At 71.4% G+C, this 57671-nt stretch carries 45 protein-coding genes (2 of these 45 cut by a window edge); 30 read left to right on the top strand and 15 right to left on the bottom strand.

The annotated features are described in order from the left end of the window. A protein-coding gene (locus F0P95_RS00735) for a hypothetical protein (RefSeq protein WP_182336639.1) crosses the window boundary here: on the top strand, nucleotides 1-20 show its 3' end. Its footprint begins 328 nt before the window's first position; only the last 20 of its 348 coding nucleotides appear in the window; its start codon lies beyond the left edge, outside the window; it ends in the stop codon at nucleotides 18-20. Between the two features lie 37 nt (nucleotides 21-57). Here F0P95_RS00735 and F0P95_RS00730 read toward each other — a convergent pair whose 3' ends face one another. From F0P95_RS00730 to F0P95_RS00715, 4 genes are read right to left on the bottom strand one after another with little or no spacing between them, the layout of a single operon-like run. Further along, nucleotides 58-702: an ABC-type transport auxiliary lipoprotein family protein gene (locus tag F0P95_RS00730; protein WP_056931129.1), complete on the bottom strand. Its 645-nt coding sequence runs from the start codon at nucleotides 700-702 to the stop codon at nucleotides 58-60. Next, nucleotides 699-1625 carry an MlaD family protein gene (locus F0P95_RS00725; RefSeq protein ID WP_182335325.1) on the bottom strand — a complete coding sequence of 309 codons (927 nt, stop codon included), beginning with the start codon at nucleotides 1623-1625 and terminating at the stop codon, nucleotides 699-701. Before F0P95_RS00725 ends, F0P95_RS00730 begins: the two co-directional genes overlap by 4 nt. 3 nt (nucleotides 1626-1628) lie before the next feature. Further along, complete coding sequence (locus F0P95_RS00720; RefSeq protein WP_182335324.1) at nucleotides 1629-2438, bottom strand: ABC transporter ATP-binding protein; 810 nt, start codon at nucleotides 2436-2438, stop codon at nucleotides 1629-1631. Nucleotides 2439-2450: 12 nt separating this feature from the next. Further along, the gene (locus F0P95_RS00715) at nucleotides 2451-3563 is read right to left on the bottom strand and encodes an MlaE family ABC transporter permease (protein ID WP_182335323.1); all 1113 of its coding nucleotides are present in this window, start codon (nucleotides 3561-3563) and stop codon (nucleotides 2451-2453) included. Nucleotides 3564-3653: 90 nt separating this feature from the next. Between F0P95_RS00715 and F0P95_RS00710 the strand changes: the two genes are divergently transcribed. After that, nucleotides 3654-4922: a threonine/serine exporter family protein gene (locus F0P95_RS00710; protein WP_182335322.1), complete on the top strand. Its 1269-nt coding sequence runs from the start codon at nucleotides 3654-3656 to the stop codon at nucleotides 4920-4922. A 132-nt stretch (nucleotides 4923-5054) separates the two neighbouring features. Here F0P95_RS00710 and F0P95_RS00705 read toward each other — a convergent pair whose 3' ends face one another. From F0P95_RS00705 to F0P95_RS00695, 3 genes are all read right to left on the bottom strand, one after another. Next, entirely contained in the window at nucleotides 5055-5426 is a 372-nt protein-coding gene (locus F0P95_RS00705) for an H-NS histone family protein (protein WP_182335321.1), read from the bottom strand. Between the two features lie 222 nt (nucleotides 5427-5648). Then, the gene (locus F0P95_RS00700) at nucleotides 5649-7343 is read right to left on the bottom strand and encodes a proline--tRNA ligase (RefSeq protein ID WP_182335320.1); all 1695 of its coding nucleotides are present in this window, start codon (nucleotides 7341-7343) and stop codon (nucleotides 5649-5651) included. Between the two features lie 72 nt (nucleotides 7344-7415). Continuing rightward, nucleotides 7416-7799 (bottom strand): DUF4124 domain-containing protein, encoded by a 384-nt coding sequence (locus F0P95_RS00695; protein ID WP_054667667.1) that lies wholly within the window; start codon nucleotides 7797-7799, stop codon nucleotides 7416-7418. An 80-nt stretch (nucleotides 7800-7879) separates the two neighbouring features. Between F0P95_RS00695 and pssA the strand changes: the two genes are divergently transcribed. Genes pssA through rimI form a run of 3 tightly spaced genes read left to right on the top strand, consistent with a single transcriptional unit; the run spans nucleotide 7880 to nucleotide 9605 of the window. Further along, a complete protein-coding gene (gene pssA / locus F0P95_RS00690; RefSeq protein ID WP_182335319.1) occupies nucleotides 7880-8659 on the top strand; it encodes a CDP-diacylglycerol--serine O-phosphatidyltransferase in 780 nt (259 codons plus the stop codon). 56 nt (nucleotides 8660-8715) lie between these two features. Next, entirely contained in the window at nucleotides 8716-9111 is a 396-nt protein-coding gene (locus F0P95_RS00685; protein ID WP_182336637.1) for an alanine acetyltransferase, read from the top strand. Beyond that, entirely contained in the window at nucleotides 9108-9605 is a 498-nt protein-coding gene (rimI, locus tag F0P95_RS00680) for a ribosomal protein S18-alanine N-acetyltransferase (protein ID WP_182335318.1), read from the top strand. Before F0P95_RS00685 ends, rimI begins: the two co-directional genes overlap by 4 nt. A gap of 9 nt (nucleotides 9606-9614) precedes the next feature. Here the strand turns inward: rimI and F0P95_RS00675 are convergent, their stop codons facing one another. The 5 genes from F0P95_RS00675 to F0P95_RS00655 form a co-directional block, all read right to left on the bottom strand. Beyond that, the gene (locus tag F0P95_RS00675; protein ID WP_182335317.1) at nucleotides 9615-10439 is read right to left on the bottom strand and encodes an EamA family transporter; all 825 of its coding nucleotides are present in this window, start codon (nucleotides 10437-10439) and stop codon (nucleotides 9615-9617) included. An 88-nt stretch (nucleotides 10440-10527) separates the two neighbouring features. Further along, nucleotides 10528-13368 (bottom strand): valine--tRNA ligase, encoded by a 2841-nt coding sequence (locus F0P95_RS00670; RefSeq protein ID WP_182335316.1) that lies wholly within the window; start codon nucleotides 13366-13368, stop codon nucleotides 10528-10530. Nucleotides 13369-13400: 32 nt separating this feature from the next. After that, nucleotides 13401-13601: a YqaE/Pmp3 family membrane protein gene (locus tag F0P95_RS00665; protein WP_056931138.1), complete on the bottom strand. Its 201-nt coding sequence runs from the start codon at nucleotides 13599-13601 to the stop codon at nucleotides 13401-13403. A gap of 9 nt (nucleotides 13602-13610) precedes the next feature. Continuing rightward, a complete protein-coding gene (locus tag F0P95_RS00660) occupies nucleotides 13611-14036 on the bottom strand; it encodes a DNA polymerase III subunit chi (protein WP_054667657.1) in 426 nt (141 codons plus the stop codon). Between the two features lie 82 nt (nucleotides 14037-14118). Beyond that, a complete protein-coding gene (locus F0P95_RS00655) occupies nucleotides 14119-15591 on the bottom strand; it encodes a leucyl aminopeptidase (protein ID WP_182335315.1) in 1473 nt (490 codons plus the stop codon). A gap of 105 nt (nucleotides 15592-15696) precedes the next feature. On the opposite strand from F0P95_RS00655, the gene lptF reads away from it, so the two are divergent. Both lptF and lptG read left to right on the top strand, forming a co-directional pair. Then, nucleotides 15697-16779 carry an LPS export ABC transporter permease LptF gene (lptF, locus tag F0P95_RS00650; protein ID WP_182335314.1) on the top strand — a complete coding sequence of 361 codons (1083 nt, stop codon included), beginning with the start codon at nucleotides 15697-15699 and terminating at the stop codon, nucleotides 16777-16779. Beyond that, nucleotides 16776-17882 (top strand): LPS export ABC transporter permease LptG, encoded by a 1107-nt coding sequence (gene lptG / locus F0P95_RS00645; protein ID WP_182335313.1) that lies wholly within the window; start codon nucleotides 16776-16778, stop codon nucleotides 17880-17882. Before lptF ends, lptG begins: the two co-directional genes overlap by 4 nt. 610 nt (nucleotides 17883-18492) lie before the next feature. Here the strand turns inward: lptG and F0P95_RS00640 are convergent. Continuing rightward, nucleotides 18493-18960, bottom strand: coding sequence for an RDD family protein (locus F0P95_RS00640; RefSeq protein WP_182335312.1), 468 nt, complete (start codon nucleotides 18958-18960; stop codon nucleotides 18493-18495). Between the two features lie 71 nt (nucleotides 18961-19031). Between F0P95_RS00640 and xerD the strand changes: the two genes are divergently transcribed. The 23 genes from xerD (at nucleotide 19032) to F0P95_RS00525 (ending at nucleotide 55477) form a co-directional block, all read left to right on the top strand. After that, nucleotides 19032-20048, top strand: coding sequence for a site-specific tyrosine recombinase XerD (gene xerD, locus F0P95_RS00635; RefSeq protein WP_182336635.1), 1017 nt, complete (start codon nucleotides 19032-19034; stop codon nucleotides 20046-20048). 766 nt (nucleotides 20049-20814) lie between these two features. Continuing rightward, complete coding sequence (locus F0P95_RS00630) at nucleotides 20815-21594, top strand: DsbC family protein (protein ID WP_182335311.1); 780 nt, start codon at nucleotides 20815-20817, stop codon at nucleotides 21592-21594. Between the two features lie 23 nt (nucleotides 21595-21617). After that, entirely contained in the window at nucleotides 21618-22121 is a 504-nt protein-coding gene (locus F0P95_RS00625; RefSeq protein ID WP_182335310.1) for a hypothetical protein, read from the top strand. A 105-nt stretch (nucleotides 22122-22226) separates the two neighbouring features. Beyond that, nucleotides 22227-26108 (top strand): phosphoribosylformylglycinamidine synthase, encoded by a 3882-nt coding sequence (purL, locus tag F0P95_RS00620; protein WP_182335309.1) that lies wholly within the window; start codon nucleotides 22227-22229, stop codon nucleotides 26106-26108. A gap of 191 nt (nucleotides 26109-26299) precedes the next feature. Continuing rightward, the gene (locus F0P95_RS00615; RefSeq protein WP_182335308.1) at nucleotides 26300-27172 is read left to right on the top strand and encodes a glycosyltransferase family 2 protein; all 873 of its coding nucleotides are present in this window, start codon (nucleotides 26300-26302) and stop codon (nucleotides 27170-27172) included. Beyond that, on the top strand, nucleotides 27169-28005 hold the full coding sequence (locus tag F0P95_RS00610) for a glycosyltransferase family 2 protein (RefSeq protein WP_054667642.1): 837 nt from the start codon (nucleotides 27169-27171) through the stop codon (nucleotides 28003-28005). Before F0P95_RS00615 ends, F0P95_RS00610 begins: the two co-directional genes overlap by 4 nt. A 283-nt stretch (nucleotides 28006-28288) precedes the next feature. Continuing rightward, nucleotides 28289-28744 (top strand): cellulose biosynthesis protein BcsD, encoded by a 456-nt coding sequence (gene bcsD, locus F0P95_RS00605; RefSeq protein ID WP_425515892.1) that lies wholly within the window; start codon nucleotides 28289-28291, stop codon nucleotides 28742-28744. Between the two features lie 22 nt (nucleotides 28745-28766). Then, nucleotides 28767-29075, top strand: a complete 309-nt coding sequence (locus F0P95_RS00600) for a hypothetical protein (protein WP_182335307.1) — start codon at nucleotides 28767-28769, stop codon at nucleotides 29073-29075. An 88-nt stretch (nucleotides 29076-29163) separates the two neighbouring features. Further along, a complete protein-coding gene (gene bcsA, locus F0P95_RS00595) occupies nucleotides 29164-31314 on the top strand; it encodes a UDP-forming cellulose synthase catalytic subunit (protein ID WP_182335306.1) in 2151 nt (716 codons plus the stop codon). Next, complete coding sequence (bcsB, locus tag F0P95_RS00590) at nucleotides 31311-33629, top strand: cellulose biosynthesis cyclic di-GMP-binding regulatory protein BcsB (RefSeq protein WP_182335305.1); 2319 nt, start codon at nucleotides 31311-31313, stop codon at nucleotides 33627-33629. Before bcsA (F0P95_RS00595) ends, bcsB (F0P95_RS00590) begins: the two co-directional genes overlap by 4 nt. A 2-nt stretch (nucleotides 33630-33631) precedes the next feature. Continuing rightward, nucleotides 33632-34798, top strand: coding sequence for a cellulose synthase complex periplasmic endoglucanase BcsZ (gene bcsZ / locus F0P95_RS00585; protein ID WP_182335304.1), 1167 nt, complete (start codon nucleotides 33632-33634; stop codon nucleotides 34796-34798). Continuing rightward, the gene (locus F0P95_RS00580) at nucleotides 34780-39204 is read left to right on the top strand and encodes a cellulose biosynthesis protein BcsC (protein ID WP_182335303.1); all 4425 of its coding nucleotides are present in this window, start codon (nucleotides 34780-34782) and stop codon (nucleotides 39202-39204) included. Before bcsZ (F0P95_RS00585) ends, F0P95_RS00580 begins: the two co-directional genes overlap by 19 nt. A 103-nt stretch (nucleotides 39205-39307) precedes the next feature. Next, nucleotides 39308-40486, top strand: coding sequence for a nicotinate phosphoribosyltransferase (gene pncB / locus F0P95_RS00575; protein WP_182335302.1), 1179 nt, complete (start codon nucleotides 39308-39310; stop codon nucleotides 40484-40486). A gap of 206 nt (nucleotides 40487-40692) precedes the next feature. Continuing rightward, nucleotides 40693-42219: a cellulose biosynthesis protein BcsE gene (gene bcsE, locus F0P95_RS00570; RefSeq protein WP_182335301.1), complete on the top strand. Its 1527-nt coding sequence runs from the start codon at nucleotides 40693-40695 to the stop codon at nucleotides 42217-42219. Further along, a complete protein-coding gene (bcsF, locus tag F0P95_RS00565; RefSeq protein WP_182335300.1) occupies nucleotides 42216-42398 on the top strand; it encodes a cellulose biosynthesis protein BcsF in 183 nt (60 codons plus the stop codon). Before bcsE ends, bcsF begins: the two co-directional genes overlap by 4 nt. Then, nucleotides 42395-44041 (top strand): cellulose biosynthesis protein BcsG, encoded by a 1647-nt coding sequence (bcsG, locus tag F0P95_RS00560; protein WP_182335299.1) that lies wholly within the window; start codon nucleotides 42395-42397, stop codon nucleotides 44039-44041. The genes bcsF and bcsG overlap by 4 nt, the downstream gene beginning before the upstream one ends. Next, nucleotides 44038-44217 carry a cellulose biosynthesis protein BcsR gene (bcsR, locus tag F0P95_RS00555; protein WP_182335298.1) on the top strand — a complete coding sequence of 60 codons (180 nt, stop codon included), beginning with the start codon at nucleotides 44038-44040 and terminating at the stop codon, nucleotides 44215-44217. The genes bcsG and bcsR overlap by 4 nt, the downstream gene beginning before the upstream one ends. Beyond that, nucleotides 44214-44969 carry a cellulose biosynthesis protein BcsQ gene (gene bcsQ / locus F0P95_RS00550; RefSeq protein WP_182335297.1) on the top strand — a complete coding sequence of 252 codons (756 nt, stop codon included), beginning with the start codon at nucleotides 44214-44216 and terminating at the stop codon, nucleotides 44967-44969. The genes bcsR and bcsQ overlap by 4 nt, the downstream gene beginning before the upstream one ends. Continuing rightward, nucleotides 44966-47599 (top strand): UDP-forming cellulose synthase catalytic subunit, encoded by a 2634-nt coding sequence (gene bcsA, locus F0P95_RS00545; RefSeq protein ID WP_182335296.1) that lies wholly within the window; start codon nucleotides 44966-44968, stop codon nucleotides 47597-47599. The genes bcsQ and bcsA (F0P95_RS00545) overlap by 4 nt, the downstream gene beginning before the upstream one ends. Further along, nucleotides 47596-49932, top strand: a complete 2337-nt coding sequence (gene bcsB, locus F0P95_RS00540) for a cellulose biosynthesis cyclic di-GMP-binding regulatory protein BcsB (RefSeq protein WP_182335295.1) — start codon at nucleotides 47596-47598, stop codon at nucleotides 49930-49932. Before bcsA (F0P95_RS00545) ends, bcsB (F0P95_RS00540) begins: the two co-directional genes overlap by 4 nt. After that, nucleotides 49932-53501, top strand: a complete 3570-nt coding sequence (gene bcsC / locus F0P95_RS00535) for a cellulose synthase complex outer membrane protein BcsC (protein ID WP_182335294.1) — start codon at nucleotides 49932-49934, stop codon at nucleotides 53499-53501. The genes bcsB (F0P95_RS00540) and bcsC overlap by 1 nt, the downstream gene beginning before the upstream one ends. Then, the gene (bcsZ, locus tag F0P95_RS00530; protein ID WP_182335293.1) at nucleotides 53485-54618 is read left to right on the top strand and encodes a cellulose synthase complex periplasmic endoglucanase BcsZ; all 1134 of its coding nucleotides are present in this window, start codon (nucleotides 53485-53487) and stop codon (nucleotides 54616-54618) included. The genes bcsC and bcsZ (F0P95_RS00530) overlap by 17 nt, the downstream gene beginning before the upstream one ends. Before the next feature lie 67 nt (nucleotides 54619-54685). After that, nucleotides 54686-55477, top strand: a complete 792-nt coding sequence (locus tag F0P95_RS00525; RefSeq protein WP_182335292.1) for a DUF3667 domain-containing protein — start codon at nucleotides 54686-54688, stop codon at nucleotides 55475-55477. A 27-nt stretch (nucleotides 55478-55504) separates the two neighbouring features. Here the strand turns inward: F0P95_RS00525 and F0P95_RS00520 are convergent, their stop codons facing one another. Continuing rightward, nucleotides 55505-56821, bottom strand: coding sequence for an NCS2 family permease (locus tag F0P95_RS00520; RefSeq protein ID WP_182335291.1), 1317 nt, complete (start codon nucleotides 56819-56821; stop codon nucleotides 55505-55507). A gap of 193 nt (nucleotides 56822-57014) precedes the next feature. Then, nucleotides 57015-57671, bottom strand: the final stretch of a protein-coding gene (ettA, locus tag F0P95_RS00515) for an energy-dependent translational throttle protein EttA (protein ID WP_054667623.1). Its footprint extends 1008 nt past the window's final position; only the last 657 of its 1665 coding nucleotides appear in the window; its start codon lies off the right edge, out of view; its stop codon occupies nucleotides 57015-57017.

Below are 57671 nucleotides of genomic sequence, written 5' to 3'. Positions count from 1 at the left end.
CGGCGCCGGCGGATGACTGAAGACCGGGGCGCGGCGGCGTGCGCCCGCGGCGCCGCCTCAGTGCTGGTCGGGATGGGCCTGCCAGTCCGCCTGGCCGGCGGCCAGGGTCCAGCCGATCAGCTCGCCGGTGGTGCGCCCCAGCGCGGTCTCGAAGGCGGTGGTCACGCTGGCCACGGTGGTGTCGGCGGCAGGCTCGGCGACGAGGAACGTGCGCGAGGCGACCACGCGCTGGTCCAGGCTGTGGATCAGCTTGGCATTGAGCTCGATGGTCGCGGCCGGGCGCGCGTTGCCGGCGTAGTCCGATTCGAACCGGCGCAGGTCGATGGCGAGCTTGTAGTCCGAGCGGATGCCGGTGGCGATGCGCGCCACCGCGCCGATCCGGCCGGAATCCTCGAAGCCGCGCAGCAGCGCGTCTTCGAGCATGTCGGTGGCCGGCTGCGACCAGGTCGCGCCGCGGTACACCTCCAGCTCGCCGGGGGTCGGCCGCACGTTGATGCGCGGGCTGTCCACCAGGCGCGCGGCGGCGGGCTTGGCCACGGCCAGCTGCCAGTCCACCCGCGGCCACGACGGGTCCACGGCCACCCGCGCCTGCGGTGCGTAGATGGTGATCGGGTGGCGGTCGCCGCTGGCCAGCACCGAGCAGCCGGCGAGGGCCAGGACGCAGAGGGGGGCGAGCAGTCGCATCGACGGGAAGCGCTTCATTTGGGTTCGAACTCCTTCGGTGCATCGCGGCCGAGCAGGTAGCGCGCCGGGTTGTTCTCGAGGCGGTCGCTGACCCGGCGCAGGTCGCGGATCAGCCCCCGCAGCTCGGTCAGGGTCGGGCCCAGCTGGGCCAGGCCGTCGTTGGCGAAACTGTTGATGGCGGCGCGGTTCTCGCCAAGGATGGCATTGGCGTTGCCGGCCGCCGAATCGAGCTTGGCGAGGCTGGCGTCGAGCTTGTCCAGCGTGGCCGGCAACTGCCGCACCACGTTCTCGTCGAGATGCTGGATGGTGCCGTTGGCGGTGGCCAGGGTGGTATTGAGGTTGCGCGCGGCGTCGCGCGCCTCCAGCAGCAGTGCACGGGTGCCCTGGTCGCGGTCGGCCAGGCCGCCGCTGACGGTCTCCAGGTGCGCCAGGGTGTTGGAGATGCGCTCCACGTTCTGGTCGCTGAGCAGCTGGTCCATGCGCTCGACCACGCGGTTGGCCACGTCGGTGATGTTCTGCAGCGCCGACGGCGAGGTCTGGATGGTGGGCACCGCCTCGCGGTCGACCGTGGTCAGCGCCGGCGCCTGCGGGCTGCCGCCGCTGAGCTGGATGATGGCCGGGCCGGTGATGCTGGTGATGGCCAGCTTGGCGCGGGTATCGGTCCTGACCGGCGTGGTCGAGTTCAGCCGCAGCCTGGCGATCACCTTGCGCGGGTCGTCCGGCGCCAGCGACAGGTCGGTGATCGAGCCGACCGAGATGCCGTTGTACTGCACCGGGCTGCCGACCGACAGGCCGGTCACCGCTTCGTCGAACACGACGCGGTATTCCTGCCAGGTGCGGTCGGAGGAGTATTTGGCCGCCCACAGCCCGAACCCGAGCAGGGCCAGCGAGACGATGAGGGTGAAGGCGCCGATCAGGACGTAGTGGGCTTTGGTTTCCATGGCTCAGGCATGCTCGGGCGGGAGGCCGCGCGCGGCGCGGGCGCGGGGGCCGTGGAAGTACTCGCGGATCCACGGGTGGTCGAGGCGTTCGATCTCGGGCAGCGGCGCGGCGGCGACCACCTTGTGGTCGGCCAGCACCGCCACCCGGTCGCAGATGGCGTAGAGCGTGTCCAGGTCGTGGGTGATCAGGAACACGGTCAGGCCCAGCGCCTCCTGCAGGGTCTTGATCAGGCGGTCGAAGGCGGCCGCGCCGATCGGGTCCAGGCCGGCGGTGGGCTCGTCCAGGAACAGCAGCGGCGGGTCCAGCGCCAGCGCGCGCGCCAGCCCGGCGCGCTTGCGCATGCCGCCGGACAGCTGCGAGGGCAGCTTGTCCAGGGCATCGGCCGGCAGCCCGGCGAGCTTGACCTTCAGCAGCGCCAGTTCGTAGTGCCAGCGCTCGGGCAGCTCCGGGTGGTGCTCCTTCAGCGGCACCTGCACGTTCTCGCCGACGGTGAGCGAGGAGAACAGCGCGCCGTCCTGGAACAGCACCCCGGTGTTGCGCTCGACGTGCAGGCGCGCGGCCGCGTCGTCCGAGCGCGCGTCCACGCCCAGCACTTCGATCTGCCCGGCGTCGGGCGTGCGCAGGCCGAGGATGGAGCGCATCAGCACCGACTTGCCGGTGCCCGAGCCGCCGACCACGCCGAGGATCTCGCCGCGGCGCACGTCCAGGTCCAGGCCGTCGTGCACGGTCTGGCTGCCGAAGCGGTTGACCAGCCCGCGCACGCGGATGGCCAGTTCATCGTCGCCGCCCATGGTCCGCGAGGGAATCGCCATCGTGCCGTCCCCTTACCAGTCCATGTGCATGAACCACAACGCGGCCAGCGCGTCGAGGACGATGACCAGCGAGATCGTCTGCACCACGCTGGAAGTGGTGCGCTCGCCCACCGACTGCGCCGTGCCCTGCACCTTGAGCCCTTCCAGGCAGCCGATCAGGGCGATGATCAGCGCGAACACCGGGGCCTTGGACAGGCCCACCAGCAGGTGCCGCAGCTGCATGGTGTCGTGCATGCGGGCGATGTACATCTGCGGCGGGATGCCCAGGTCGAACGCGCCCACGGTGACGCCGCCGGCCAGGCCGGCGACCATGGCGATGAAGGTCAGCAGCGGCAGCATCACCACCAGCGCCAGCACCCGCGGCAGCACCAGCAGGTCGATCGGGTCCAGGCCCAGGGTCTGGATCGCGTCGATCTCCTCGCGCGCCTTCATCGCGCCGATCTGCGCGGTGAACGCGCTGGCGGTGCGCCCGGCCAGCACGATGGCGGTCAGCAGCACGCCGAACTCGCGCAGGAAGGCGATGTTGACCAGCTCGACCACGTATATCTCGGCGCCGAAGTCGCGCAGGATGGTCGAGCCGAGGAAGGCGATCACCGCGCCGACCAGGTAGGCCAGCAGCGCGATCAGCGGCACCGCGTCCAGCCCCACCTCTTCCATCTGGTGCACGGTGGCGGTCAGGCGCAGGCGCCGGGGCTGCCGCAGCAGCCGCGCCAGCTTGGCCAGGTTCTCGCCGAAGAAGCCCAGCAGCACGCCGATGTTGGCGCCGATGGCATGCACCGAGCGGCCGAGCCGCTCCAGCGCCGCGGCCACGCCGTAGTCGCGCTGCGGCGGCGGGCGCTCGTCGGCGACCTCGTCGATGGTGCAGACCAGCGCGCGGTGCTCCTCGCGGAACAGCAGCGCGTCGTCGCGCAACCCGGCGCTGCGCGAATACCGCAGCAGCTGCAGCACGCCGGCCGAATCGAGCTGGTCGATGCCGCGCGCGTCCATTCCGCGCACCTGCGCATGGATGCCGCCCAGCACCCGCGCCGATTGCAGGGCGGTGGACAAGGTCCAGCTGCCCGACAGCCTGAGTTGGCCGTCGACGTCCGGGTCCATCGCGCAGTGGGGCGGTTCGGCGTTCTTCATGGGGGCGTCCGGCGCCGAGCATACCCTGTCGCCCCGTCGCGGGCCCATGAAGCGATCAAGCCGGCGCACTTCCGGGTGATACTAATGCGCATGTCCGCCGAATCCATCGCACCCGCTTCCATCGTCCCCGGACGCGCCACGTATGCGCAGCGCGTGGCCTTCGTCACGGAGATCGCGGGCCGCCTGCATACCTACGGCACCACCGCGCAGCGGCTGGAAGCGGCGGTGGTCGCGCTGGCGCAGCGGCTGGACCTGGACTGCGAGCCGTGGTCCAACCCCACTGGCCTGATCCTCAGTTTCAGCGACCCGACCCAGGCGATCGGTTCCAGCGACATCACCCGCGTGGTGCGCCTGGACCCCGGCAGCAACGACCTGCACAAGCTGACCCTGGCCGACCAGATCGCCGATGCGGTGGCGAGCGGGCAGATGAGCATCGCCCAGGGCCATACCGCGCTGCGCCGGCTCGACAAGGCGCCGACCTGGCGCGACAACGCGCAGATGCTGCTGTCCTTCTGCCTGGGTTCGGCCGGCGTGGCCGGCATGTGGCGGCTGCCGTGGCTGGACGTGGTGACCGCCGGTTTCACCGGCCTGCTGATCGGGCTGATGCTGTTCTATACCGACCGCCGCGTGGCCACCCGCGAGGCCAGTGACGCGCTGGCGGCGATGCTGGCCGGTTTCGTCGCGGTACTGGTGGCCAGCTTCATCGGCCCGCTGAACCAGAATTCGGTGATCATCGCCTCGCTGGTGGTGCTGCTGCCGGGCATGGCCTTGACCAATGCGGTCAACGAGCTGGCCAGCCAGCACTGGGTTTCGGGCACCGCGCGTTTCGCCGGTGCGCTGACCACGATCATGAAACTGACCGTGGGCGCGATGATCGCGGTGACCATTACCGACCTGATCGGCCTGGAGCCGCTGGTGCGCGGCTCGCGCCCGCAACCGGAGTGGGTGGAATGGGCCTCGGTGATGCTGGCCGCGTTCGCCTTCGCGATGCTGTTCCGCGCCTCGCGCCGCGATTATCCCTGGGTGATGGCCGCGTCGCTGGCCGGGTATGCCATTTCCCGTTATGGCGGGCAGCAGTGGGGTGGGCCGGCGGGGATATTCCTGGCGGCGATGATGCTCACCGCCGCCGGCAATCTGTTCGGCCGGGTGGTGCAGCGGCCGGGCGCGATCATCCGCCTGCCCGGCATCATCATGCTGGTGCCGGGCAGCATCAGCCTGCGCGGGGTATTGAGCCTGATCCAGCAGCAGAACGTGAATGCAGGCGAATCGGCGCTGCTGACCGTGCTGAACGTGGTGATGGCGCTGGTGGCGGGGCTGCTGTTCGGCAACCTGCTGGTGCCGGCGCGGAAGAATCTCTGAGGCGCGGGCAGCCGGCCACGGGGCTGGGGTGCGATTGCCGCGCGGGAATGGCCGCACCGTCGCGGCCCGCGTTCCACAATAAAAAACGCCGGCATCGGCCGGCGTTTCATTACGCGATGATTCCCGTCCCGATCACTTCTGGATCAGGAATTCCTCGACCTTGCGGCCGCTGGCGGTGTATTCGGCCAGCCAGCGCGGCTGCTTGCCACGGCCGGTCCAGGTATTGGCGGCGTTGGCCGGGTCGCGGTACTTCGGCGCGACCTTCACGCCCTTGCTGGCGCTCTTGGCCGGGGCCTTGGTGGCGCGCGGGGCGCGGGGCGCCTTGGGGGCGCCGGTGCCGAACAGTTCCTCGATGGTGTAACCGGCCTTCTGCGCGGTCTTGACCAGCTGCGCGCGGACCTTGGTGATGGGCTGGCGCTTGGCGACCACGCTCTTGCGCTTCTGCGCGTCGCGGATCAGGGACGCCAGTTCTCGGGCCGACAGGCCGCTCAGGTCGATACTCATCGAATCGCTACTCCGGATAATGGGTTGGGTATTGCCGGTCCGTGGCAGCGCGCAAAGCATAGCGGCTGTTCCACGGTAACGGCAACGATAATGTGGGCCATGTATTGATTACATGAGAAAAGGCCGGGTTTCGACCCCGGCCTTTTCCATGACATGCATCCCTGTACGTCGCCCTGCGGGCGGCTTCGCGGTGAAAACGGCTGTCCTGCCGTTATTTTCGTATCAGCCGGTGATTCTATGCAGCAGCCCGGCCTTGTCCAGGTTTTCGGCCTCGCTGGCCGCGCGCGCGCGGTATTCGTAGGTGCCCGCGGCCAGGCCGCGCTCGGAGACCACGATGCGGTGCGGGATGCCGATCAGTTCCATGTCGGCGAACATCGCGCCCGGGCGCAGGCCGCGGTCGTCCAGCGCCGCGTCGATGCCGGCGGCCTGCAGTTCGGCCAGCAGCGCCTCGGCGGCGGCGCTCACGGCCGGGTCCTGCTTCGGGTTGATCATGCACACCACCGCCTGCCACGGCGCCATCGCCACCGGCCAGATAATGCCGGCCTCGTCGTGGTTCTGTTCGATGGCGGCGGCGACGATGCGCGACACGCCGATGCCGTAACAGCCCATCGCCATTACCGTGGCCTTGCCGTTCTCGTCGAGCACCGTGGCCTTGAGCGCCTCGGCATATTTGCGGCCGAGCTGGAATACATGGCCGACCTCGATGCCGCGCGCGAGCTTCAGTTCGCCGCCGTCGCGGGCGCGGTCGCCGGCGACCACGTTGCGGATATCGGCCACCTCCGGTTCGGCCAGGTCGCGGCCCCAGTTGACCCCGGCGATGTGGAAACCGGTTTCGTTGGCGCCGACCACGAAGTCGGCCAGCGCCGCCACCTCGCGGTCGGCGACGATGCGGATGGCCTTGCGCGGGTCCAGCGGGCCGAGGAATCCGGGTTCGCTGCCGAGGTACTCGGCGATCTCCGCCTCGCTGGCCATGCGGTGGTCGGCCAGGCCCGCCACCTTGCCCAGCTTGATCTCGTTGACCTCGTGGTCGCCGCGCACCAGTGCCAGCACGAACGCGTCGTCGGCGCTCATCACCGCCACCGACTTGACCGTGCGCGCCAGGGCGATGCCCAGCAGCGCGGCGACGTCCTCGCAGGTTTTCTGGGTCGGGGTCTCGACCTTGCGCAGCGTTTCGGTCGCGGCCGCGCGCGGTGCCGGGTCTGCGGCGACGGCGGCCTCGACGTTGGCGGCGTAATCCGAGCCGGTGGAGAACGCCAGCGCGTCCTCGCCGGAATCGGCGATCACGTGGAATTCCTGCGAGGCGTCGCCGCCGATCGCGCCGGAATCGGCCTGCACCGCGCGGAACTCCAGCCCCAGGCGGGTGAAGATGCGGGTGTAGGCGGCCTTCATGTTCTCGTATTCGGCCACCAGGCTGGCGTCATCCAGGTGGAAGGAATACGCGTCCTTCATCAGGAATTCGCGCGCGCGCATCACCCCGAAGCGCGGGCGGATCTCGTCGCGGAACTTGGTCTGCACCTGGTAGAAGTTGACCGGCAGCTGCTTGTAGCTGGACAGCTCCTGGCGCGCGAAGTCGGTGATCGCTTCCTCGGCGGTGGGGCTGTAGCAGTATTCCTGCTCCTTGCGGTCCTTGATCTTCAGCAACTGGCCGCCGAATTTCTCCCAGCGCCCGGTTTCCTCCCACAGCTCCCTGGGCTGGATGGTCGGCAGCTGCAGTTCCACCGCGCCGGCGCGGTTCATTTCCTCGCGGACGATGCCCTCCACCTTGCGCAGCACGCGCAGGCCCAGCGGCGACCAGGTGTACAGGCCCGAGGCCAGCTTGCGGATCATGCCCGCGCGCAGCATCAGCTTGTGGCTGACCAGCTCGGCGTCGGCGGGTGTTTCCTTGGTGGTGTGCAGGTGGAAACGGGAAAGGCGCATGGGGAGGCTTCACGGGACGGCGGACCGCCTATTCTGCCAGAAGCCCATGCGCCACAAGGGCCGGGGCGGCGCCTACTTCTTGCAGTAGGCCGCGGCGGCGGCCTCGGCCAGCTGTTTCTGCGCGCTGCGCTGGGCATCGTCCAGCTGGGTGTCCGGCTTGCCGTCGCCGTTGGTGTCCTGCATCAGCGGGCCGCTGCCCTGCAGCAGCTCCAGGTTGCGCCGCGCCGCGGTGCACTCCGGCGCCTCGTCGGCCTTGGCCGGCTCGGCCGCGGCCACCGGCTCGCCGGAGGTGGTGATGCGGCGGGTTTCGTACTTCTGCCCGGTCGGCGGGCGCTCGGAGTACTGGGTCACGCCATTGGCGTCTTTCCACTTGTACAGGTTGCCGGTACCGGCAACGGCACCGCTGGCGGCGCCGGCCAGGGCCAGCAGGCAGCAGAAACGGGGCAGGGCGCGCATGGCGACTCCGGTCGCTTGACGGGACAGGACCCGATTGCAGCACCCGGTGACGCGGCTGGCAAGTCGATTAAACTGGCCGCATGGACGAAACCAGACCGCCGCCGCGCTCGCGCAGCATCTACCTGCTGCCGAACCTGTTCACCACCGCCGGGCTGTTTGCCGGCTTCTACGCCATCATCGCCGCCTCCAACGGTGACTTCGTCAACGCCGCCGTCGCGGTGTTCGTGGCCGGGGTCATGGACGGGCTGGACGGGCGGGTGGCGCGCCTGACCGGCACCAGCAGCGAGTTCGGGGTCCAGTACGACTCGCTGGCCGACCTGGTCAGTTTCGGCATGGCGCCGGCGCTGGTGATGTACCACTGGTCGCTGTCCTCGCTGAAGTTCGACGGCGACGTGCTGGGCCGCGTCGGCTGGCTGGCCGCGTTCCTGTACGCGGCCTGCGCGGCGCTGCGCCTGGCGCGCTTCAACACCCAGGTGGGCACCGTGGACAAGCGCTGGTTCGTCGGCCTGGCCAGTCCGGCGGCGGCGGGGCTGATGATGTCTTTCGTCTGGGCCTTCGCCGACGGCAGCCTGGGCTGGAGCGGCGAGGAACTGCGCTACGTGGCGCTGGTGGTATCCATCGTCGCCGCCCTGCTGATGGTCAGCCGCATCCGTTTCTGGAGCTTCAAGGGCGGCGGCGAGAAGGGCCCGCGCTCCGAGCGCGTGCCGTTCATGGTGCTGGCGCTGGTGCCGATCGTGATCGCCATCATGGTGGTCGACCTGCCGCGCACGCTGTTCGTGGTCGGCGTTCTGTACGCGCTGTCCGGGCCGGTGCTGTGGCTGTGGCAGCGGTGGCGGCAGCCGGCCAGCAGGGTGCAGTGAACGCGGCCGCGTCCACGCCGTTGTGGTCGCCGCAGCAGCAGGCGTGGCTGCAGGCGATGGGCTATGCGGTGTATCTGGAAGGCGGCGCGCTGGACGCGCCGCTGCCGCAGCCGGAGACGCGCGCCGCGGCGCCGGCTTTCGAGGCCGCTCCCGCGGCTGCGGCTGCGCCCGCGCGCGTGGCGCCGCCGGTACGCCGCGAGGCGCCACCGCGGCTGCCACCGGAGGCGCCGGCCACCGCGCCGCAGGCACGGCCGGCGTCGCGTCGCGGCGGGGTACGCCTGCCCGACCGCCTGCAGATCGCGCTGCTGCGCGCGTCCGGCTGCAACCCCAACGATCCGCAGACCCGCGCGCTGATGGACAGCTGGCCGCTGGACGAGCTGCGCGCGAACCCCGCGGCCAAGCGCGCGCTGTGGCCGCAACTGCGCGAACTGCGGCGGAAGCAGCGGCAATGAACGCGGTGGCGGCGACGCCAGCGCCGGTGCTGCGCCCGATGCACGAGGGCGATCTGGACGCGGTGATGGAGATCGAGCTGCGCGCCTATCCGTTCCCGTGGACCCGCGGCATCTTCCAGGACTGCCTGCGCGCCGGTTACCCGGGGCGGGTGCTGGCCGGGGGCGACGGCCTGTTCGGCTATGGGCTGCTGAGCATCGCCGCCGACGAGGCCCACGTGCTCAACGTCTGCGTCGATCCGCGCCGGCAGTCGCGCGGGCTGGGGCGGCGCCTGCTGCGCGACCTGGTGCAGGTGGCGCGGCAGCACCGCGCGGCGCGGGTGTTCCTGGAAGTGCGCCCGTCCAACGCCGCGGCCATCGCGCTGTACCACAGCGAGGGGTTCAACGAGATCGGCCGCCGCCCGCGCTACTACCCGGCGGTGACCGGGCGCGAGGATGCGCTGGTGATGGCGATGGAACTGGTGGACGAGGACATCCGTTCCATGCCGCCGCTGTAGGCGGCCTGCTCAACCCAGCCGCAGTACCGCCACGCCGGCCACGATCAGCGCCGCGGCGGACAGGCGCGCGCGCCCGATGCGTTCCTTCAGCACCCAGGCCGAGATCAGCAGCGCGAACAGGATCGAGGTTTCGCGCAGCGCGGCGATGACCGCCACCGGCCCCTGGGTCATCGCCCACAGCGCGATGCCGTAGGAGGCGGTGGTGCCGGCGCCGCCCACCAGGCCGCGCCCCCAGTTGCCGCGCAGGTACCGGCACAGCTGCGCGCGGCGGGTGGCCAGCGCCCACAGCGGCAGCGGCAGCCCGGACAGCAGGAACAGCCACAGCGCATAGCTGGCGGCATTGCCGGACAGGCGCGCACCGCGCGCGTCGACCAGGGTGTAGGTGGCGATCAGCACGGCGATGGACAACGGCAGCCACAGGTGGCGGCGGGCAACCCCGCCGGCCATGCCGACGACGCCGGCGCTGACCACGGCGATGCCCAGCCAGGCGCCGGCCGTCAGCTGTTCGCCGAATGCCAGGCTGCCGGCCAGCGCCACCAGCGGCGGTGCGCAGCCGCGCATCAGCGGGTAGGACAGGCTCATGTCGGCAGCCCGGTACGCGCGTGCGACCAGTACGTAGTAGCCGGCCTGCAGCAGCGTGGAGGCGGCCAGCCACGGCCAGCTCGCCGGTGCCGGCAGCGGCAGCCATGGCAGTGCCAGCGCGGACAGCAGCGCGGCCCAGCCGGTGACCAGGATCGTGGTCAGCAGGGTGTCGCCACCGCGCTTGACGATGGCGTTCCAGCCGGCGTGCAGCAGGGCCGCGAACAGCACCGCGCAGAAGATCGCCAGCGACATCGCATGCCCGGGGTGCGGTGGAGCGTGCAGGATAGCCGCAAACGCAAACGCCGCCCGCAGGCGGCGCTTGCGTCACCGCGGGGGCGGCTTACAGCTTGGCGCGCTGTGCCTGCAGGCCGGCCAGCTGGCCGTTCCAGTCGGCCAGGCGCACGCGCTCCTGTTCGACCACCGCCGCCGGCACCTTGTCGGTGAACTTCGACAGCTTGGTCTCGCTCTTCTCCTTCTCCGCCGACACCCGCGCGATCTCCTTGTCCAGGCGCGCGCGCTCGGCATCCAGGTCGACCAGGCCTTCCAGCGGCACCAGCAGCTTCAGCTCGCCGACGATGGCGGCTGCGGCCGGCGGGGTCTGCGCATCGGCGGCCAGCCACTCGATGCTCTCCAGCTTCAGCAGGAAACGCAGCTGCGAGGTGAAGCGCTCCACGCGCGCCTGGTCCACGGCCTGGCCCCCCTGCAGCAGCAGCCGGACCAGCCGGGACGGCGGCACGTTCAGCTCGCTGCGCACGCGGCGCAGGGCGTTGACCATGGTCTTGAACCACTCCACGTCGGCCTCGGCCTGGGCGTAGTCGCCGCTGAACTCCGCTGCGGTCGGATAGGGACGCAGAGACAGCGTGTCGACGGTGATGCCCAGGCGCGGCGCCACCTGCTGCCACAGCTGTTCGGTGACGAACGGGATCAGCGGGTGCAGCAGGCGCAGCACCGCTTCGAGCACGTACAGCAGGGTGTGGCGGGTGCTCTGGGCATCGGCCGCATCGCTGCCGTTGAGCGCCGGCTTGGTCAGCTCCAGGAACCAGTCGCAGAACTCGTTCCAGACGAACTCGTACAGCGCCTGCGCCAGCAGGTCGAAGCGGTAGTCGGCGAAATGCTGCTGCGCCTCGGCCGATACCGTGGCCAGGCGCGCCAGGATCCAGCGCTCGGCATCGGTGCGCGGCATCGGCACGCCGCTGAAGCCCGACCCTTCGGTGTTCATCAGGGTGAAGCGGCTGGCGTTCCACAGCTTGTTGCAGAAGTTCTTGTAGCCCTCGGCGCGGCCCATGTCGAACTTGATGTCGCGGCCATGGGTGGCCAGCGCGGCGATGGTGAAGCGCAGCGCGTCGGCACCGTGGGCGATGATGCCGTCCGGGAATTCCCTGCGGGTGGCCTTCTCGATCTTCTCGGCCATCTTCGGCTGCATCAGGCCATGGGTGCGCTTGGCGACCAGGTCGTCGATGCTGATGCCGTCGATGATGTCCAGCGGGTCGAGCACGTTGCCCTTGGACTTGGACATCTTCTGGCCCTGCGCGTCGCGGATCAGGCCGGTGATGTAGACGTCCTTGAACGGGATGTGCCCGGTGAAGCTGTCGGTGGCCATGATCATGCGCGCCACCCAGAAGAAGATGATGTCGAAGCCGGTGACCAGCACGTTCGACGGCAGGTAGCGCGCGAAACCGCGCTGCGCCATCGCCGCCTCATCCGGCCAGCCCAGCGTGGAGAACGGCCACAGCTGCGAGGAGAACCAGGTCTCCAGCACGTCGCTGTCCTGGGTGAGCGTCACGTCGTCGCCGAGCCCGGCCCGGGCGCGGGCGTCGGCCTCGTTGCGGCCCACGTAGCAGTTGCCGGCGTCGTCGAACCAGGCCGGGATGCGGTGGCCCCACCACAGCTGGCGGCTGATGCACCAGTCCTGGATGTTCTCCATCCAGTGGCGGTAGGTGTTGATCCAGTTGCCCGGCACGAACTTGATGCTGCCCGGCTTTCCATCAGTACCTTCGACCAGCTCCAGGCCGCGCCTGGCCAGCCCGTCCATCTTCACGAACCACTGGTCGGTCAGGTACGGCTCGATCACCTGGCCGGTGCGGTCGCCGCGCGGCACCTGCAGCTTGTGCGCCTTGGTCTCGACCAGGATGCCCAGGCTTTCCAGTTCGGCCAGGATCACCTTGCGCGCTTCGTAGCGGTCCAGCCCGCGGTACTGCTCCGGCGCGTTCTCGTTGAGCGCGGCGGTCGGGGTGAACAGGTTGATCATCGGCAGGCCGTGGCGCACGCCGACCTGGTAGTCGTTGAAGTCGTGCGCCGGGGTGACCTTGACCACGCCGGTGCCGAACGCCTTGTCGACGTAGTCGTCGGCGATCACCGGCACGCTGCGGCCGGTCAGCGGCAGGGTGACGCGCTTGCCGACCAGGTGCGCATAGCGGCTGTCTTCCGGGTGCACCATGACCGCGGTGTCGCCCAGCAGGGTTTCCGGGCGGGTGGTGGCCACCACCAGGTAGTGGCGGGTTTCGCGCAGGCTCTCGTTGCCGTCGGCGTCGAGCTCCACGTGCTCGTAGCTGGCGCCGTCCTCCAGCGCATAGGCGATCGACCACAGGAAGCCGTCTTCCTCGACGCTTTCCACCTCCAGGTCGGAGATGGCGGTCTTCAGCACCGGATCCCAGTTGACCAGGCGCTGGCCGCGGTAGATCAGGCCCTGCTCGTGCCAGCGCACGAACGATTCGATCACCGCCTCGCTCGGGCCCGGGTCCATGGTGAAGGTGCTGCGCGACCAGTCGGCCGAGGTGCCGAGGCGGCGCATCTGCCCCTCGATCACGTTGCCCGAGTGCGCCTTCCACTCCCACACCTTGTCGATGAAGCCGTCGCGGCCCAGCGAATCGCGGGTCTCGCCCTTGCCTTCCAGCGCCAGGTTGCGGCTGACCACCATTTCGGTGGCGATGCCGGCGTGGTCGGTGCCGACCTGCCACAGCGTGTCGTAGCCGCGCATGCGGTGGTAGCGGATCAGCGCGTCCATCAGCGTCTGCTGGAACGCGTGGCCCATGTGCAGGGTGCCGGTCACGTTCGGCGGCGGCAGCAGGATGGTGTACGGCTCGCCCTTGCCGGACGGCTTGAAATGGCCGGCTTTCTCCCACGCATCGTAGAGCGCGGTTTCGAAGGACTTCGGGTCGTAGCTGGAGGCGAGTTGGGTCATGCGGGGAAACCGGGTGGAAGGCGGGGAGGGGATCAGCGGGACGCGCCGGTTTTCAGCGCGCGCCGGATCTTCTGGTCGGTGTGGTACTGGCTGACCGCGTAGGCGGCCCAGATCGCGGCCGGAACCCAGCCGATCAGGGTGACCTGCAGGACCAGGCAGACGATGCCGGACAGCGGCCGGCCGATGGTGAAGAAGGCCAGCCACGGCAGCAGCAGGGCAATGAGCAGGCGCATGCGGGTCCCTTACATGTCGTGCTTGTTGAGCGCGTAGCCGGCGGCCTTGTACTGGCGCCAGCGTTCGCGCAGCGGTTCGCGCGCGGCCGGGTCGGCCGGCACCACTTCCAGTACCCGTTCGCAGCTGCCCAGGTAGGGGTCGTCGCGCAGGTTGATCACCAGCGGCCGTTCCGGCGCCTCGGCGCCCGGCGCGGCGATCAGCACGATGGCCTCTTCCTCGTCCACGTCATCGCCCACGATCTGGTGCGGGATGTAGGCGTCCGGGTCGAACGACCACAGCAGTTCGTCCAGTTCCTCGGCCTGCGCCGCGTCGCGCGCCAGCACCAGGGTGTACTGGCTGGTGTCGTTGGCCTTGCGCGCCAGTTCGCACACCAGCTTGAGCGGCTCGGTGAGGAAGCGGGGCTTGGCGATCAGGTAGAAGTCGGCGCGGGGCATCGGGCAACCAGGAAGGGGAAGGAAGAACCGGGGCCGGCGTCGGTCGTTCCAGGTGGAACCCGATGCCGCCCCCGGTTTTGCGTCACGCCGCGCGGTCCAGCAGCCACTGCGCCAGCAGCCCGACCGGGCGGCCGGTGGCCATGCCGCGCTTGCCTTCGTCGCTGGCCACGCCGGCGATGTCCAGGTGCGCCCAGCGCTGGCCCTCGGCGAAGCGCGACAGGAAGCAGCCGGCGGTGATGGCGCCGGCCCAGCGGCCGCCGATGTTGTAGACGTCGGCGAAGCTGGAATCCAGCATCGGCTGGTACTCGTCCCACAGCGGCAGGCGCCAGGCGCGGTCGAACACGTGCTCGCCGGCGGCCAGCAGTTCGTTGGCCAGGTCGTCGTGCTTGCTCATCAGGCCGGCGGTCTGGTGGCCCAGGGCGACCATGCAGGCGCCGGTCAGGGTGGCCACGTCGACCAGCGCGGCCGGCTCGAAGCGCTGCGCATAGGTCAGCGCGTCGCACAGGATCAGGCGGCCCTCGGCGTCGGTGTTGCCGACCTCGATGGTCTTGCCGGACATGGAGGTGATCACGTCCGACGGGCGGTAGGCGTTGCCGTCGATGGCGTTCTCCACCGCCGGCACCACCACCACCAGGTTCAGCGGCAGCCGGGCCTTGACCGCGGCGACGAAGGTGCCGATGACGTTGGCGCCGCCGCACATGTCGTACTTCATCTCCTCGATGCCGCCCTGGGTCTTCAGGTTGACGCCGCCGGTATCGAAGGTGATGCCCTTGCCGACCAGCACGTAGGGCTTGGCGTCGCCGCCGTTGTTCCACTTCAGCACCACCAGCTTCGGCCGGTTGGCCGAGCCGCGGGCCACCGCCAGCAGCGAGCCCATGCCCAGGGCTTCCATCTGCTGTTCATCGAGGATCTCGGCCTGCGCGCCCTCGTGCTCGGCGGCGAACCGGGCCGAGCTTTCGGCCAGGTAGGCCGGCGTGCACAGGTTCGGCGGCAGGTTGCCCAGCTCGCGGGCGTACTCGACGCCGGCGGCGATGGCCTGGCCCTGGGCCAGCGCGGTCTCGTCGCTGCCGCTGATCGCCAGGGTTTCCAGGCCAGGGGCGTCGGGCTTCTTCTTGCCCAGGGTGGCGGTGTAGCGGTAGCTGGCGTGGTTGGCGGCGATCACCGCCTGGCGGATGTTCCAGGCGGCATCGCGGCCCTTCACTTCGAGCTCGGACAGGGTGAACAGCGCGCTGCGGGTGATGCCGCTGCGCAGCGCGCGGGCGGCGTCGCCCACCGCCTTGATGTACTGCGGCACGCCGAACTTGGCGGCGTCGCCCAGGCCGACCACCAGCACGCGCGGCGCGGCCACGCCGGCCAGGTCGTGCAGTACGGTGGTGTTGCCGGTCTTGCCGCCGACGTCGCCGCGCTCCACCAGCGCCGCGAGGCGGCCGCCCGAGGCGGCGTCGAGCGCCTGTGCCGCCGGCGACAGCGACTTGTCAGAGAAGGCGCCAACGATGATGCAGTCGACCGCGGCCGAGGCCGGGGCGGCGTGGTTCAGGGTGAATTGCAGAGACATTGATCAGATTCCATTGCCAAATCCGTACAATCGCGGACTGTTTCCACCCCTCCAGACCGGCCGGGCGCGCCGCGAACGAAACCGGGAGTTTAAACCACCCACCCCATGGCGAAGCTTGACCGCTACCTGCTGAGCGACTTCATCCAGAGCTTCCTGGCGACCCTGACCGTGCTGCTGGTGGTGAGCGTGGGCGGGGTCCTGGTGGACATCCTGGGCCGGATTGCCGACGGCCGCATGCCGGCCGGGCTGCTGCTGTCGCAGCTGGGCCTGCAGTTCATCGTCTACCTGCCCATCATCCTGCCGCTGGCGCTGCTGCTCGGCCTGTCGCTGGCCATCGCCCGGCTCTACCGGGATTCGGAGATGGCGGTGCTGACCGCGGTGGGGGTCGGCCCGCGGCGCCTGCTGCGGCCGGTCATGATGCTGGTGGCGCCGGTGGTGGCGGTGGTCGGGGCCTGCTCGCTGTGGCTGGGGCCCTGGGCCAACCGCACCGCCGACGCGATGGTCGAGGCCGCCAGCCGCAGCGTGGTGGTGGCCGGGCTGGAGCCGGGCAAGTTCACCCAGCTCTCCGGCGGCGGCATCGTCTACCTGTCCTCGCTCAACGAGGACGGCACCCGGATGGGCAAGGTGTTCATCCAGCGGCAGGAGGACGGGCGCATCGACGTGGTCTCGGCCAACAGCGGCGCCATGTTCTTCGAGGGCGATCGCCAGCGCTTCCTGCGGCTGCAGGACGGCCACCGCGTCGAAGGCCCCGAGAACGGCGGGCTGGATTACCGCCTGATGCGCTACGCCAGCAACGAGGTGGCGTTGCCCGACCGCGATGAAGCGCGCGGCCAGGACGACCCCGAGGTGCTGCCGACCCTGCGCCTGCTCGGCGACGACCGGCGCGAGGCGCAGGCGCAGCTGCACTGGCGCATCACCCCGCCGCTGCTGGCGCTGGCCTTCGCCCTGCTGGCGCTGCCGCTGTCGCGCAGCACGCCGCGGCAGCAGCGCTATGGAAGCGTCATGCTGGCCTTCCTCGGCTACGTGGTGGGCATCAGCCTGATGATCAGCGGCCGGCAATGGCTGGCCAGCGGCAAGCTGCCGATGGAGCTGGGCATGTGGTGGCTGACCGTGCCGCTGCTGGCGCTGGCGCTGTGGCTGTACTTCCGCGATGGCCGGCTGTCGCGCCGCAAGGGGGCACGCGCATGATGCTGCGCCCGCGCATCCACGATTTCTACGTCGGCCGCACGGTGCTGGTCACGGTGCTGCTGGCGTGGGCGGTGCTGACCGGACTGGACGCGATGCTGTCGCTGTCCGGCGAGGCCAAGAACATCGGTACCGGCAGCTATACCTTCGGCCACGCGGTGGCCTGGAGCGCCTACACCCTGCCGCGCCGCGCCTACACCCTGTTCCCGATGGCCGCGGTGATCGGCGCGCTGATGGGGCTGGGGCAGCTGGCGGCGACTTCGGAGCTGACCGCGCTGCGTGCGCTCGGCCTGTCGCGCCGCCGCATCGCGCTGTCGGTGGCCATCGCGATGTCGATGCTGACCGCGATGATGGTGGTCAACGGCGAAACCCTGGCGCCGTGGGCGCAGGAAAAGGCCGATGCGCTGAAGGCCAGCGCCAAGTTCAACACCGACATGGCCATGGCCCGCTATTCCGGGCTGTGGGCGCGCGAGGGTGACACCTTCCTCAATGCCCAGAGCGGCGAGGAGCAGCTCACCGAGGACGGCGGGACGCGCCTGCTGCTGCATGACGTCCGCCTTTACCGGCTGGACGCCGATGGCCGCCTGGCCAGCCTGACCCATGCGGTCACCGCCCGCCACGACGCCCGGGGCTGGACCCTGGAGCAGGTGCGGCGCGACACCTTCGGCGAGCGCTCGGCCACCCGCCAGACGGTGGCCAGCGAGCCCTGGGACTCGGCCCTGGATGCGGCGGCCCTGGCCTCGGGCCTGGCCAAGCCACGCAGCCTGACCGCCGCCGAACTGCGCACCAGCATCGAGTACCGCAAGCGCAACGGGCTGGATGCGCGCGATTACGAGGACACCTACTGGAGCCGCTGGTTCTATCCGGTGAACGTGCTGGCGCTGTGCCTGGCCGCGGTGCCGTTCGCGTTCGGTTCGCTGCGCAGTGGCGGCATGGGCAAACGCCTGTTCCTGGGCATGCTGTTCGCGCTGGGCTTCCTGCTGCTGCAGATGTTCTTCGGGCGCATGGCCGGCGCGCTCAAGTTCGACTACCGCATCGCCTACGCACTGCCGCCGATCATCATGCTGGCCGTATCCGGCTGGCTGTTCAAACGACGCTCGAGCTGAGTCCGCTTCGCGCGCCGCAGGCAACCGCAAGCGCCGGTTGCCCTGCCGCGCCGCCGCGCGCCGGGGCAGTGAAGCGGTGATTACCGGTCGGGGACGTGCACCCGCCGGGTGTTGCTGAGGCGGTCATGCCGCGCCACAGGCAACCGCAAGCGCCGGTTGCCCTGCCGCGCCGCCGCGCGCCGGGGCAATGAAGGGTGGGCTGTTTGCGGTGGTTACCGGTCGGGGACGTGCACCAGCCGGGTATTGCTGAGGCGGTCATGCCGCGCCGCAGGCAACCGCAAGCGCCGGTTACCCTGCCGCGCCGCCGCGCGCCGGGGCAATGAAGGGTGGGCTGTTTGCGGTGGTTACCGGTCGGGGACATGCCCCCGCCGGGTGTTGCTGAGGCGGTCATGCCGCGCCACAGGCAACCGCAAGCGCCGGTTACCCTGCCGCGCCGCCGCGCGCCGGGGCAATGAAGGGTGGGCTGTTTGCGGTGGTTACCGGTCGGGGACATGCCCCCGCCGGGTGTTGCTGAGGCGGTCATGCCGCGCCACAGGCAACCGCAAGCGCCGGTTGCCCTGCCGCGCCGCTGCGCGCCGGGAGCAACGACGGGTGTGCTGTTCCGGGGCGGTTACCGGTCGGGGACGTGCACCAGCCGGGTGTTGCTGAGGCGGTCGTGCCACGTCAGCCCCTCCCGATCCAGCAGCGCCCACCAGAATCCCAGGCCGCCGCACAGCAGCGACAGCGTGCCCAGCGCATAGCGCTTCCACAGCAGGGCCATCGACGGCGCGCCATTGGTGCCCTGCACATACAGTCGCCACGGGCGCATGCCCAAGGTCTGCCCGCCGCGCTTCCAGCTGAGCGTGGCGTACACCCCGGCCACGGCCCAGCAGCACAGCCACAGCAGCCACTGCAGAGGGCTGTACGGGGCGATGTTGTGGTGGGTGTTGCCGCCGCTGGCAACCACGTCCAGCAGGGTGAACGGCACCGCGGTGAGCATCCACAGCGCCAGCACCGGCCACAGGTCGTAGAACAGTGCCGCCAGGCGGCGCAACAGCAGTGGCGAGGGGCGGGGCGGGGCGGCGGAATCGGCGTTCATCGCGCGAGCATACGGGCTGGCGTGCGCGATGTGGATGGGCAGCGGCGCCGGCAATGCCTATCCTGCGCGCGATGAGTTCGCCTTCCACCGCCGCCGAACGCCGCCAACGGGTGATGCAGCTGCCGCCGCTGCGCGAGGCCGACGGCCGCCGCATCCAGCGCTTCCTCGATGCGATCTGGGCCGAACAGGGGCTGGCGCGGGCGACCCTGGACAGCTATCGCAGGGACCTGGAGGGACTGGCCCGCTGGGCGGCCTGGCAGGCCGGCGAACCGCCCCGCCAGGCGCCGGCGCCGGCGCCGCGGAGCACGCTGGCCGGCATCGATCGTGCCGGCCTGTTCGATTACCTGGCCTGGCGGACCCGCCACGGCTGGTCGCCGCGCAGCAACGCGCGCCTGCTTTCGGCGCTGCGCGCGTTCTTCGCCGATTGCCTGCGCCGCGGCGAGCGCGACGACGATCCGTCCGCGCTGCTGGAGCCGCCCCGGTTGCCGCGGCCGCTGCCCAAGGCCCTGGCCGAGAGCCAGATCGAGGCGCTGCTGGCCGCGCCGGATATCGCCACGGCGGAGGGCCTGCGCAACCGCGCCATGCTGGAACTGATGTATGCCGCCGGCCTGCGCGTGAGCGAACTGGTGGACCTGCCGGCCAACGCGGTCAACCTGCGCCAGGGCGTGCTGCGGGTGACCGGCAAGGGCAGCAAGGAGCGGCTGGTGCCGCTGGGCGAGGAATCCCGGCACTGGCTGGAGCGCTACCTGGCCGACGCGCGCCCGGCACTGGTGGCGGGGCGGCCGGTGCAGGCCACGGCCGACGGCCAGGTGCCGCTGTTCCTGGCCCGCGGGCAGAAGCCGCTGACGCGGCAGCAGTTCTGGGCGCTGGTGAAGGCCTGCGCGGCGGCGGCCGGCATCGACCCGGCGCGGATCAGTCCGCACGGCCTGCGCCACAGCTTCGCCACCCACCTGCTCAACCATGGCGCCGACCTGCGTGCGCTGCAGATGCTGCTGGGCCACAGTTCCCTGTCCACCACCCAGATCTACACCCTGGTCGCCCGCGAACACCTGCAGAAGCTGCACCGCAACCACCACCCGAGGGGGTGAGCGACCGCGCTTGCGCGCCACTGGCGCGCGCGGTCGCGAACGCCCGGCCACGGATGGCCGGGCCGGAGTATCCACAAGCCATTGAAGTCCCGCCAGGGAAGGCAGCAGCGAACCCGCGCCACTGGCGCGCGCGGTCGCGAACGCCCGGCCGCGCCAGGTGGAAACCCGGGCGCCAGCAACGCCTGCCGCGCCGCCGCGCGTCCAGATCCAACCGCATCCACGACCGCTTCCGATATCTCCGGGTATCTGCAGCGCTGTCTCGTCCAGCGGTACTCCGGTGGTTATCCCCCAGGATGCGGTCGCGAACGCCCGGCCGCGCCCGGCCGAAACCCGGGCGCCAGCAACGCCTGCCGCGCCGCCGCGCGTCCAGATCCCACCGCATCCATGACCGCTTTCGATATCTCCGGGTATCTGCAGCGCTGTCTCGTCCAGCGGTACTCCGGTGGTTATCCCTCAGGATGCGGTCGCGAACGCCTGCCGCGCCGCCGCGCGTCCAGATCCCGCCATCTCCTGCGATGGTTCCAGCGGCTGCGAGTACCCCCGGTACCGCCCGGCGCCCGGCGGCACTGGCGGCAGCGATGGCCCGGCCCGTTCTGCAACGGGTCATCAAGCCCGGATAGGCCGCACGGCCGCTTGCCGCAGCGGCATCGCGCCCTTTCGCGGGGCGCGGTGAGTGGCGCCCGCCCGGTGATACCCGGAACGTCCCCGTCCCCGGGGTATGCGAGAATCGCCGGGCTTTCCGCCTTTCTCTTTTCCTGGAATCCCCATGCTCCGAATCGCCACCGCCGCGCTGCTGGGCGCGATCAGCCTGACCGCCTGCGCGCAGCCGAAAGCGCCTGAAGCCACCGCCGCTGCCGCTCCGGCCACCGCGGACGGCGCGGTCGAGAAGCGGGTGCGCGATGCGCTCAGGCAGCTGGACCCGAATTTCAATCCGGACTACATCGGCGCCGCGCCGTTCGCCGGCTTCCGCGAGGTGGTGGTGTCCGGCCAGGTGCTGTACGTCACCGATGACGGCCGCTACCTGATGCAGGCCCAGCCCTACGACATCGGCAAGCGCGCGCTGGCGACCAGCGAGGGCCTGCTGGCCCACCGCCGCAAGCTGCTGGCGTCGCTGCCGCATTCGGACCGGATCGTGTTCGCGCCGCCGAATGCCAAGTACACCATCAGCGTGTTCACCGACATCGAGTGCGGATACTGCCGCAAGCTGCACCAGGACATCGCCGAGCTGAACCGCCAGGGCATCGCCGTCGAGTACCTGGCGTTCCCGCGCATGGGGCTGGGCAGCAAGGACCACACCGACATGATTTCGGTGTGGTGCGCCAGCGACCGCAAGGCGGCGCTGACCGCGGCCAAGTCCGACCGCCCGGTGGAGGCGAAGAACTGCACCAACCCGGTGGCGATGCAATACAACGTCGGCCAGCAGCTGGGCATCAGCGGCACCCCGGCGATCTTCGCCGCCGATGGCACCCAGCTGGGCGGCTACCTGCCGCCGGCGCAGCTCAAGGCCGCGCTGGAGCGGCTGCCCGGCGCCGCCGGCAGTCCCTGATCCGTCGGCCCCGGGGCAGCACGATGCCGCCGGCGCTCCGCCGCCGTCCGTCCGTCGCGTGGTGGACGGCGGTTGCCCGGCGCGCGGCGCTGCTTGCGCCGCTGCTCCACGCCGGCTGCGCGTCGGCACCGCTCACGTTCGAGGCCCATCGCGTCCCGCTGAGCCGCATCGACCATCCGGCGCCGGCGAAGCTGCCGCGCGCGGACATCGGCTGGAAGATGAAACAGTACGTGCAGTTCGACGGCGAGGTCCCGGAACCGCCCAACTTCGCCGACCGCTTCACCCTGTTCCTGGTCGGCTGCGGCAGCGGTTGCCGCCAGTACGCGCTGATCGACCGCCGCAGCGGCAGGGTCCACCCCGGCCAGGCGTTGAACAACGTCCGCTTCGACTACCGGCGCGACAGCCGCCTGCTGGTCGTCACCCATACCGAGGGGTACCGCTCCCCGGACATCGTCGACTACCTGGTCTGGAACGGGACGCGGTGGCGTCGCGTCGGCCGCGAGGTCAGGCCGGCGCCCGAAGAATAGGCCGTCGCCGGCCCCGGGGACCGGCGGCACACGGCGCCGCCGGGCACGGCCGGAAGCCGGCTCCGGTACAATGGCGGGCCCGACTCCCACCATGGTCTCCCGGACATGATCGTCCTCGAGGGCGCAGCCGCCCTTTCGCCGTTCCGCCGCGAACGTCTTGAATCCCGCCTGCAGTCCATCGCCGCCGATCTGCGCATCACCGGTGCCTGGCACGTCTATTTCACCCAGGCCACCGATGCCGCGGCCGTCGACCAGGCCACGCTGGGCCGCATCCTGCAGGCCCAGCCGCAACCGGCCGAGGCCGCCGCCGGCAGCCTGTCGCGCTACGTGGTGCCGCGCCTGGGTACGTTGTCGCCGTGGTCGAGCAAGGCCACCGAACTGGTGCGCGGCGCCGGCCTGGCGATCCAGCGCGTGGAGCGCGGCACCCGCATCGACCTGGCCGGCTGGCCGTCCGACCCGGCCCTGCAGGCGGCCGTGGCCCGGCTGCTGCACGATCCGATGACGCAGTCGCTGCTGGCCGACATCGCGCAGGCGCGGGCGTTGTTCGACAGCCCGGCGCGCAAGCCGCTGCAGCGCATCGCGCTGGCCGACCTGGAAGGCGCCAACAAGCGCCTGGGCCTGGCCCTGGCCGAGGACGAGATCGAGTACCTGCGCCAGCGCTACGGCGAACTCGGCCGCGACCCGTCCGACGTCGAACTGATGATGTTCGCGCAGGCCAATTCCGAGCATTGCCGGCACAAGATCTTCAACGCCAGCTGGACCATCGACGGACAGGCGCAGGAGCGCTCGCTGTTCCGGATGATCAAGAACACCCACCAGCAGACCCCGCAGCACACGCTCAGCGCCTACAGCGACAACGCCGCGGTGATCGAGGGCGAGCCGGCCGCGCGCTACCGCCCCGATCCGGCCAGCGGCCGCTACCGCAGCGAGGCGGTGGTGCCCAGCGCGTTCCAGATCAAGGTCGAGACGCACAACCACCCCACCGCGATCGCGCCGTTCCCGGGCGCCTCGACCGGTGCCGGCGGCGAGATCCGCGACGAGGGCGCGACCGGCCGCGGCGGCAAGCCCAAGGCCGGCCTGACCGGCTTCTCGGTCTCGCACCTGCGCATCCCGACCCTGCCGCAGCCGTGGGAGGCGCCGCGCGCGCTGAACCCGCGGATGGCGCCGGCGCTGGACATCATGCTCGACGGCCCGCTCGGCGGCGCCGCGTTCAACAACGAGTTCGGGCGCCCGAACCTGCTTGGCTACTTCCGCAGTTTCGAGCTGCCGGAAGACGGCATCACCCGCGCCTATGACAAGCCGATCATGCTGGCCGGCGGCCTGGGTGCGATCGACCGCGTGCAGGTGGACAAGCTGAAGCTGCAGGATGGCGACGTCGTCATCGTGCTCGGCGGCCCGGCGATGCTGATCGGCCTGGGCGGCGGCGCCGCCTCGTCGGTGGCCTCGGGCGAGAGCGCAGAGGACCTGGATTTCGCCAGCGTGCAGCGCGACAACCCGGAGATGGAGCGCCGCTGCCAGGAAGTGATCGACCGCTGCGTGGCCATGGGCGCCGACAACCCGATCAAGTTCTTCCACGACGTCGGCGCCGGCGGCCTGTCCAACGCCATCCCGGAACTGCTGCACGACTCCGACGTCGGCGGCGTGATCGACCTGGGCAAGGTGCCGACCGACGATCCCTCGCTGTCGCCGCTGGAACTGTGGTGCAACGAATCGCAGGAGCGCTACGTGCTGGGCATCCCGGCCGGGCGCCTGGCCGAGTTCACCGCCATCTGCGCGCGCGAGCGCTGCCCGTTCGCCGCGGTCGGCGTGGCCACCGCCGAGGAACGGCTGGTGGTGGCCTACGGCGCGACCCCGGGCAACATCCCGGCCGATGCGCCGATCGACCTGCCGATGGACGTGCTGTTCGGCAAGGCGCCGAAGATGCACCGCGACACCGCGCACCCGGCCGCGCCGCGCTGGCCGCAGCTGAAGACCGCCGGCATCGACCTGCATGACGCCGGCCTGCGGGTGCTGTCGCACCCGACCGTGGCGGCCAAGAACTTCCTGGTCACCATCGGCGACCGCAGCGTTGGCGGCCTGACCGCGCGCGAGCAGATGATCGGCCCGTGGCAGCTGCCGATGGCCGATGTCGCCATCACCCTGGCCGGGTTCGACACCTACGCCGGCGAGGCGATGGCGGTGGGCGAGCGCACCCCGCTGGCGCTGCTCAACGCCGCCGCCTCGGCGCGCATGGCGGTGGGCGAGGCCATCACCAACCTGTGCGCCGCGCCGCTGATCTCGCTGGACACGGTCAAGCTGTCGGCCAACTGGATGGCCGCCTGCGGCCACGACGGCGAGGACGCGCTGCTGTACGACGCGGTCAGGGCGGTGGGCATGGAACTGTGCCCGCAGCTGGACATCAGTATCCCGGTGGGCAAGGACTCGCTGTCGATGCAGGCGCAGTGGCAGGCCGGCGGCAGGACCGAGAAGTCGGTGTCGCCGGTGTCGCTGGTGATCTCGGCGTTCGCGCCGGTGGCCGACGCGCGCCAGCAGCTGACACCGCTGCTGGAACGCGAGGGCGAAAGCGAGCTGTGGCTGATCGGGCTGGGCGCGGGCAAGCAGCGCCTGGGCGGCTCGATCCTGGCCCAGACCCAGGCCGACCACAGCGCGCTGCCGGCGTTCGCCGGCGAAGTGCCGGACCTGGACGACCCGCAGCGCCTGCGCGGCTTCTTCGAACTGATCCGCGACGCGCGCCAGGCCGGGCTGCTGCTGGCCTACCACGACCGCAGCGACGGCGGCGCGTTCGCCGCCCTGTGCGAGATGTCGTTCGCCTCGCGGCTGGGCCTGGACATCGTGCTCGATGCCTGGGGCGACGATCCGTTCCGCAGCCTGTTCAACGAGGAACTGGGTGCGGTGGTGCAGATCGCCAGGGAAGACCGCGCCGCGTTCGCCGACCTGGTCGAACGCCATGCGCTGACCGAATGCGCGCAGCGCATCGCACGCCCGACCACCGCGCCGGTGGTGCGCGTGCAGCTGGGCGGGCAGAGCCTGGCCGAGTGGCGCTGGGAAGAGCTGTTCGATGCCTGGTGGTCGGTGACCCACGCCATGCAGAAGCTGCGCGACAACCCGGAGGCGGCCGACCAGGAGCGTGCGGTCGCGCGCAATTTCAATGCCCCGGGGCTGAAGCCGAAACTGGCGTTCGACCCGGCCGAGGATGTCGCCGCGCCGTTCATCGCCACCGGGGCGCGGCCGAAGGTGGCGATCCTGCGCGAGCAGGGCGTCAACGGCCAGATCGAAATGGCCAATATCTTCGAGCGCGCCGGCTTCGATGCCTTCGACGTGCACATGAGCGACCTGATCGAAGGCCGCGTGCAGCTGGCGGACTTCCGCGGGCTGGCCGCCTGCGGCGGCTTCAGCTACGGCGACGTGCTGGGCGCGGGCCGCGGCTGGGCCACCTCGATCCTGGAGCGCCCGGCGCTGCGCGAGGCCTTCGCCGCGTTCTTCGCGCGCCCGGACACCTTCGCCCTGGGCGTGTGCAACGGGTGCCAGATGATGAGCCAGCTCAAGGCCATCATCCCCGGCGCGGAGCACTGGCCGGTCTTCCTGCGCAACCGCAGCGAGCAGTTCGAGGCCCGCACCGCATTGCTGGAAGTGGTGGAGTCGCCGTCGATCCTGCTGCGCGGCATGGCCGGTTCGCGGCTGCCGGTGGCGGTGGCGCACGGCGAGGGCCGCGCCGAGTTCGACGGCGCGGTCGACCAGGCCGCGGTCGACGTGGCGCTGCGCTACGTCGATGGCGATGGCCGCGTGGCCGAACAGTACCCGCTGAACCCGAACGGCTCGCCCGACGGCATCACCGGCCTGACCACCCGCGACGGCCGCGTCACCATCCTGATGCCGCACCCGGAGCGGACCCCGCGCACGCTCAACCTGAGCTGGGCGCCGAAGGGCTGGGGCGAGGACGCGCCGTGGCTGCGCATGTTCCGCAACGCGCGGGTGTGGTGCGGCTGATCGCGCCGTGCCATCAACGGGCCCGTGGCGACACGGGCCCGCTGCGACGCCGTGGCGGCAGCGCGGCGTCATGCGGCCTGCGGGTACGCGCTGCCGCGGGCGACTGCTAGAGTTCGCTGCGTCAGCCTCAGGGAATCGCCGGCCGTGACCAGTTCCGCACCCTCCATTCCACGCCGGGCCGGGGACGCTGCGTGCGCTTGCCGGTGATCCTGTTGCCGGTCGGCGTGGACGACGTGGCGCTCGATGCCTGCCTGGCGGCGCTGGAAACCGCCACCCCCGCCGGTACCCCGATCTGGTTGGCCGACGATGCCCAGGGCGGGCCGCGGGTGCAGGCGGTGATCGAACCGTGGCTGGCGCGCACCCGGCTGCAGGCGGAGTACACCCGGCGCCCGCGGTCCATTGGCGAATCGGCGCACCTGGAGCAGATGCTGCAGGCCTGCGGCGACGCCGACGTGGCGGTGCTCGCGCCCGACGCGCTGCCGCTGCCGGGCTGGCTGCAGCAGCTGTCCGATTGCCTCGCGCGCGATGCGTCCATCGCCACCGCCACGCCGTGGAGCAATGCCGGCGAGACCGTGGCCTGGCCGCGCGCCGGCGAACTCAATCCGCTGCCGTCCGATGGCGCACGGCTGGCGCGCGCCTGCGCGTCGATGCCGCTGCTGCACCCGGAGCTGCCCTCGGCGGTCACCCATGCCGTGCTGGTGCGCGGCAGCGCGCGGCGCCGCGCCGGCGGGCTGGACACGCAGAGCTGCGGCTCGTGGTACGCGGCGCTGGTGGACCTGAGCCTGCGCATGAGCGGGCTGGGCTGGCGCAACGTGCTGTGCGACAACGCCTTCGTCGGCCGCCATGACGAGGGCCGCCCCGCCGACGGCGACATGGAAGTGCTGGGCAACCGCTGGCCGGCCTGGACCGCGCGCCTGGCCGGGTTCCTGATGGACGATCCGTTGCATCACCACCGCCAGCACCTGCAGCAGCTGTGGGAGCTGGCGGCGCTGCCGGCGCGCCAGCCCGACCTGTTCGGCGACGACGATGACGGCGGCGATGCGGCGGCGGAGGTCGCCTCGTGAGCGGGGCGATCGCGGTCGTCGTGGTCAGCTACCAGAGCGCGGCGACGCTGGACGAATGCCTGGCGCGGCTGCGCGGCGCGCACGACGTGGTGCAGATCCGGGTAGTGGACAACGCCTCCGACGATGGCTCGCTCGGCATCGTCCAGCGCCATGCCCTGGCCGATGCGCGGGTGCGCTTCATCGCCAATCCCGACAACCCCGGTTTCGCCACCGCCTGCAACCAGGGCGCGCGCGACAGCGACGCGCCGTGGCTGGCGTTCGTCAATCCCGACCTGATGGTCGAACCCGACACGCTGGCGCGCCTGCGCGACCTGGGCCTGCCGCTGGGCGACTGCCTGCTCGGCGTGGAGCAGGTGGACGCGCAGGGGCGGCCGGATGCGGCGGTGCGGCGCCGCGATCCCGACTTCGCCGCGATGCTGCGCAATCCCGCCGCCGGTGCGCGGTTGGCGCTGGCACCCGATCCGGCGCAGCCGCTGCAGGAAGTGCCGGCGCTGTCCGGCGCGCTGCTGCTGATGCCGCGGGCGCTGTTCGACCGCATTGGCGGCTGGGACGCGGGCTACCGGCTGCATGCCGAGGACCTGGACCTGTGCCGGCGCGCACGCCAGGCCGGGGCCACGGTGGCCATCGCCAACCGGCTGGCGGTGCTGCACGTGCGCGGCGTCTCCAGCCGTGCACGGCCGTTTTTCGTCGAGTGGCACAAGCACCGCGGGCTGTGGCGCTATTTCCGCAAGTTCGAGGCGCCGCGCCGCGGCCTGCCGGTACGCGCCGCGGTGTGGTGCGCGATCTGGGCGCATGCGCTCGTGCAGGTGCCACGGCTGCTGCTGCGCCGCTGACGGCGCCGTCCATGCGCGGGCCGGCGCCCGGGTTCCCCTGATGGTGGCGCCGTGGCTGCCTGCAAAGGCAGCGTCATCCGGCCATGGTCTTCTTACGGTCGTGTGCTTTGCTGTCCGCATCCCCGGGAGTGCGTTGGATGCGGCGGTGTGCACCGCTGCATCGGCAGGTCGCTGGGTGTTGGCTTGAATTGTGATCTAATTCACAATATTCAGTGGTATCGAATGTCGCAGGAGGCGGGATGCGTTGCGTAGGTGAGGTGCGGGTGCGCAGGGGAATGGCCTGGTGAACCCGGCAGAGTTGCTCGATGGTTATCGCGACCGTTCCTGTGCCCGGCAATGGCGGGGCTTCCTGCAGGCGATGGCGGCGGAGTTCGACCAGGCGCTGCCGGAGGAGGAATCGGCACGGCTGATGGCGCGCATCGGCCAGCGCTTCGCCGACGCCCATGGCCTGCCGCCGGTGGCCACCGTCGAGGCCCTGCAGGCCTCGGTCAACGCGGTGTGGACGGACTGCGAGTGGGGATGGGCGAGGTTCGAGGAGCGCGCCGACCAGCTGCGCATCGTGCATGCGGCCTCGCCGCTGGCGGCGGCGCTGGGTGGCGGCGCCTGGCATCACGGCTTTCTCGAGGGCGCCTACCGCCATTGGCTGCGCGGCGCCGGCATGCTTGCCGTGCTCGATGTGCGCCACCTGGCGACCGGCAACCGTGACGTTTCGATCTTTACCGTGGGGCGGGTGTTTTGACGATGGATGAGATGCGTTGGGCATGAGCAGCAACCGACCGGCGGCAGCGCCGCAATGCGATGACGATGTGGCAGGCCTGTTCATGAAGCTGGGCGACGGCAAGGGACGGCCGGAGTACCGGGAGTTCCCCGAGGCCAGGTTGCCCGCTGCGGCGACCCGGCCGGCAGCGCCGGCGGCAGTGGAAGCGGTGGTCGCGGTGCAACCCGCGGCTGCGCCCGACCTGCCCGCCGCGCAGGCGGACACGCCACTGTCGCAGTTGTTCCGCAGGCTGGCAGAAGCCGGCGGGACGATTCCGGACGACAGCCCCCTGATCCGCTTGCGCAGGCAATAGGAACGGGGCACGAACGCCGCGCCGGACCGCGATGACGCGCGATCCGGCCGGCAAGGCCGCCCGCAGGGGCGGCGCACAGGGGAAATCCATGAGACTTTCAATCAGGCCCGAGGGCTCGCAGGCCCTGGCTCGCCTTGGCTTGGCCGCGCTGGTGCTGGTGGGCGTGCTGCTCATCGGCTTCGTCGTCACCGTGCCGCTGGACGTGACCCGGCAGCTGCTGTTCTCGCTGGCGGTGTTCGCCATCGGCCTGTGCCTGCGGCGCGCCCGCAACCGCATCGTGCCGCTGCTGCTGATGGGGCTGTCGCTGGTCATGTCCAGCCGCTACATGTGGTGGCGGCTGACCGAGACCATGGGCATGGGCAGCGTGGTCGACCTGACCCTGGGCTTCGGCCTGGTGATGGCCGAGGTCTACGCGTTCGTGGTGCTGGTGCTGGGCTATTTCCAGGTGGCCTGGCCACTGCACCGGCGCTCGCTGCCGCTGCCCGAGGACCAGTCGCTGTGGCCGACGGTGGACGTGTTCATCCCCACCTACAACGAACCGCTGTCGGTGGTGCGCACCACCGTGCTGGCGGCGACGGTGATGGACTGGCCGGCCGGCAAGTTGAAGATCCACCTGCTCGACGACGGCCGCCGCGAGGAATTCCGCGCGTTCTGCGAGGAAGTGGGGGTGAACTACGTCACCCGCACCAACAACAACCACGCCAAGGCCGGCAACATCAACGCGGCGCTGAAGAAATCCGACGGCGAGTACGTCGCCATCTTCGACTGCGACCACGTGCCGACGCGTTCGTTCCTGCAGATGTCGATGGGCTGGTTCCTGCACGACGCGCGGCTGGCGGTGGTGCAGACGCCGCACTACTTCTTCTCGGCCGACCCGTTCGAGCGCAACCTCGGCACCTTCGGCAAGGTGCCCAACGAAGGCGAGCTGTTCTACGGCCTGCTGCAGGACGGCAACGACGCCTGGAACGCGACCTTCTTCTGCGGGTCGTGCGCGGTGATCAAGCGCGCGCCGCTGGAAGAGGTGGGCGGGGTGGCGGTGGAGACGGTGACCGAGGATGCGCATACCGCCATCCGCCTGCACCGCGCCGGCTACCGCAGCGCCTACATTCCGGTGCCGCAGGCCGCCGGACTGGCCACCGAGAGCCTGTCGGCGCACGTGGGCCAGCGCACGCGCTGGGCGCGCGGCATGGCGCAGATCTTCCGCGTCGACAACCCGATGCTGGGCCGCGGCCTGAGCCTGGTGCAGCGCATCTGCTACACCAACGCGATGCTGCACTTCTTCTACGGGCTGCCGCGCATCATCTTCCTGACCGCGCCGCTGGCGTTCCTGTTCTTCGGCGCGCACGTGATCCACGCCTCGGCGCTGATGATCTTCGCCTACGCGCTGCCGCACCTGGCGCAGGCCAGCCTGACCAACCTGCGCATCCAGGGCGGGCACCGCCACCTGCTGTGGAACGAGGTCTACGAGACCGCGCTGGCCTGGTACATCCTGCGGCCGACGCTGATGGCGGTGTTCAACCCGCGGCTGGGCAAGTTCAACGTCACCGCCAAGGGCGGCCTGGTCCACAACAGCTATTTCGACGCGCAGATCGCCCGTCCGTACCTGTTCCTGCTGCTGCTCAACCTGGCCGGCGTGGTCGCCGGCATCGTCCGCCTGGTGATGGCCGACAGCAGCGGCGAGGTCAACACGATCTGGCTCAACCTGGGCTGGACCTTCTACAACATGATCATGCTCGGCGCGGTCATCGCCACCTGCAGCGAGCAGCGCCAGATCCGCCGTGCGCACCGCGTGCCGCTGGAAATGAAGGCGCTGCTGCACCTGCCCGACGGACGCGCGCTGGCCTGCAGCACGGTCGATTTCTCCACCGGCGGCATGGCCATCCGCCTGGACCAGCCGCAGCCGGTGCAGCCCGATACCCCGGTGGAGATCGAGCTGCGCCATCGCCAGCGCAGCCAGCGCCTGCCGGCGCAGGTGCGCCACGACCGCGACGCGCAGGGGCTGAGCCTGCAGTTCGGCGAGCTGAACATCGAGCAGGAGCGCTGGCTGATCGCCTCCACCTTCGCCCGCGCCGACATCTGGGTCTCGCTGTGGGGCCGGCACGAGCGCGACACCTTCCTGCGCTCGCTGTCCGATGTGCTCCGCGCCAGCCTGCGCGGCTTCCACCGCCTGGGCCGATTCGTCATCACCAGGGGGCGGAATGACGGCAACGCCCAGCCCGCTCCCGGAGAAACCGCATGAAGCATTGCCTGCCTGTACCGCCGACCCCCGCCGCGCGCGCGCGCAGCGCCACGCTGGCATTCGCCCTGGCCCTGCTGGCGGGCACCGCCCACGCGCAGGCGCCGGCCGCCGCACCGTTGCCGCCGGGCCTGCAGCCGGACATCGCCGCCGCCGCGCCCGTACCGGGCGCGCTGCCGCTGCAGCGCAGCCGCTCCACGCTCAAGCAGCTGGGACTGGACTATGAAGTGACGCTGCGCGGCGTGCAGGGCACGGCCGGCATCCCGTTCTCGATCCGCAGCGACCAGGTCGTCGACCACGCCGCGCTGCACCTGAAGTACACCTATTCGCCGGCGCTGCTGCCGGATCTGTCGCACCTGCGCGTCACCGTCAACGACGTGACCGTGGCGACGCTGCCGGTCTCGGCGGAGGAGGCCGGGCGGCCGGTCGAGCGCGACGTCGCCATCGATCCGCGGCTGGTAACCGGCTACAACCGGGTCAACCTGCAGCTGATCGGCCACTACACGCGCGAGTGCGAAGACCCCGACCACAGCAGCCTGTGGGCCAACATCGACAGCGCCAGCTACCTGGAACTGGGCTGGCTGCCGCTGCCGCTGAGCAACGACCTGGCGCTGCTGCCGGTGCCGTTCTTCGATGCGCGCGATACCCGCCGGCTGGAACTGCCGTTCGTGTTCGCCGGGCAGCCGGCCAACGGCCAGCTGCAGGCCGCCGGCATCGTGTCGTCGTGGTTCGGCGCGCTGGCCGGCTACCGTGGCGCGATGTTCCCGGTGTCCACCGGGGTGCTGCCGGCGCGCGGCAATGCGGTGGTCGTGGCCACGCCGCGCAACCTGCCGGCCGGCGTGGCGCCGGTCGAGGTGTCCGGGCCGACGCTGGCGGTGGCCAGCAACCCCAACGATGCCGGCGGCAAGCTGCTGCTGGTGCTGGGCCGCGACGATGCCGAACTGCGCGCGGCGGCCACCGCGCTGGCGTTGGGCGCGCCGCTGTCCGGCGCCAGCGCGACCCTGCGCGAGGTCAAGGACGCCGCGCCGCGCAAGCCCTACGACGCGCCCAACTGGGTGCCCAGCGACCGCCCGGTGCGCTTTTCCGAACTGGTGCGCAGCACCAGCGAGCTCAACGTGGTCGGGTACAACCCGGACCTGATCCGCATCGGCCTGCAGTTGCCGCCGGACCTGTTCGTGTGGCGCAAGGACGGCATTCCGGTGGACCTGCGCTACCGCTATACCCTGCCCGAAGGCGCGGACAAGTCGGCGCTGAACATCAGCATCAACGACGCGTTCGTGACCACGCTGCCGCTCAACGGCCGCCCGCTGGCGACCTCGGTGCCGCGGCAGCTGTGGCAGAAGCTGGGCGCGCGCGGCGCGATGCCGATCCAGCAGCCGCTGCTGCTGCCGACCGGGCCGCTGTCGGCCAGCAGCCAGCTGCGCTTCCACTTCTTCTTCGACCGCCCGCGCGCGGAGGAGTGCAAGAACACCTTCCCGGACGTGTCGGCGTCGATCGACGACGCCTCCACCATCGACCTGAGCGGCTTCGCGCACTACATGGCGATGCCCAACCTGGCCGCCTTCGGCAATGCCGGCTTCCCGTTCACGCGCATGGCCGACCTGTCCGACAGCGCGCTGGTGATGCCCGACAACGCCAGCGGCGACGACGTGGCCAATGCCCTGGCGCTGCTCGGCCGCATGGGGGCCTCGACCGGCTATCCGGCGCTGCGCACGCGCGTCATCCAGGCACGCCAGGTCGACGAACACGCCGACCAGGACCTGCTGGTGCTCGGTTCGCGCCGCAACCAGCCGCTGTTCGCGCGCTGGGCCGCGGCGATGCCGGTCGGCGACAGTGCCCAGGCCCGCCGCTTCGGCCTGTCCGACTGGCTGTTCAACACGCTGCCGGCGTTCCTGTCGCCCGACGCGCGCCGTACCGACCTGCCGACCGTGGCCGAGGTCGGCGTGCGCCCGCAGCCGGGCGACGTGCTGCTGCTGGGTTTCGAATCGCCGCTGCGCAAGGGCCGCAGCGTGGTGGCGCTGATGGCCGACGAGCCGGGCCACGTGAACCGCCTGTTCGAGGCGTGGTTCGATCCGGCGCGTCTGCGCCGGTTCCAGGGCAGCGTGGTGCTGCTGCAGGGCGACACGGTGCGCAGCCTGGCCGGCAACCAGACCTACTACGTCGGCGAGCTGCCGCCGCTGCTGGCGCTGCGCTGGTTCTTCGCCCATCACCCGCTGTGGCTGGCGCTGGGCGTGGGCCTGGTGTGCCTGCTGCTGGCCATGCTGGCCGGCTGGCTGCTGCGGCGCCATGCGCGTGCGCGCCTGAAGGTCGCGGGCTGAGCATGGCGCCGGAGGTTGCGCGCATGCTGTCGCGGCGCGAGGCGCTGGGGCTGATCGCCGCGGCCGCGGCGGTCGCCGCCTGCCCGGTGCGGGCGGCAACCGCCTGCGGCATGCCGTGGCGCGACTGGCATGGCTTCGTGCAGCGGCACCTGCAGGACGATGGGCGGGTCATCGATTTCTCCCATCCGGACCAGCGCAGCACCTCCGAGTCGCAGTCGTATGCGCTGTTCTTCGCGCTGGTGGACAACAACCCGGTGCTGTTCGACCGCATCCTGGCGTGGACCCGCCGCCACCTGTGCGGCGGACGCCCGGACCTGAACCTGCCGGCGTGGCTGTGGGGGCGCGCCGGCGACGGGCAGTGGCGCGTGCTCGACGGCAATACCGCGTCCGATGGCGAGCTGTGGATCGCCTACGCGCTGCTCGAGGCCGGGCGCCTGTGGAACCGGCCCGGACTGGTCCAGGCCGGCCGCCAGGTGCTGGGGCTGATGCGCGCCGCCGAAGTGGTCGAGCTGCCGGGCTTCGGGCCGATGCTGCTGCCCGGCAACCGCGGCTTCGTGCAGCGCGACCGCTGGCTGCTCAATCCCAGCTATCTGCCGCTGTTCGTGCTGCGCCGGTTCGCCATGGTCGATCCGCGCGGCCCATGGGCGCGGCTGGCCGAACGCAGCGTGGCGATGCTGCGCGCCGCGGCGCCGGGCGGCTTCGCGCCGGACTGGATCGCCTGGAACGGCGAGGCCTTCGTGACCGATCCGGGCAAGGGCGCGGTCGGCAGCTACGACGCCATCCGCTGTTACCTGTGGGCCGGCATGACCGACCCCGGCGAACCGCTGCGGCGGCGCCTGCTCGACGCGCTGCCGGGTCCGGCCCGGCTGCTGCGCGCGCGCGGCGGCTTCGCCGAGAAGATCCAGACCCGCAGCGGTTCCGCCGACGGCACCGCGCCGGCGGGCTTTTCCGCCGCGCTGCTGCCGTACCTGTCGGCGCTGGGGCAGACGGCCCTGGCGAGCGCGCAGGCCGGCCGCATTCCGGCGGCCGGCGCGGCCGCCGACGCCCTTGGCTACTACGACCGCGTCCTGGTGTTGTTCGGGCGCGGATGGATGGACCGCCGTTTCCGTTTCGCTGCCGACGGGCGCCTGCTGCCCGCGTGGAGTACGACATGTTCCGCAAAAACCTGAAACCCCTGTGCCTGCTCGGCCTGTGCGTACTGACCGCGCCGGCATGGAGCCAGAACGCCGCATCCACCCGGCAACTGGTCAACCAGGGCAACTACTGGCTCGACCAGGGGCGCGAAGACCTCGCCGCCGATACCTGGCGCAAGCTGCTGGCCGCCGACCCGGCGCAGCCCGACGCGCTGCTCGGGCTGGGCCTGATCGACCTCAACCAGGGGCGTCGCGCGGAGGCGCAGCGGCGCCTGCAGCAACTGCAGGCCCGGCATCCGTCGGCGGCGCAGACCGCGCGGTTGCGTGCGGCACTGGCCGGCGGCGGCAGCGCCGCCGGCGGTCCGCTGCAGGCGGCGCGCAGCGCGGCCGCTGCCGGCCGTTATGCCGAGGCGGTCAAGGCCTACGACGAGGCGTTCGGCGCCGGCGGGCCGCCGGACAATCTCGCGCTGGAGTACTACCAGGTGCTGGCCGGTACCCAGGACGGCTGGACGCGGGCGCGCGACGGCCTGCGCCGGCAGGTGGCCGCCGAACGCGACAACGGTGCCGCCGCACTGGCCCTGGCGCAGGTGCTGACCTACCGCGAGCCGAGCCGGCGCGAGGGCATCGCCCAGCTCAGGACGCTCAGCCAGCGCCAGGACACCGCCGCAGCGGCGCGCGTGGCCTGGCGCCAGGCGTTGCTGTGGCTCAATGCCACCCGTGCCGACGCGCCGCTGTTCCAGGCGTTCCTGGAACTGCAGCCGGACGACCGCGAAATCGCCGCGCGCCAGGTGCAGCTGCGCGACCAGGCGGTGCGCGCCGACCCTGCGCCGGACCCGAACCAGCGCCTGCTGGGCGAGGGTTTCCGCGCCTTGCAGGGCGGCACCCTGGACGTTGCCGAGGCGCGCTTCGCGCAGGTGCTGCGTGCGCAGCCGAAGAACACCGAGGCGATGGGCGGGCTGGGCTCGGTGCGGCTGCGCCAGGAACGGTTCGGCGAAGCCGCCGAGCTGTTGCGCCCGGCAGCCGCGGCCAATGGCAAATGGCGCGGCGCGGCCAACGCCGCCCGCTACTGGCAGGTCCTGCAGGAAGCGCGGCGGCAGCCGGGGACGGAAGCGGCGGCGAAGGTCCGCGAGGCCATCGCGCTGCAGCCCGCCGAACCCACCGGCCACGTGCTGCTGGGCGACCTGCTGGGCGCCGGCGATGCCGCCGCGGCCGAGACGAGCTACCGCAGGGCGCTGGAACTGGATGCCGGCAACGCCGGTGCCCTGCAGGGCCTGGGTACGCTGCTCGGCCGGCTGGGGCGCGCCGACGAGGCCGCCGCGTTGTTCGAGCGGCTCACCCCCGAGCAGCAGGAACGTGCCGGCGGTGCCGCGGTGCTGCGCGCCAACCTGGCGCGCGCACGCGCGCAGCAGGCGATCGCTTCGGGCAGCCTGGAGATGGCGCAGATCGAACTGGAGGACGCGGTGCTGCAGCAGCCGCGCGATCCCTGGCTGCGGCTGGAACTGGCGCGCCTCTACCAGCGCCAGGGGCGCCCGGACCAGGCCGACGGCATCATGGCCGGCCTGCGCGCGCAGGACGCGGACGCGCCGCAGTCGCTGTTCGCGCAGGCGTTGTTCGCCCGCGAACGCAATGACTGGAATGGCGCCTGGGCCCTGCTGGAGCGCATCCCCGCGGCATCGCGCGATGCCGAGATGAGCGCGTTGCACGACACCGCCTGGGTGCAGCAGCAGGCCGCGCAGGCGCGCACCCTGGTGCAGGGCAACCGCGTCGGCGAGGCGCAGCTGCTGCTCGCCCGTGCCGAGTCGGCGCTGGGCGAGCGCATTGCCCGGCCCGGCATCGCCGCGGCCCTGGCCGGGGCCTACGCCGACATCGGCAGCCAGCAGCGCGCACTGGCGCTGGCGCAGCGGCTGATGCAGGGCAACCCGGACGTGGACAACCGCCTGCAGTACGGCGAGGTGCTGCTGCGCGCGCGCCAGGACGCCGAGCTGGCGGCCCTGCTGCGGCAGCTGGGCGATGCCCGCCTGGACCCGGCGCAACGCAGGCGCCTGCAGGAACTGCGCAGCGGCTACGTGCTGCGCCAGGTCGATGCGCTGCGTGAACTCGGCAACCTGGAGGGTGCCTACGACGTGCTGGCGCCGGTGCTGGCGCAGCAGCCGCAGGATCCGCAGACCATCGCCGCGCTGGCGCGCCTGTACGCCGCCGCCGGCGACCCGGGCCAGGCGCTGGCGCTGTACCAGCAGTTGCTGCAGCTGGCGCCGGGCGACGTCGATGCGATGCTGGCCGCCGCCGGCAGCGCCGCGGCGATGCGCGATCTCGACACCGCCGGGCACTACCTGGAGCAGGCGCTGGCACGCGCGCCGCAGTCGCCGGAGGTGCTGGCCGCGGCCGGGCGGGTCTACCGTGCGGCCGGCAAGAACCGCCGCGCCGAAAGCTACTTCAAGGCCGCCATCGCCGCTGCCGCGCGCGGCGCAGGGCAACCGGACAATGGCTATCCGCACGCCAGCACCGCGCTGGCCGGCGCCGGCCGCGCCTTCAATCCCTTCGCCGGGATCACCCATGGGAACACCCGGCCGGTCGCGCTGCGCGCCGATCCGGCGCCGCTGCCGGCCAGTGTCGCCGCGCTCGCCGCCACGCCGCTGGCTGCTGCCGCGCTGCCGTCGCCGCAGATCGACGCCGATGGCCTGCCGGCCCCGGTGCTGGCGCTGTCCGCCGCGCCGGTCGCGGCCATCCCTGCGCCGCGTCGTGTCGCCGCTTCGGCGGCGCCGGCCGCGGTGTTGCCGGCCCATGCCCCGGCCGCAGCCCCGGCACGTGGCGTGATCGACGAACTGCGCGAACTGCGCGCCGACAGCAGCAGCGCGCTGGCGGCCGGTGCCGCCTATCGCAGTCGCGACGGCGAGGCCGGGCTGGGCCAACTGGCCGACCTGCAGGTACCGCTGCAGGCCCGTTTCGGCATTGGCGACGGCAAGCTGCAGGTCGCGGTGACGCCGACGGTGCTGGATGCCGGCCGTGCCGACGACGGCTATGCCTCGGCCAGCCGCTTCGGCGCCGGCCCGCAGCTGGCGCTGTCCGGGGCACTGGCCGCCGATCGCGCCCCGGTCGACGACCTGGTCGGCTCGTCGCTGTACCAGGCACTGCTGACCAATGGCGCCACCACCGCGACCCGCAACCTGATCTACGAACGCGCGCTGGACAGCGGCCGTTACCAGGAACTGTTCAACCAGACCGACGCCACGCTCACCGCGGCCGAGCGCCGCAAGGCCACGCTGGAACTGCTGTACGCCGATCCGCTGCCCGACTACATGCTGGGCCGCGACCTCGGCAACACCCCGATCGCCGACATCGCCCGGCAGGTGCTGGGAAGCACCGCGCTGCTGCGCGGGCTCAGCGCCGGCGAGCAGGCGCAGTTGAAGGCGCTTGCCGGCGGCAGCAGCGCCTCGCAGACGCCGCTGGCGTTCCAGGACACGCTGTACGCGATGGTGGCCAACGCCGCCGGCGCACGCCGGCTGGGATCGCTGGACGCCAGTGGCGCCGGCGTGTCGGTGGGCTTCGAGCAGGGCGGCTTCCGCGCCGACGTCGGCACCACCCCGCTGGGTTTCGGTGAGACCGGCATCGTCGGCGGGGTCGGCTATCGCGGCCGCATCGGCGATGCGCTGACCTGGTCCGGCGAAGCCTCGCGGCGCGCGGTGACCGACAGCCTGCTGTCCTTCGCCGGCGTCAGCGATGCGCGCAACGGCCTGCAATGGGGCGGGGTGACCGCCACCGGCGCGCGCATGGCCGCGACCGTCGACAACGGCCTGCTCGGCGGCTACGCCAACCTGGCGTGGCACCGCCTGCAGGGTACCCACGTGGCCGGCAACGACCGCCAGGAACTGGGCGCGGGCGTCTATGTGCACGCCCTGGAAACGGCGAACCAGTCGCTGACCGCGGGCCTGAACCTGACCGCGATGCAGTACGACCGCAACCTCAGCGGCTTCACCTACGGCCATGGCGGCTACTTCAGTCCGCAGCGCTACGTGGACGTGAGCGTGCCGCTGCACTGGAACGGGCGCAGCGCCGCGCAGCGGCTGGCCTGGCAGGTCGATGCCAGCGTCGGCGTGCAGAGCTTCAAGGAGGATCCGGCGGATTACTTCCCGCTGGACCCGGCGATGCAGCAGGCGGCCTACGATGCGGCATCGCTGGCCGCGCTGCTGGGCCTGACCCCGCGCTATGTCGAACCGGTCTATGCCGGGCAGACCAAGACCGGGGTGTCCTACAACCTGAGCGCGGCGGCGGAGTGGCAGTTGTCCACCCAGCTGTTCCTGGGCGGGCGCATGGAGTTCAACAACGCCCGCGACTACCGCCAGTTCGGCACCAACGTGTACCTGCGCTTCCTGCTCGACCGCCTGGGCGCGGGCCTGGGCCGGCAGCCGCAGCCGCTGCGCTCGCCCTACGCCGGCGACGAATGACCGCAGCACGGCGTGCCCGGCCGCGGCCGGGTGCGCCGGTCGCCTGCGGGCGCCACGGCGGCGGGCCGGTGGCCGGGCGGGGAGGGCGGCGCATAATGCGCCCATGATCATCCAGTCCCTGCTCGATACCGACCTCTACAAGTTCACGATGATGCAGGCGGTGCTGCACCAGCACCCCGGGGCCATCGTCCAGTACCGCTTCAAGTGCCGCACGCCGGGCATCGACCTGGCCCGCTGCCTGGACCAGATCAACGCCGAGATCGACCACCTGTGCAGCCTGCGCTTCGCCGCCGACGAGGTGGACTACATGCGCCAGCTGCGCTTCGTGAAGCCGGATTTCGCCGATTTCCTCGGCCTGTTCCACCTGGACCGCAAGTACATCGACCTGCGCGCCTCGGCCACCGTGCCCGGCGAGATCGAGCTGGACATCACCGGCCCGTGGCTGCACACCATCCTGTTCGAGGTGCCGCTGCTGGCGATCATCAACGAGGTCTGGTTCCGCACCACCAGCACGCCGGATTTCGCCGAGGGCGAGCGCCGGCTGCGCGCCAAGACCGCGCTGCTGCGCGATACCCCGGGCTTCGACAACTGCCGCATCGCCGATTACGGCACCCGGCGCCGCTATTCGCGCGACTGGCACGGGCACATGCTGCCGCTGCTGCGCGATGCGCTGGGCACCCAGTACGTGGGCACCAGCAACGTGTATTTCGCCCGCCGCTACGGCATGACCCCGCACGGCACGATGGCGCACGAGTACCTGCAGGCGTTCCAGGCGCTGGGCCCGCGCCTGCGCGACTCGCAGGTGGCCGCGCTGGAGTCGTGGGCGCGCGAGTACCGCGGCGACCTCGGCATCGCGCTGTCCGACGTGGTCGGGCTGGAGGCCTTCCTGCGCGACTTCGACATGTATTTCTGCAAGCTGTTCGACGGGGTGCGCCACGACTCCGGCGACCCGTTCGCATGGGGCGACCGCATGCTGGCGCACTTCAAGGCCAACCGCGCCGATCCTTCCAGCAAGATCCTGGTGTTCAGCGACGGCCTGAACATCGAGAAGGTGATGCGCCTGTACGATTACTTCCGCGACCGCTGCCAGGTCGCCTTCGGCGTGGGCACCCACCTGACCAACGACCTGGGGCCGACGCCGCTGAACATCGTGATCAAGATGGTCCGCTGCAATGGCCAGCCGGTGGCCAAGCTCAGCGACTCGCCGGGCAAGAGCATGTGCGACGACCCGGGGTACCTGGCCTATCTGCGGCAGGTATTCGGCCTGCCCGCGGCGCCCTGAGCCACGCGGCGCGGCGGGGTGGGCCCCGGCCGGCGGGCCTGTGCATGCGGGGTAGCGCCCGTTCATGGCAGGCTTGTGGTGAGCAAGTGACATTGAGATGAAGGGCGGGCCGGGTTTTACTGTGACGTCCGTCATGGATTTTGGTGAGGGGCCGAAGGATGGGAAACGGCGGTGCGCGGAGTGCGCCTGCCGACTGGAAAACGAATTTGAAGACGATTTCACTTGCCATCGATGGCCTGCCGTTCGAGCTCACCCGTCTGCGCGTGGGCGGGGTGTACTGGGTCGCCTGTGCCGATGCCGGCCACGCCGACCTGTTCGCGGCCGGCGTGCTTGCCGGATCCGATACCCTGCCGCTGGCGGTGGTGGCCGCGCTCGGGCGCCCGCCGGCGTCGATGGTCGCGCCGCTGACGGCCGAGCAGGGGCCCGCGCGCATCCGCCTGTACGAAGCCGCCGTCGCCGACCTGGCGCCTGCGGTGCGCGCGCTGCCCGCCGACCTGGCGCGCTGCGCGGGCGCGCACGGCACCCTGTGCGTGGTGCAGGTACCGGCGGCCGCACTGGAGAGCCTCGAGGGCCCGCACCTCGCCCACTGGTGCCGGCAACTGCACGACTGGGCCAGCGCTGGTGGCCACTGCGTGCTGCTGCTGTGCCACGGCGAGGCGGCGACGCTGGCACCGCGGCTGCTGCCGCTCAACCCGCTGTGCAGCGGGGTGGCCCAGCTGTACCCGCACCGCGGTGCGCTGCAGTACCTGGTGCATTACTGGAGCAACGCCGAAGGCGTGTTCGCGCATCGCGATTTCGAGGCCCGGTGGAGTGGCATCCGGCTTGGCGTGGTCGCCGATGGCGATGGCGCGGTGGCCGCGGCGCTGGCGCACGAGGGGGGCGACCGTTTCCTGTACCTGGCCCAGGCCGACGCGCTGGAAGGCGCACCGCCGTTCTCACCTGCCTGGCGCCTGTTCGAGAACTGGTCGGCGCTGGTGGGCGCCGCGCTGCAGGCGCAGGCGGCCACGGTGGTGCTGTCGATCGGCGAGAACGCCGATGTCGATGCGCTGGCGCGGATCGTGTTCCAGCTGCGCAGCGAGCGCGGCAACGGCCTGAAGCTGGTGGTGCGCGAAATGCAGCCCTGCCTGCGCTATGCCGACGAGCGGCTGCTGCTGGAATCCGGCGCCAGCCTGGTGGCCCCGGCCAACCTGCCGCTGGCGCGCTTCCTGACCCTGCTGGAAACGATCCAGGGCCAGACCTGGCAGGGGCGCCTGCCGGACGACCCGGAGCGGCTGATCCGCCTGCACCGGCCGCCGGATGTCGGCGGCATCGTCACCCCGGCGCAGTTCAGGCAGTTGGCCGTTGAGCTGCTCGACCAGGGCGGCGGGGTGGTGGAAAGCGCGGTGCTGGTGCTGCAGCCGGTGGCCGGGGTGAGCCCGGTGCAGGCGCTGCAGCAGCTGCAGATGCGCCGCCGCGGCGATTTCGCCTGCATGTATGCCGGCCAGGTGTGGCTGTTCCTGTTCGCCTGCCGCAGCGATGGCGTCGAGCGCGCGCTGGGCAACCTGTTCCGGTTGCCGTGGCGGGAGCTGTTCGATGGCTACGAGCGCCAGGCCGGGCATGACGTGGCCGCGATGAGCGCGGCCACTGGCGGCTTTGCCGCCGCGCCACCGCAGCAGATGCCGCCGCCCGAGCCCGCGGCACCCGCGCCGTCATGGACGGCACCGCGACCGATCCGCCTGGGAGGGGAAGGATGAACGACCAGCAGGTATGGAGCCTGGTGGCCGCATGTGCGTTGGTGATGATTCCCCTGGGCGTGATGCTGGGGTGGATCGTGCGCGCGCTGCGCGCGCGCCTGCGTCGTGGCCTGCCGCCGCGCTACCTCAAGCGGGTCGGCGAACGCCGCCGCCAGGCCGTTCCACGGAGGCCGGCATGAGCGACGCCCCTGCCGCCGCCACCGCGACCGCCGCGCCCCAGGCATGGCCCGACCTGCGCGGCTGGAACCTGTATTTCCTGTCCAAGGTGATCCTGGCGTGGATGGGCGCGCTCGACCTGCACATCCTGCCCAACCTGCTGCTGCTGGCGGCGCTGCTGGTGCCGCTGCCGTGGCGCGGCGCCCGCATCGCACGCACCGTGGTCGCGATCCCGGTGGCGGTGGCGCTGTACTACCAGGACACCTGGTGGCCGCCGTTCGAACGCCTGCTGGCGCAGCCCGGGGTGCTGGATTTCTCGGCCTCGTACTGGCTGGAGCTGCTCGGCCGCTTCATCAACTGGCAGATGGTCGCGCTGCTGGCCCTGCTGGTCTGCGGCTACCTGCTGCTCAAGCCCTGGCTGCGGGTCACCACGCTCAGCGTGCTGGGAATGCTGGGCATGGCGGCGATGGCGCTGCCGTTGCCGGCCGGCCTGCAGTTCGCCGGCGGCGGCGATGCGACCGCGGCGCAGGGGGCGGGCGCAACCGGCGCGGCGGCACGCGGCGGTCCTGCCAGCAACGAAACCCTCGACGCCTACCTGGCCGGCTTCTACCAGCAGCAGGCCGGCTTGAAGACCACCTTCCCGCCGGCCCACGAGGGCACCCCCTTCGACGTGATCGTCCTCAACATCTGTTCGCTGGCCTGGAGCGACCTTGAGGAAGTGGGCATGCGCCAGAACCCGCTGTTCGACGGGATGGACGTGGTGTTCGACGCGTTCAATTCGGCCACGTCCTACAGCGGCCCGGCGGCGATCCGCCTGCTGCGCGCCAGTTGCGGGCAGACCTCGCACACCGCGCTGTTCGACCCGGTGCCGGCGCAGTGCCAGCTGTTCGCCAACCTGCAGGCGCTGGGCTTCCAGAACGAACTGGCGATGAACCACGACGGCCACTTCGACGATTTCATCGGCGACCTCACCCGCTATGGCGGGCTGGCGGCCAAGCCGCTGCCGATCGAAGGCTATCCGCGTGCGCTGATCGCCTTCGACAAATCGCCGCTGCGCCGCGACAGCGACGTGCTGGCCGGCTGGCTGAAACAGCGCCAGACCGCCTCCAACGCGCAGGTGGCGCTGTTCTACAACACGATCTCGCTGCACGACGGCAACCGCATCGTCGGCGCCGACGGGCGCGCGATGGCCAGCGACTACAAGGCGCGCGCGCAGATGGTGCTGGGCGACCTGCAGGGCTTCATCGACGCCCTGGAGAAGAACGGCCGCCGCGCGGTCGTGGTGGTGGTGCCGGAACACGGCGCGGCGCTGCATGGCGACCGCATGCAGATCCCTGGCATGCGCGAGATTCCCAGCCCGTCCATCACCCATGTCCCGGTGGGCGTGAAGCTGGTCGGCATGGGCATCCCGGCCGCGGCCGGCCCGCGCCACGTGACCGCGCCGAGCAGCTACCTGGCGCTGTCCGAGCTGGTGGCGCGGATCTACGCGCTCAACGCCCAGGCGACGGCCGGCGACCGCAACTGGGACGGCCTGCTGCAGGGCCTGCCGACCACGCCGTCGGTGTCGGAGAACGAAGGCGCCAAGGTGATGGATTACGACGGCAAGCCGTGGCTGCAGCTCAAGGGCAGCCCGGCCTGGACGCCCTACCCGGAGGACAAGCCGTGACGAGCAACCGGTTGCCTGCGGGCCTGACCTCGGAACAGGACGACATCGACGTGCTGCGCGCGCACCTACACATGCCCGAACTGCCGTACCTGGACTTCTCGGCGCAGCGTGCGCGGGCGCAGGCGCTGGCGCGCTGGCCGCTGTTCGCCGAACTGGCGCCGGAGCCGCGGCGATGAGCACCACGCTGTCCCTGCAGGGCGTGCGCGGCGGCGTCGGGGTGACGACGATGAGCGCCGCGCTGGGCCACGCGCTGCATGCGCAGGGCGAACGCGTGCTGCTGGTCGAGTGCAACCCCGACCACCTGCTCGGCCTGCACCTGGGCCTGCCCGCCGCCGAAGCGCGCGGCTGGGCACGGGCATGGCTGGACGGCGGCGACTGGCGCGAGGCGGCGTTCGAAGCGATGCCCGGGCTGGCACTGCTGCCGTACGGACTTGCCGGCGACGCGGAGGTGGCCGAGGTCGAGGAGCGGCTGCGGCGCTCGCCGCGGTTCTGGGTCGAACGCCTGCCGCTGCTGGCGGCGCAGTTCGACTGGATCCTGTTCGACCTGCCGCAGCGGCTCGACGCGCACGTGGACGCGGTCAACCAGCACGCCGCCTGCGCGCTGCCGCTGCGGCTGGCGACGGTGGACCCGGGCTGCCACGTGCTGCTGCAGCGGCGCCCGCACGATGCGCGCCGGGTGCTGTGCAACCGCTACGACCCGGCGCTGGCGGTGCAGCGCGACCTGATGCAGCTGTGGATCGACGGCGGTCCGCCGCTGGTGCCGCAGCCGCTGCACGAGGACGCCAACGTCGCCGCGGCGCTGGCGCGCAAGCGGCCGTTGGGCGCCGATGCCGATGGCGCCCAGGCCGCGGCCGATGTCGCCAGCCTGGCGGTGTGGTGCCTGGCCGAACGCGGGCGCCTGCGCGCGCGCGGGGGGCGGGCGCCATGAGGCCGCGCTGCCTGCGCTACCTGCGCTGGCCGCAACTGCGCGAGGCCGTGCGCGGGTCGCCGCCGACGCTGTGGCTGTTGTGGCTGCTGCAGGCCATGGGCTGGGCGCTGCTGCGGCTGGAAGGACCGGCATGGCAGTCACTGGCGCCGCGCCTGCCCGATGCGTTCCCGCAGCTGCGGGTCTACCGCCGCTGGCGTTTCGGCGACCCGCTGCGGATGCTGATCCAGGCCGGCTGGCTGCTGCTGGTGCGCATCACCCCGCAGACGTCCCAGCGCCGCCACCGGCTGGCCGCGGCCCGGCGCCGCCATGTCGCCGGCCTGCGCGGCGCCGCCGACCGCGGCTGGCGGCGGTACCTGGACACGATGCGCGGGATGCCGCGACGGGTCTGGAACAGCGCCGCGTGGCAGCGCGCACGCGCGACCCTGGGGTCGCTGTCCAGGCGCACGCGCCGGTGGCTGACGTACGGCGTCGGCGTGGCCACGCTGGGCCTGGCGCTGCTGTGCGTCACCCAGCCGTTCAGCTACTTCGCGCAGTTCGTGTTCGTGCTGCTGCTGTGGGCCATCGCGCTGCTGGTGCGGCGCATGCCCGGGCGCTACGCCACGCTGATCCTGGTGGTGCTGTCGATCACCGTGTCGTGCCGCTACCTGTGGTGGCGCTACACCGCCACGCTCAACTGGAACAACAATTTCGACCTGGCCTGCGGCCTGGTCCTGCTCGCGGCCGAAACCTATTCGTGGCTGGTGCTGATGCTCGGCTACGTGCAGGTGGCCTGGCCGCTGCAGCGCAGGCCGTCGGCGCTGCCGGCCGATCCGCGCGACTGGCCGACGGTGGACGTGCTGATCCCGACCTACAACGAGGAGCTGTCGCTGGTGCGGCACACGGTGCATGCGGCACTGGGCCTGGACTGGCCGGCGGACAAGCTGCGCATCCACCTGCTCGATGACGGCCGGCGCCCGGAGTTCCGCGAGTTCGCCGCGCAGGCCGGGGTCAACTACATCACCCGCAGCGACAACCGCCACGCCAAGGCCGGCAACCTCAACCACGCCTTGACCCTGCTCGATGGCGAGCTGGTGGCGATCTTCGACTGCGACCACCTGCCGGTGCGCTCGTTCCTGCAGATCACCACCGGCTGGTTCCTGCGCGATGCGAAGCTGGCGCTGGTGCAGACCCCGCACCATTTCTTCTCGCCGGACCCGTTCGAGCGCAACCTGCGCGTGTTCCGCCGCGACCCCAACGAGGGCGAGCTGTTCTACGGCCTGGTGCAGGACGGCAACGACCTGTGGAACGCGGCCTTCTTCTGCGGCTCGTGCGCGGTACTGCGGCGCGCGGCGATCGACGACATCGGCGGCTTCGCCACCGAGACCGTCACCGAGGACGCGCACACCGCGCTGCGCCTGCACCGCAACGGCTGGAACTCGGCCTACCTGCGCATTCCGCAGGCCGCGGGCCTGGCCACCGACAGCCTTGGCGCCCACGTCAACCAGCGCATCCGCTGGGCACGCGGCATGGTGCAGATCTTCCGCATCGACAACCCGCTGCTGGGCAAGGGCCTGAGCCTGTTCCAGCGCTTCTGCTACGCCAACGCGATGCTGCACTTCCTGGCCGGCATCCCGCGCCTGGTGTTCCTGACCGCGCCGCTGGCGTTCCTGCTGCTGCACGTCTACATCATCTATGCGCCGGCGGTGGCGATCCTGCTGTTCGTGCTGCCGCACATGGCGCATGCCAACCTGACCAACTCGCGGATCCAGGGGCAGTGGCGCCGCCCGTTCTGGGGCGAGGTCTACGAGACCGTGCTGGCCTGGTACATCGCGCGGCCGACCACGGTGGCGCTGTTCAGCCCGGGCAAGGGCAAGTTCAACGTCACCGAGAAGGGCGGCACCCAGGCCGGCGACCGCTTCGACTGGAAGGTCGCCCAGCCCTACCTGGTCCTGGCGCTGCTCAACGTCGCCGGGCTCGGATTCGCGGTGTGGCGCTTCCTGCACGGCCCGGCCGACGAGCGCGGCACGGTGATCGTCAGCTCGCTGTGGGTGCTGTACAACCTGCTCATCGTCGGCGGCGCGCTGGCGGTGGCCGCCGAGGTCCAGCAGGTGCGCCGTACCCATCGCGTCAGCCAGCGCCTGCCGATGGCGCTGCGCCTGCCCGACGGCCGCACCCTGCGCGGGGTCATGCACGACTACTCCAACGACGGTGTCGGCCTGGAACTGGCGCAGGCGCCCGAACAGGAGCTTGCCGCCGGCACCGGCGTGACCCTGCTGCTCGGCCGCGGCCGCCGCGAGTTCGCGTTTGCCGCGGTGGTCCAGCGCAGCGTCGGCGCGCGCCTGGGCCTGCTGCTGCGCTTCGAGGACGAATCGCAGCGGGTGGAATTCGTGCAGTGCACCTTCGCCCGCGCCGATGCCTGGCTGGACTGGCACGCCGGTTACCAGCCGATGAGCCTGCCGCGCAGCCTGTGGAGCGTGATCAAGCTCGGCTGGCAGGGCTACCGCCGGATCAGCGATTTCTCGCCCATCGATCTCGACCGGCCGATGCACTGGAGCCGCCGCGCCCTGCGCTGGGTGGCCAGTTTCGCGCCGCAACGTCCGCTTCCTTCCTACCCGGCTGACCCAGCCGCTGACCCGGGGCTTCGTCCATGAGCATTTCCACTTCACTGCGCTGGTTGCTGCTGCCGCTGTTGGCGCTGCCCGTCGCCAATGGTTCCAGCGCGCCGCAGGCGGCCCCGGTGGCAGATGCCGCGCCTGCCCCCGCTGCGGCCGCGACCACGCCGCCGCCGGCCGCGGCGACCGCGGTGCCGGTCTGGTCCGGGGCCAGCTGGCCCTGGCAGCGCGCCAGCACCCTGGCCCAGCTCGGCCGGCGCCAGGACACGCTGCTGTCCGGCATCCGCAACACCACCACCTTCGAGTTCCAGGTCCGGCGCGACCGCCTGGTGCGCGCGGCCGAGCTCGACCTGGGCTTTACCCCGTCGCCGTCGCTGCTGCCGACGCTTTCGCACCTGCGCGTCTACCTCAACGACGCGCTGATGGACGTGGTGCCGATCGGCAACGACCAGCTCGGGCGTCCGGTGCAGGCCAAGGTGCCGCTGGACGCGCGCCTGATCGCCGACTTCAACCAGGTCCGGCTGGAGTTCGTCGGCCACTACACCGATGTCTGCGAAGAGCCGACCCACAGCTCGCTGTGGGTCAACCTGTCCAGCAACACCACCCTGCGCCTGGGCGGCCAGCCGCTGGCGATGCAGGACGACCTGGCCAATTTCCCGCTGCCGTTCTTCGATCCGCGCGACAGCGCGCGGCTGGAGCTGCCGGTGGTGTTCGCCGGCTCGCCGTCGGTGGCGCAGCAGCGCGCGGCCGCGCTGATGGCGTCGTACTTCGGCAGCATGGCCGGCTGGTGGCGGCAGGCGCGGTTCCCGGTCAGCTTCGACCGGCTGCCGGCGCAGGGCCACGCGGTGGTGATGGCGGTGAACGGCCGGTTCCCGTCGGTGATCGCCGACCACGCGCCGGTGAAGGGGCCGGTGATCGAGCTGCTGTCGCTGCCCGACGACCCGCAGCGCAAGCTGCTGCTGGTGCTGGGCCGCAACGACGCCGACCTGCAGACCGCGGTGTCGGCCATCGCCGCCGGCAACGTGCTGTTCCGTGGCACCCGGGTGCAGGTGGACGAGGTCAAGCCGCTGGCGCCGCGCCAGCCGTACGACGCGCCGAACTGGGTGCGTACCGACCGCGCGGTGCGCTTCGCCGAACTGCTCGACTACCCGCAGCAGCTGCGCGCCAGCGGCATCGCGCCGCAGCCGATCGTGCTCAACCTGAACCTGCCGCCGGACCTGTTCATCTGGCGCAACCAGGGCATCCCGCTCAACCTGCGCTACCGCTACACGCCGCCGTTCAGCAGCGACGAGTCGCGCTTGAGCGTGGGCATCAACGACCAGTTCATTTCCAGCTTCCCGCTGATCCGCCGCTCGGGCAAGCAGGGCCTGGAGGAAATCCGCCTGCCGGTGCTCAGCGGCGATGCCGGCGCCGGCGACGGCAAGCTGCTGATCCCGGCGCTGAAGATCGGCGACCGCAACCAGCTGCGCTTCGACTTCAACTTCGCCAGCGTCATGGGCAGTGCCCAGCGCGACCATTGCCAGACGGTACTGCCGCCCAACCTGCAGGCGGCGATCGAGGAAGACTCGACGATCGATTTCTCCGGCTTCCACCACTACATGGGCCTGCCGGACCTGGCGGCGTTCGCGCTGAGCGGCTTCCCGTTCACGCGCATGGCCGACCTGTCCGAGACCGTGGTGCTGATGCCGCCGCGCGCCAACCCGGCGCAGGTCGGCCTGCTGTTGAACCTGGTCGGCGGCCTCGGCGTGCAGAGCGGCTATCCGGCCTACGGCCTGCGCGTGAGCGACGACTGGAAACAGGCCGCGCGGCTGGACGCCGACGTGCTGATGCTGGGCGAACTGCCGCAGGAGCTGCGCGGCAGCGACCAGCTGTCGCTGATGATCGACAACCAGCGCACCACGCTGCGCAATGGCCGGGTGGGCTCGCCGCAGGAAGCGGTGATCGAGGCCCGCCTGGGCAGCAGCGGCAGCGACGCGGCGATCAACCGTGTCGGCGTCACCGCCGATGCGCCGTTCGCCGCCATCATCGGCCTGCAGTCGCCGCACCATGCCCAGCGCAGCATCGTCTCGCTGGCCGCCAGCAAGGACGCGGACTACGCCCTGCTCGACGACGCGCTCAGCGACATCGGCAAGCGCGAGGCCATCGCCGGTTCGGTATCGATCCTGCGCAGTTCCGGCATCCACAGCCAGTTCGTCGGCGAGCACTACTACGTCGGCTCGCTGCCCTGGTGGCTGCTGCTCTGGTACCACCTGGCCGACCACCCGGTGCTGCTGGCGGTGCTGGCCACGGTGGTGGTGCTGATGGTCGCGTTCCTGCTGTGGCGCGCGCTGCGCTGGGTATCGCGGCGGCGCCTGGAAACGGCGGAGCACTGATGCCCCGTCGCCTTCCGCTGCCGCTGGCGTTGCTGGTCGGCCTGGCCGCGATCGGCCAGGCGGGCGCGCAGGAACTGCCGCCCACGCCCGGCGGCAGCCTGGCCTCGCAGCGGCAGTGGCTGCTGCAGCAGGTGCGCATCGGCGAGGCCACCGGCCGCCAGCGGCTGATCGAGGATGCGCTGGCGCGACTGCGCCTGCTGGCCCCGGACGACCGCGCCACGATGCTGGCGATCCTGGAAGTGCAGCTGTCGCAACAGAAGATCGACGATGCCACCGCGACCCTGGGGCGGCTGCGCCAGGTGGGCGCGGGCAGCCGCGAGCTGGCGGCCGGCGAACGCCTGTGGTCGGCGTATCGCGGCGACATGCAGGCGCAGCTGCAGCAGGCGCGCATGCTGGCCACCGGTGGCCGCAACGCCGAGGCGCTGGCGATCTACCGCCGGCTGTTCAACGACGACCCGCCGGGCATGCAGCTGGGCCTGGAATACTGGCGCCTGCGTGGCGCCGAACCGGCCGGGCGGGCGTTGGCGATCCGCCGCCTGGACGCGCTCGATGCGGCGTACCCCGGCAACACCGCGCTGCTGCAGGCGCTGGCCCAGTTGCTGTTCGCCAGCGGCCGCGACAGCGAGGCGCTGGCCGCCCTGCAGCGCATGGGCAACAACCCCGAAGCGCTCACCTACGCTGCCGATGCGGAATGGAACTACCTGTCCGCGCGCCAGGCCGATGCCAGCAACGTGCGCCGGCTGCAGTCCTTCATCGCCCGCTATCCCGGCTGGGCGAACATCGACGAGGCGCGGACGCTCTACGACGAGCAGCGCAGGCGCGTGGGCAACCCGGCCTGGGTCGCCGGGCTGCGCGGCGCGCAGCTGCTCGATGCCGGCCGCAACGCGGAGGCCGAGGCCGCGTTCCGCCAGGCCCTGGCCGGCTTTCCCGGCGAGGCCGATTTCCACGGCGGGCTGGGGTTGGCGCTGATGCGCCAGGGCCGTCGCGAACAGGCGCTGGAGCAGTTCCAGAAGGCGCAGCAGCTGCAGGCCGATACCAGCAACAGCGACAAGTGGCGCGACCTGATCGCCAGCACCCGCTACTGGCTGCTGATCCAACAGGCCGATGCCGCGCTGGAAGCCGGCGAGCTCGATCGCGCGCAGTCGCTGTACGCGCAGGCGCGCCGCCAGCAGCCACGCGAGATCAACGCCCAGCTCGGGCTGGTGGACGTGGCGGTGGCGCGCGGCGACGATGACGCGGCCAGCCGCGAGCTGCAGGCCGCACGGCGCATCGCGCCGAACGACGCCAACGTGGTGCGCAAGCTGGTGCAGTTCTACGGCCGCACCGATCCGCAGCGGATGGAGGCCTACATCGCCGGCCTGCCCGCCGCGCAGCGCGGGCTGTATGCCGACGAACTGCGCGCGCTGCAGCTGGCGCGGCTGCGCGAGCGGCGCGAGCGCGCGCTGGCCGCGGGCGATATGGCCGAGGCCATCGCGCTGGGCCGGGAACTGCGCCGCGAACAGCCCGACGACCCGTGGCTGGCCTACTCGCAGGCCAACGCGCTGCGCGCCGGCGGCGCGAGCGACGAGGCCGACGCGGTGATCGCCGACATGGCCGGCAGGGCCGGCAACACGCCGGCGGCGCGCTACGCGCAAGCGCTGTACCTGTCCGGTGCGGACCGCATCGCCGCGGCGCTGGCCGCGCTGGACGAACTGCCGGACGCGCAGTGGGACGACGACATGCGTGCGCTGGCCACGCGCCTGCGCCGCCAGCAGGCCACCGCGCGCGCCTGGGAACTGCGCGCGGCCGGCCGCGAGGACGAGGCCATCGCCCTGCTGCGGCAGCTGCCGCAGGATGTGGACGTGGTGCTGATGCTGGCCGACTGGGCGCGGCTGCGCGGCGACACCGCCCAGGCCCTGCAGCACTACCAGCAGGTGCTGCAGGCGCAGCCCGGCAACGTCGATGCGCAGCTGGGCAGCGTGCAGGCGCTGATCGACGGCGGCGACCTGGCGGCCGCGCGCGCGCGCATGGCCTCGCCGCCGGTGCCGGAGCCCGGCAACATCGGCCAGCAGCGGCAGCTCGCCACGATCTGGTCCGGCCTCGGCGACGACGCCCGCGCGCTGGACGTCCTGCGTGGCGTGCTGGCGGCGCTGACCGGGCCCGATCCGCAGTCCTGGCGCGATGCGGCGCGGCTGCTGCGCGCCGACGACCCGCAGCAGGCGCTGGACATGTATGCCCGCGCGATGGCCGACAACGGCCTGCTCGCGCCGCAGCAGGCGCAGCCGCGCGACGACCGCGCGCTGACCCGCGCCAGCCGCGGGACCGCCGGCGACGACTGGCTCCGGCGCAGCCTGCGCAGCGACGTGGAAACGCTGTACCTGGAGCAGAATCCGACGCTGACGGTGATGCAGGATTCGGGACGGCGCAGCGACGGCACGCCGGGCATCTCGAAGCTCTCGCGTGACACCCGCATCGTCCACCTCGACGCGCCGTTCGCCGGCGGTCTGGGCTGGGCGCGGCTGGAACAGGTGCGGCTGGACGCGCGCGGTTTCGAAACCGACGCCAATGGGTTCCACGACCAGGACTTCGGCAGCTGCCAGCTGTACCTGCTGCGCGAGGACGGCAGCCGCCTGCAGGCACCGGGCTGCGACACCCGCCTGCACCAGCGCATGAACTCCGGTGCGGGCCTGGCGCTGGGCTGGCGCACGCGCGACGACCGCTGGAGTTTCGACATCGGCCACACGCCTTCCGGCTACGTGGTCGGCAACTGGCTCGGCGGCGCCACCGTCAACGGCGACATCGGCCGTTTCGGCTGGGGCGCGACGCTGTCGCGGCGGCCGATGACCAACTCGCTGCTGTCGCAGGCCGGCGCCATCGATCCGCGCAGCGGCATCGCCTGGGGCGGCGTGACCGCCAACGGCGCCACCTTCAGCCTCGGCTACGACCAGGGCGGCCGCAACGGCATGTGGTCGAACTGGAGCTGGCATCGCCTGCTCGGCCGCAACGTCATGGACAACGACCGCGCGCGCGCGATGGCCGGCTGGTACCACAAGCTGGTGCAGCGCCCGGACCTGCGGGTGGACGTCGGCCTGACCGGCATGTACTGGCGCTATGCGCGCGACCTGGGCGGCTATTCGCTGGGGCAGGGCGGCTACTACAGCCCGCAGCAGTACGCTTCGCTGAGCGTGCCGGCGAGCCTGGCCTGGCGCAACGACGACTGGTCGCTGCGGGTGGATGCCTCGCTGAGCGTTTCGCGCGCGCGCAGCCGTTCGATCAGCCGCTTCCCGGAGGCCTCGCCGATCGATCGGGTGCTCGCCCAGCTGCAGCCGCTGTACGGCCCGCTCACGCTGGACCCGGCCGGGCTGTACAGCGCCGATTCCAGCAGCACCGGGACCGGCCACCGCCTGTACCTGGCGCTGGAACGCCGGCTCGGCGACCATCTGGTGCTCGGCGCCGCCGGCACCGTGCAGCGCAGCCAGGATTACTCGCCGAACACGTTCCAGCTGTATCTGCGCTATACCCTCAAGCCCTGGCAGGGCAACCTGCCGCTGCCGGTCACACCGCTGGTGCCCTATGGCGAATTCCGCTGACCCCGCGCGTCGCGTGCTGTTGCAGGCGCTGGCCGCCGCTCCGCTGCTGGGGCTGTTGCCGGCCGCTGCCGCCGCACCGGGCTGGCCGCGCTGGCAGGTCCTGGTGGACAGCAGCCTGAGCGCCGACGGGCGCATGATCGACCGCAGCCAGGACGACCTGCGCAGCACCTCCGAAGGGCAGTCCTACGCGCTGTTCTTCGCACTGGTGGACAACGACCAGGCGCTGTTCGACCGGATCCTGGCCTGGACGGTGGACAACCTTGCCGCCGGCGACATGGGCAAGCGCCTGCCGGCCTGGCTGTGGGGGCGCGATGCCAAGGGCGGCTGGGGCGTGCTCGACGCCAACCCCGCCGCCGATTCGGACCTGTGGCTGGCCTACGCCCTGCTCGAAGCCGGCCGGCTGTGGCATCGCCCGGCGCTGCAGCGCATCGGCCAGGACATGCTGGCGCAGGTGCGCGCCAGCGAGATCGTCGACCTGCCCGGGTTGGGGCCGATGCTGCTGCCGGGCCCGCAGGGCTTCGTCGAGGACGGCGCCACCCGGGTCAATCCCAGCTACCTGCCACTGCCGCTGCTGCGCCGCTTCGCCGCGGTGGACCGCGACGGCCCATGGTCCGCGCTGGCCGGCAATACCCTGGAGCTGTTGCGGCAGACCGCGCCGCACGGCTTCGCCCCGGACTGGGCGGCATGGCGCGACGGCGCCTTCGTCGCCGATCCGGTCAAGGGCGCGACCGGCAGCTACGACGCGATCCGCTGCTACCTGTGGGCGGGCCTGCTGTCGCCGCGCGACCGCCTGTTCCGGGCGCAGCTGCAGGCGCTGGCCGGACCGCTACGGCGGCTGCGCGACGGCGCCCCGATGTGGGAGAAGGTCGACACCCGCAGCGGCGTGGGCAGCGGCGAAGGCGGCTATGGGTTCCGCGCCGCGCTGGTGCCGTACCTGCTGGCGCAGGGCGAACGCGGGTTGGCGCAGTCGCTGCGGGCCAGCCTGCCGCCCCCCGACCGGCAGCGCGGCGACGCGCCCGCCTACTACGCGCAGATGCTGACCCTGTTCGGCGACGGCTGGGCCGAGGAACGTTACCGTTTCGGCGCCGACGGGCAGTTGCAGCCGCGCTGGCGCTGAGGCGGCCGCCGCCGCCAACCGCCGGCTGCGTTCTGGCTAGAATGCGTCCCTTCCAACAGGCGCGGGCATGGGGATGCACGACACCGACCACTGCATCAACTGCGCACGCGCAGTCACCGGCCCGGAGCAGAAGTTCTGCCCCGGCTGCGGCCAGCCCACGCCGGTCCACCGCATCGACTGGCATTTCCTGGGCCACGAGCTGGAGCACAGCGTGCTGCACATGGACCGCGGCATCCTGTATTCGCTCAGGGAATTGATGCTGCGCCCGGGCAGGTTGATGCGCGACTACATCGACGGGCGCCGCGGCAACCACGTCAAGCCGCTGCTGCTGGTCATGGTGACCGCGGCGGCGGTGGTGCTGCTCAGCCGGCTGTTCGCCGACGGCACGGTGATGGACACGGATGCGCCCGCAGGCATGACGCAGGGGCTCGAGCCGGGTGCCGCGGCGCTGGTGGCGCGGTACATGGCCGCGAGCAAGGCGGTCGCCGGCTGGATCGATGCGCATTTCGCCGCCTTCACGCTGGCGCTGCTGCCGATCGAAGCCTGGGTGCTGCGGCTGGCGTTCGGCCGCTATGGACGCCTGAACTATCCGGAGTGGCTGGTCATCACCGCCCTGCTGACGGTGCAGGTCTTCGTGGTCTGGAGCGTACTGATCCCGTTCGAGCGCTGGGTCCCGCATACCCAGCTGTGGGTGGGGCTGGCCAGCGTCGCCTATGCGGTGTACTCGCTGCTGCAGTTGTTCGAAGGGAGCCCGGCCTGGTCGACGATATGGCGCGCCCTGCTGGGCTACGGCGTGTTCTCGCTGTTGAGTTCCGGGGCGGTGGCCGTCGCCATCTTCGTGATGATGCTGTTGGCCTGACCTGCGGGCAGGCGGCCGGGGCCGGGTTCACTCCAGCGCGAAACGCAGCACGAACAGCCCCGCCACCAGCCACAGCGCCGGCCGCGCCTCGCGCCAGCGGCCGGTGCCGGCCTTGAGCACGGCATAGGCGATGAAGCCGAACGCCAGGCCGTTGGCGATGGAGTAGGTGAAGGGCATGGCCAGCGCGCACAGCGCCGCCGGCACCGATTCGGTGAGGTCGCCCCAATCGACGTTGACCAGCTCGCGCAGCATCAGCCCGGCCACGAACAGCAGCGCCGGCGCGGTCGCATAGGCCGGCACCATGCCCGCCAGCGGCGAGAACAGCAGCGCGGCCAGGAACAGTGCCGCCACCACCAGCGCGGTCAGCCCGGTGCGGCCGCCGGCCTGCACGCCGGAGGCGCTTTCGGCGAAGGCGGTGGTGGAACTGGTGCCCAGCAGCGAACCGGCGACGATCGCGCTGCTGTCGGCCAGCAGCGCGCGGCCGAAGCGCTTCCTGCCATCGGCCAGCTCGAGCAGGCCGGCGCGGCCGACCACGCCGTACAGCGTGCCGGTGGCGTCGAACACCTCCACCAGTACGAACACCAGCACCACCTGCAGCAGCACCGCCAGCGGCGCGCCGCCGTCGTGGTGCAGCAGCCCGGGCAGGTCCAGCTGCAGGAAGGTCGGCGCCAGGCTCGGCGGCAGCGATACCAGGCCCTGGTACTGCACGTCGCCGGCCAGCCAGCCGGCCGCGGTGACGGCGAGGATGCCGATCAGGATGGCGCCGCGCACGCGCCGTGCCTCCAGTACCGCGATCAGCAGGAAGCCGGCGAGCGCCAGCAGCGGCGGCGCCGTGTTCAGCGGGCCCAGCGCCAGCATCGTGTCCTGGTTGCCGATGATCACGTTGGACTTCTGCAGCGCGATGATCGCCAGGAACAGGCCGATGCCGGCGACGATGGCCGAGCGCAGCGAGGCGGGAATGCCGGCCACCAGCCAGGCGCGGATGCCGCTCAGCGACAGCACCAGGAACACCAGGCCGGAAATGAACACCGCCGCCAGCGCCTGCTGCCACGGCAGTCCGGCCGAGCCGACCACGGTGAAGGCGAAGAACGCGTTCAGGCCCATGCCCGGCGCCATGCCGACCGGGAAGTTGGCCGCCAGCGCCATCACCGTCGAGCCGATCGCCGCGGCCAGGCAGGTCGCCACGAACACCGCGCCCGGATCCATGCCGGTGGTGCCGAGGATGTCGGGGTTGACGAAGACGATGTAGGACATCGTCAGGAAGGTGGTCAGCCCGGCCAGCACTTCGGTGCGGACATCGGTGCCGTGCTGGCGGAGCTTGAACAGGCGGTCGAGGAGGCGCATGGGGGAATCCGGGATGCCGGGGGCGGGCGCGCGCCCGGGCGGGAGGGGGCGCTGCGCCGGGCGCGGACGCCACGCATATCCTGCGGCCGCGGCCATGACGAAGGTGTCGCCACGCCGCGGGCGGGGCGCGGGCCCTGGCCGGCGGCGGGCTGGAAAGCGGACGGCCGCATCGCTGCGGCCGTCCCGTTGCTGCTTACTTCAGTGCCTTGAACCGCAGGCGCTTGGGACCGGCGTCGTCGCCGAGGCGGCGCTTCTTGTCCTCTTCGTACTCGCGGTAGTTGCCCTGGAAGAACTCCACGTGCGAGTCGCCCTCGAAGGCGATGATGTGGGTGGCGATGCGGTCCAGGAACCAGCGGTCGTGCGAGATGACGAACGTGTTGCCCGGGAACTCCAGCAGCGCGTCTTCCAGCGCGCGCAGGGTTTCGATGTCCAGGTCGTTGGACGGTTCGTCGAGCAGCAGCACGTTGCCGCCCTGCAGCAGGGTCTTGGCCATGTGCAGGCGGCCACGCTCACCACCGGACAGCGAACCGACCATCTTCTGCTGGTCCTGGCCCTTGAAGTTGAAGCGGCCGATGTAGGCGCGCGACTGGATCTCGACGCCGTTGATGTTGAGGATGTCCAGGCCGCCGGAGATTTCCTGGAAGACGTTGTGGTTGCCTTCCAGCTTCTCGCGGCTCTGGTCCACGTAGGACAGTTTCACGGTCGGGCCGATCACGATCTCGCCCGAGTCCGGCTTCTCCTGCCCGGTGATCATCTTGAACAGGGTCGACTTGCCGGCGCCGTTGGGGCCGATGATGCCGACGATGGCGCCCGGCGGGATGATCATCGACAGGTTGTCGATCAGCAGGCG

Source organism: Stenotrophomonas acidaminiphila (assembly GCF_014109845.1).
Classification (GTDB): domain Bacteria; phylum Pseudomonadota; class Gammaproteobacteria; order Xanthomonadales; family Xanthomonadaceae; genus Stenotrophomonas; species Stenotrophomonas acidaminiphila.
The sequence above is the reverse complement of the archived record's forward strand: the minus strand, read 5'-3'. Positions and strand labels throughout refer to the sequence as shown.

Coding starts and splice junctions, on each gene's coding strand:
- F0P95_RS00730 (WP_056931129.1), bottom strand. CDS start 702: ATGAAGCGCTTCCCGTCGATGCGACTGCTCGCCCCCCTCTGCGTCCTG.
- F0P95_RS00725 (WP_182335325.1), bottom strand. CDS start 1,625: ATGGAAACCAAAGCCCACTACGTCCTGATCGGCGCCTTCACCCTCATC.
- F0P95_RS00720 (WP_182335324.1), bottom strand. CDS start 2,438: ATGGCGATTCCCTCGCGGACCATGGGCGGCGACGATGAACTGGCCATC.
- F0P95_RS00715 (WP_182335323.1), bottom strand. CDS start 3,563: ATGAAGAACGCCGAACCGCCCCACTGCGCGATGGACCCGGACGTCGAC.
- F0P95_RS00710 (WP_182335322.1), top strand. CDS start 3,654: ATGTCCGCCGAATCCATCGCACCCGCTTCCATCGTCCCCGGACGCGCC.
- F0P95_RS00705 (WP_182335321.1), bottom strand. CDS start 5,426: ATGAGTATCGACCTGAGCGGCCTGTCGGCCCGAGAACTGGCGTCCCTG.
- F0P95_RS00700 (WP_182335320.1), bottom strand. CDS start 7,343: ATGCGCCTTTCCCGTTTCCACCTGCACACCACCAAGGAAACACCCGCC.
- F0P95_RS00695 (WP_054667667.1), bottom strand. CDS start 7,799: ATGCGCGCCCTGCCCCGTTTCTGCTGCCTGCTGGCCCTGGCCGGCGCC.
- pssA (WP_182335319.1), top strand. CDS start 7,880: ATGGACGAAACCAGACCGCCGCCGCGCTCGCGCAGCATCTACCTGCTG.
- F0P95_RS00685 (WP_182336637.1), top strand. CDS start 8,716: ATGGGCTATGCGGTGTATCTGGAAGGCGGCGCGCTGGACGCGCCGCTG.
- rimI (WP_182335318.1), top strand. CDS start 9,108: ATGAACGCGGTGGCGGCGACGCCAGCGCCGGTGCTGCGCCCGATGCAC.
- F0P95_RS00675 (WP_182335317.1), bottom strand. CDS start 10,439: ATGTCGCTGGCGATCTTCTGCGCGGTGCTGTTCGCGGCCCTGCTGCAC.
- F0P95_RS00670 (WP_182335316.1), bottom strand. CDS start 13,368: ATGACCCAACTCGCCTCCAGCTACGACCCGAAGTCCTTCGAAACCGCG.
- F0P95_RS00665 (WP_056931138.1), bottom strand. CDS start 13,601: ATGCGCCTGCTCATTGCCCTGCTGCTGCCGTGGCTGGCCTTCTTCACC.
- F0P95_RS00660 (WP_054667657.1), bottom strand. CDS start 14,036: ATGCCCCGCGCCGACTTCTACCTGATCGCCAAGCCCCGCTTCCTCACC.
- F0P95_RS00655 (WP_182335315.1), bottom strand. CDS start 15,591: ATGTCTCTGCAATTCACCCTGAACCACGCCGCCCCGGCCTCGGCCGCG.
- lptF (WP_182335314.1), top strand. CDS start 15,697: ATGGCGAAGCTTGACCGCTACCTGCTGAGCGACTTCATCCAGAGCTTC.
- lptG (WP_182335313.1), top strand. CDS start 16,776: ATGATGCTGCGCCCGCGCATCCACGATTTCTACGTCGGCCGCACGGTG.
- F0P95_RS00640 (WP_182335312.1), bottom strand. CDS start 18,960: ATGAACGCCGATTCCGCCGCCCCGCCCCGCCCCTCGCCACTGCTGTTG.
- xerD (WP_182336635.1), top strand. CDS start 19,032: ATGAGTTCGCCTTCCACCGCCGCCGAACGCCGCCAACGGGTGATGCAG.
- F0P95_RS00630 (WP_182335311.1), top strand. CDS start 20,815: ATGCTCCGAATCGCCACCGCCGCGCTGCTGGGCGCGATCAGCCTGACC.
- F0P95_RS00625 (WP_182335310.1), top strand. CDS start 21,618: ATGCCGCCGGCGCTCCGCCGCCGTCCGTCCGTCGCGTGGTGGACGGCG.
- purL (WP_182335309.1), top strand. CDS start 22,227: ATGATCGTCCTCGAGGGCGCAGCCGCCCTTTCGCCGTTCCGCCGCGAA.
- F0P95_RS00600 (WP_182335307.1), top strand. CDS start 28,767: ATGAGCAGCAACCGACCGGCGGCAGCGCCGCAATGCGATGACGATGTG.
- bcsA (WP_182335306.1), top strand. CDS start 29,164: ATGAGACTTTCAATCAGGCCCGAGGGCTCGCAGGCCCTGGCTCGCCTT.
- bcsB (WP_182335305.1), top strand. CDS start 31,311: ATGAAGCATTGCCTGCCTGTACCGCCGACCCCCGCCGCGCGCGCGCGC.
- bcsZ (WP_182335304.1), top strand. CDS start 33,632: ATGGCGCCGGAGGTTGCGCGCATGCTGTCGCGGCGCGAGGCGCTGGGG.
- F0P95_RS00580 (WP_182335303.1), top strand. CDS start 34,780: ATGTTCCGCAAAAACCTGAAACCCCTGTGCCTGCTCGGCCTGTGCGTA.
- pncB (WP_182335302.1), top strand. CDS start 39,308: ATGATCATCCAGTCCCTGCTCGATACCGACCTCTACAAGTTCACGATG.
- bcsF (WP_182335300.1), top strand. CDS start 42,216: ATGAACGACCAGCAGGTATGGAGCCTGGTGGCCGCATGTGCGTTGGTG.
- bcsG (WP_182335299.1), top strand. CDS start 42,395: ATGAGCGACGCCCCTGCCGCCGCCACCGCGACCGCCGCGCCCCAGGCA.
- bcsQ (WP_182335297.1), top strand. CDS start 44,214: ATGAGCACCACGCTGTCCCTGCAGGGCGTGCGCGGCGGCGTCGGGGTG.
- bcsA (WP_182335296.1), top strand. CDS start 44,966: ATGAGGCCGCGCTGCCTGCGCTACCTGCGCTGGCCGCAACTGCGCGAG.
- bcsB (WP_182335295.1), top strand. CDS start 47,596: ATGAGCATTTCCACTTCACTGCGCTGGTTGCTGCTGCCGCTGTTGGCG.
- bcsC (WP_182335294.1), top strand. CDS start 49,932: ATGCCCCGTCGCCTTCCGCTGCCGCTGGCGTTGCTGGTCGGCCTGGCC.
- bcsZ (WP_182335293.1), top strand. CDS start 53,485: ATGGCGAATTCCGCTGACCCCGCGCGTCGCGTGCTGTTGCAGGCGCTG.
- F0P95_RS00525 (WP_182335292.1), top strand. CDS start 54,686: ATGGGGATGCACGACACCGACCACTGCATCAACTGCGCACGCGCAGTC.
- F0P95_RS00520 (WP_182335291.1), bottom strand. CDS start 56,821: ATGCGCCTCCTCGACCGCCTGTTCAAGCTCCGCCAGCACGGCACCGAT.